This window comes from Streptomyces sp. NPDC006925, assembly GCF_042869575.1.
Taxonomy (GTDB): Bacteria; Actinomycetota; Actinomycetes; order Streptomycetales; family Streptomycetaceae; genus Streptomyces.
On sequence record NZ_JBIAGB010000005.1, the window covers coordinates 226285 to 282854 of the forward strand.

Consider the following 56570-nt stretch of genomic DNA (forward strand, 5'->3'; position numbering starts at 1 on the left):
GCGTGGATCGCCGGATCGGCGAGTCGCCGCTCCAGGTCGGCGTGCTCGCCGACGAGTTCCTCGACCGCCTCGAACATCGTGGCCATCCCTTGCTGATGAGTGGGGGCGCACCGCCGCGCAGCGGGCAGCGGGCGGGCGCCTGGGGCGCTGAGCACCAAAAGAGCGCCGGGCCGCGCTGCCCGGCAGGGGCAGCCGCGGACCGGCGCTGGGGTGTCGCTACTTCTTGGCGCTGCCGGCGCTCTTGCCGAAGCGGGCCTCGAAGCGGGCCACGCGGCCACCGGTGTCGAGGATCTTCTGCTTGCCGGTGTAGAAGGGGTGGCAGGCCGAGCAGATGTCCGCGCGGATCACGCCTTCCGGCATGGTCGTCCGCGTGGTGAACGAGTTGCCGCAGGTGCAGCTCACCTGGGTCTCGCGGTACTCGGGGTGGATGTCGCGCTTCAAGGTCACTCCTAGGTTCGGGAGGGCACCGGGTCGGGAGACGGGTTGTTTCCCGTGAACCGGGGCCGACGGTCCAGTTTGCCACTGGTGGCCGCACCCCCCAAAACCGGGGGGACGGGCCCGGTATTCCCGGCACCGCCCCCACTGCCCGGCCGGGAGACTCCGGCGCGGCCCGGCGGTCCCCGGCGCCTCGCCCGGCCGGACCGCTCGCCCGGCCGGACCGCCCCTCCGGGGGACGCCGCGGCGCGGGTCAGCCGTCGGACTGCCGTCCGGTGCCGGCCTGCGGGGTCGCGGAGGCACTGGCGCGGCCGTCGTCCACCACGCCGCCGATGTCGGTCCTGTCGCCCGCCGAGCCCTTGGTGGCGGACTTCGGCACCGGCTCGTCGTGCCGGAGCGCCGACCAGACCTTCTCGGTCTTGGAGCGGATCTGCACCACCCGGTTCGGGTCCTCGGGGTCGTAGGCGACCGGCAGCGTCGTCATCCGGATGTCGTCGGACTTGATGCCCTTGAGCGTCTTGGCCATGCCGGTCAGCTTGCCGACCGAGTCCAGCTCCGAGTCGGTGGTGACCGCGGAGGTCGCGGTGTCCGCCAGGTCGTAGAGCTTCTTGGGGCTGCTGAACAGGCCGACGCTGTTGACCTGGTCGATCAGTGCCTTGAGGAACGCCTGCTGGAGCTGGATGCGGCCCAGGTCGCTGCCGTCGCCCACCCCGTGCCGGGTGCGGACCAGGCCGAGGGACTGCTCGCCGTCGAGGCGGTGGGTGCCCGCCTTGAGCTTCAGGTGGCTGTCCTTGTCGTCGATCGCCTTGTGGGTGGTCATCTCGACGCCGCCGAGGGTGTCGATGAGCTTCTGGAAGCCGGCGAAGTCGACCTCGAGGTAGTGGTCCATCCGGACGCCGGAGAGGGATTCGACGGTCTTGACGGCGCAGGCGGGGCCGCCGACCTTGTACGCGGAGTTGAACATGGCCCGCTGGGCGGGGACGGTCCTGCCCTTCTCGGACCCGTCGCCCTTGCAGCTCGGGCGCTGCACCACGGTGTCCCGGGGTATGGAGACGACGCTGGCCTTGTCGTGCTTCTCGTTGATGTGCAGCACCATCGCCGTGTCCGAGCGGGCGCCGCCCTCGTTCTTGCCGTACTTCGCGTTGGCTCCGGCGCGGCTGTCCGAGCCGAGCACCAGTATGTCCATGGAGCCGTCCGGGGTGTCCTCCGGCCGGTCCGCGCCCAGGGCCGCGTTGATGTCGACGCCGGATATGTTGCCGTCGAGCTTGAAGTAGACGAAGCCCAGGCTTCCCCCGCCGAGCACGAGCGCGCCCGCCACGGTCCAGGCCGCGACCCGCACGGCACGCCGGCTTCCGCTGAGCGGCCTGCGGCGACGGCCGGTGGCACGTATGCCCCCGGAGCGGCGCGCTGCCGCCGTGTCGCCCTCGTAGCTGTCGCCCGCCATGGTCACTTCCCTCAGTCCTGCCTCGTGCCGCCGTGTGTCCTGCGTGGACGCCGTGCGGTCGTTCCGGTCAAGGCGTCGTCCCCGCGGGGGACGCGCTGTCTCGCCGGAAGGGTTGCACAACGCGTCGCCACGCTCGGCAGGAGCGCGGGTCGGCACTGCGGCGTACGGACCGGGCCGCAACGCGGCACTGCTCCCGTTTTACCTGCGACGACGCGCTCGCGCCTGCCGAGCGGCGGGCGGGCACCGGCGGGAGGCGCTGTGGGGAAGCTCTCAGCGGCCCGGACGCACGGCGAGGGCCGCCCCACCGTGCGTGGTGGGGCGGCCCTCGCGCTCACCCGTCCGGGCGACGGAGCGGCTCGCGGACCGGGGTCCGGGCCGCTCCGGGCGCCGTCGGCTGCCGGGCGACGTCAGTCCTGGCCGCCGGGGGTCGGGGTGTTCTTCTGGATCTGGAGCAGGAACTCCGCGTTGGACTTCGTCTGCTTCATCTTGTCCAGCAGCAGCTCGATGGCCTGCTGCTGGTCCAGGGCGTGCAGCACGCGCCGCAGCTTCCAGACGATCTGGAGCTCCTCGTTCGCCATGAGGATCTCCTCCTTGCGGGTGCTGGACGCGTCCACGTCCACCGCGGGGAAGATCCGCTTCTCGGCGAGCTTGCGGTCGAGCTTGAGCTCCATGTTGCCGGTGCCCTTGAACTCCTCGAAGATGACCTCCTCCATCCGGGAGCCGGTCTCCACCAGCGCCGCGGCGAGGATCGTCAGGGAGCCGCCGTCCTCGATGTTGCGCGCCGCGCCGAAGAACTTCTTCGGCGGGTACAGCGCCGTGGAGTCCACACCACCGGAGAGGATGCGCCCCGAGGCGGGCGCGGCGAGGTTGTAGGCGCGGGCGAGCCGGGTGATGTTGTCCAGCAGGATCACCACGTCGTGCCCCAGCTCCACCAGCCGCTTGGCCCGCTCGATGGCGAGCTCGGCGATGGTGGTGTGGTCCTCGGCCGGGCGGTCGAAGGTCGAGGAGATGACCTCGCCCTTGACCGACCGCTGCATGTCGGTGACCTCTTCCGGACGCTCGTCGACCAGGACGACCATCAGATGGCACTCGGGGTTGTTCCGGGTGATCGAGTTGGCGATCGACTGCAGCACCATCGTCTTGCCCGCCTTGGGCGGGGCCACGATCAGACCGCGCTGGCCCTTGCCGACCGGCGAGACCAGGTCGATGATCCGGGGAGTGAGCTGGTTGGGCTCCGTCTCCAGCCGCAGCCGCTCCTGCGGGTAGAGCGGGGTGAGCTTGTTGAACTCGGAGCGGCCCTTGCCGTCGTCGGGCGTCATGCCGTTGACCGAGTCCAGCCGGACCAGCGCGTTGAACTTCTCGCGCCGCTCGCCCTCCCGCGGCTGGCGCACCGCGCCGGTGACGTGGTCGCCCTTGCGCAGGCCGTTCTTGCGGACCTGGGCCAGCGAGACGTACACGTCGTTCGGCCCCGGCAGGTAGCCCGAGGTGCGCACGAACGCGTAGTTGTCGAGGATGTCGAGGATGCCCGCGACGGGGATCAGGACGTCGTCCTCGGCGATCTGCGGCTCGAAGTCCTCGCGGCCGCCGCGGCGGCCCCTGCGGTCCCGGTAGCGGCCGCGCCGACCGCGGCGGCCGCCGCCGTCGTCGTCGAAGCCGTCGTCGCGGCGGCCGCCGCCACCGCCGCCCTGGTTCTGCTGGCCGCCGCCGCCACCGCCGTCGTTCTTGTTGCGGTTGCGGTCGCGGTCGCGGTCGCGCTGGCGCTCGCGCTTGGAGGGGCGGTCCTGCTGCTGCTTGCCCTCACCGGAGGAGCCGCCCTTGCCGTCCTTCTCGGAGCGCTCGGCCCGGCCGTCCCGGTTGTCCTTGCCGTCCTGCTTGCCCTCGGCGCCGGACCGGCCGTCCGGACGGCCCTCGGCGCCCTCGGCCTCGCCCTTGGCGCGGCGGCCGCGGCCGCCCTCCTGGGCCGCCTTGGCGTCGCCCTCGGTCTGGCCGGGGATGTCGATCTGGCCCTGCCCGTCCTGCTGCGCGGCCTCGGCCTCGCCGGTGCGGGCCCGGGAGGTGGCGCGGCGCCTGGGCTTGGCCTCCTCGGCGCCCTCGCCACCGGACGCGGTGTCCGCGGTGTCGGCGCTCTTGGCGGGCTTGGCCTGCTTGCTCTCGGCGGTCTTGCCGCCCTTGTCCGAGGCCGCGGGCGCGGAGTCCGAACTTCCGCCTGCCTGGCGCTCCTTGATGACCTCGATCAGTTGGCTCTTGCGCATCCGCGCGGTGCCCTTGATACCGAGGCCGGAGGCGACCTGCTGGAGCTCGGCCAGAACCATGCCCTCCAGCCCCGTGCCGGAGCGCCGTCGCCTGGGTGCGGCACCGGAGGCAGGCGTGGCGGATGCGTCCGTGGCGGGCGCCGCGGCACCGTCGGCGGCGGTATCGGCGTTCACGCCCATCAGATCGGTGGTGTCGCTCACGAAGGGTCCTTCCCTGGAGCGGACGTCGGCCAGTCTGGCTCGGCGACCGGTTGTGCTGTCCGGCTGCGGTCCGGTCTGTGCGGACCTGGCCGGGGCGGTGGTCCCGCCTGGATGTACGGCGGGCAGATCAGTACGTGGGTTCGGCGTGAAGCCTCGACATGGATGTCCTTCACGTCGGCTCCGGAGCGTGTTCGCCGCTGCCCGGCAACGGCCCGAGCAGTGTGGGAGGCTCCTGGAAGAAGAGGTGGTCCCTACTGGAGCTACCAGGGGAACACGCAAGCACCGCACTCTTCGGACCATCACACTTACCTGTGCGAAGCCCACGAGACTGCACGTGCAGACTTGAGGTTAACACTACCGGATCCAACAAACATTCCCCCTCTCGAAGATCCGCAACCCGCTGTCACCGGGACCCGCTGTCCGTACCTCCCGGCGCGCTCCCGGCCTCGTCAGCACCGCTCCGGGCGCCCGCGGAGAGCGGCAGGACGCTTGCTCCGTCCAGGTCGAGAGCCAGCCGGTTCGCCGTCCAGCCCTCACCCGCCAGCCGGGACACCTTGTCGGCCTCGCCCTCGTCCGAGGCCAGCGCCAGCACCGTCGGGCCCGCTCCCGAGATCACGGCGGGGACGCCCTCGCTGCGCAGCCGGCCGACCAGATCCGCGCTCTCCGTCATCGCCGGAGCCCGGTACTCCTGGTGCAGCCGGTCCTCGGTTGCGGCCAGCAGCAGCTCCGGGCGGCGCGTCATGGCCTCCACCAGCAGCGCCGCGCGGCCCGCGTTGAACGCCGCGTCGACGTGCGGCACGGTGCGCGGCAGCAGCCCTCGGGCGGTCTGCGTGAGCAGGGGCTGCGCGGGGACGAAGACCACCGGGACGAGGGAGGCGGCGGGCGCCATCCGCAGCGCGCGGGCCGCGCCGCCGTCCGTCCAGGCCAGGGTGAAGCCGCCGAGCAGGCAGGCGGCGACGTTGTCGGGATGGCCCTCGATCTCGGTGGCCAGCTCCAGCAGCGCGGTGTCGTCCAGCCGGGCCTCGCCGCCGGTGGTCACGGCGCGGGCCGCCATCACCCCGGCGCAGATGGCGGCGGAGGAGGAGCCCAGGCCGCGGCCGTGCGGGATGCGGTTGGCGCACACCACCTCCAGGCCGCGCGGCTGCCCGCCCAGCAGGTCGAAGGCGGTGCGCAGGGAGCGGACGAGCAGGTGTTCCTCGTCCCGGGGCAGGGCCTCGGCGCCCTCGCCCGCGATGTCGATGTGCAGACCGGAGTCGGCGACGCGGACCACCACGTCGTCATAGATCCCCAGGGCGAGACCGAGTGCGTCGAAGCCGGGGCCGAGATTGGCGCTGGTGGCGGGGACACGCACTCGGACGGCGGCGGCGCGGAACGCGGGACCGGCCATCTCTCGATGACTCTCCTTGGTTTGGGTGTGCGGAGCATCCCCTCGACCGCGGCTGGGCCGGACCGGTCACGGCTCCGGGCACACCCGTGGCGGGGACGTACGGGAGTCGGGGTGAAACTCAGCCTATCGAAGGTGGGTTCACTGGCGACATAGGGCGCACGGGAGGCGCACGATGCGTGTCGTAAGCCTCCCCGTGCTTCCGCGCGGTACGCGTCCGTACCGCGCGCCGAACCTTCCCGCCCCGGAGGGGGGCCGGCCCGGGTGGGCCGGTCGGGGTGGGCGGTTCGGTCGAGACCCGCACCAGGGGTCTGCCCCGGCGACCACCCCGGGGAAACCCGCTGAGCGGATCCGGTCCGGAACTCCGGTCCGGAAGTCCGGCGCGGCGGACCGCCGGCGCGGCGGACCGCACCGGCGACGCCACCGGGTCAGACCAGGCCGAGGCGCTCGGCGGCGGCGTCCGCGTCGACGGGGACCACGATCGGCTGCGGCGCGCCCGCCACGGCCCAGTCCGGGTCCTTGAGCCCGTTGCCGGTGACGGTGCAGACGATCCGCTGCCCGGGATCGACCCGGCCCTGCTCGGCGGCCTGCAGCAGACCCGCCACCGAGGCGGCCGAGGCGGGCTCCACGAAGACACCTTCCTGCGCGGCCAACAGCCGGTAGGCACGCAGGATCTGACGGTCGGTCACCGCGTCGATGAATCCGCCCGACTCGTCGCGCGCCTGCTCGGCCAGGGTCCAGGACGCCGGGTTGCCGATCCGGATGGCGGTGGCGATGGTGCTCGGCTCCTTGACGGCCTCGCCCCGCACGATCGGCGCCGCACCCGACGCCTGGTAGCCCCACATCCGCGGGGTGCGGGCGGCCGGACCGTCCTGGTGGTACTCGCGGTAGCCCTTCCAGTAGGCCGTGATGTTGCCCGCGTTGCCCACCGGGAGGACGTGGATGTCGGGCGCGTCGCCGAGCATGTCCACGATCTCGAAGGCCGCGGTCTTCTGCCCCTCGATCCGCACCGGATTGACGGAATTGACCAGCGCCACCGGATATTTGTCCGACAGTCCGCGGGCCAGCTCCAGGCAGTCGTCGAAGTTGCCGTCGACCTGCAGGATCTTCGCGCCGTGCACCAGCGCCTGGCCCATCTTGCCCAGCGCGATCTTGCCCTGCGGCACCAGCACGGCGCAGACCATCCCGGCCCGCACGGCGTAGGCCGCCGCCGAAGCGGAGGTGTTCCCGGTGGAGGCGCAGATGACGGCCTGGGCCCCCTCCTCCTTGGCACGGGTGATGGCCATCGTCATCCCGCGGTCCTTGAAGGAACCGGTGGGATTGGCGCCCTCGACCTTGAGGTGGACGTCGCAGCCGGTCAGCTCGGAGAGCTTCTGGGCCGGCACCAGCGGCGTGCCGCCCTCACGGAGGGTGACGGGCGCGGTCCCGGGTGCCACCGGCAGCCGGTCCCTGTACTCCTCGATGATGCCGCGCCACTGCGGGCGCCCCGCACCGGGCCCGGCGGCGGGCGCGGCTGAAGCGCCGGCGTCGCCGGCCTCCCGCATCTGTGACATCGCAGGCTCCATGACGGTCACTGTTCCTCGGCTCCCTTACTGACCATTGTCCGACGCTGCCCACCGCGCCGGGCTGCTCGCGCCGCGTGCCGCAGGCCGCGGCCGCGCCCTCGCGCCTTCTCCGGTCCGCCGCCCCGCGCGTTCCCGCGGACGGCGCCCGGCACGCTCACTCCCCCTCGACCCGCATGATGCTGGCCACCCCGCGCACCGTGTCGAGTCCGCGGAGCGCCTCGACCGTCGCGCCGAGCGCCGCGTCCTGGGCACGGTGGGTGACCACGACGAGCCAGGCACCGTCGTGCGGACCCTCCTTGCCCTTCTGCCGCACGGTGTCGATGGAGACCCCGTGCTCGGCGAAGACCATCGCCACCTGCGCCAGCACACCCGGCTTGTCGGCGACGTCCAGGCTGATGTGGTAGCGGGTGACGACCTCGCCCATGGGCGAGACGGGCAACTGCGCGTAGGCCGACTCGCCGGGGCCACGGCCGCCGCTGAGCTTGTTGCGGCAGGCGGCCACCAGGTCGCCGAGCACGGCGGAGGCGGTGGGCGAGCCCCCCGCCCCCGGGCCGTAGAACATCAGCTGCCCCGCCGCCTCGGACTCGACGAAGACGGCGTTGTACGCCTCCCGCACCGAGGCCAGCGGATGGCTGAGCGGCAGCATCGCGGGGTGCACCCGTGCGGTCACCGAGCGGCCGTCCGCGGCCCGCTCGCAGATGGCCAGGAGCTTGACGGTGCAGCCCATGCGTTTCGCCGAGGCGATGTCGGCCGCCGTGACCTCGGCCAGGCCCTCGCGGTGCACGTCGTCCAGCCGCACCCGGGTGTGGAAGGCGATTCCGGCCAGGATGGCGGCCTTGGCGGCCGCGTCGAAGCCCTCCACATCGGCGGTGGGGTCGGCCTCCGCGTAGCCCAGCGCGGTGGCCTCGTCCAGCGCCTCGCTGTAGCCGGCGCCGGTGGACTCCATCCGGTCGAGGATGAAGTTGGTGGTGCCGTTGACGATGCCCAGCACACGGTTGACCTTGTCGCCCGCCAGGGACTCGCGCAGCGGGCGCACCAACGGGATGGCGGCGGCCACGGCCGCCTCGTAGAAGAGGTCGACGCCGTACTTGTCGGCGGACTCGTGGAGAGTGGAGCCGTCCTCGGCCAGCAGCGCCTTGTTCGCGGTCACGACGCTGGCACCGTGCTCGAAGGCCGAGGTGATCAGGGTCCGGGCGGGCTCCAGGCCGCCGATGACCTCGACCGCCACGTCGATGTCCGGGCGCGCGGCCAGCGCCGCCGCGTCGGTGGTCACCAGCGCCGGGTCGATGCCCGCACGGACCCGGTCGGGACGGCGTACGGCGACCCCGGCCAGTTCGACCGGGGCGCCGATACGCTGCGCGAGGTCCTCCGCGTGCGTCGTCATGATGCGTGCCACCTCTGAGCCGACGACCCCACAGCCCAGCAGCGCCACCTTCAGCGGACGCGTACGCATCATCTGACCTCTTCTTCTCGACTTCGTCTCGTGCAGACCGCCTTCCGGCCTGCCGCACCCGGCGTTTCGTCCCGTCAAGTCTCACTTACCGATACGGAGATTCCACACCTGTTCCAGTATGTGGGACGTATATCTCGCTAACCGACATCGAGCCGCAGGAGATCCTCCTCCGTCTCGCGGCGCACGATCGTCCGCGCCTGCCCGTCCCGCACCGCGACGACCGGCGGCCGCAACGCGTGGTTGTAGTTGCTCGCCATCGAACGGCAGTACGCGCCGGTCGCGGGCACGGCCAGCAGATCACCCGGCGCCAGGTCGGCGGGCAGGAAAGCGTCCCGTACGACGATGTCACCGCTCTCGCAGTGCTTGCCGACCACCCGGCTGAGCATCGGCTCCGCCGCCGAGGCCCGGGAGACCAGCGCCACGCTGTACTCGGCGTCGTAGAGCGCCGTACGGATGTTGTCCGACATCCCGCCGTCCACGCTCACGTACGTCCGCAGCCCCTCCAGCTCCTTGAGCGTGCCGACCTCGTACAGCGTGAACGCCGTCGGCCCGGCGATGGCACGCCCCGGCTCCACCGACAGCCGCGGCACCGCCAGCCCCGCCGCCTCGCACTCCCGGGTGACGATGTCCCCCAGCGCCTTGGCGATCTCGTGCGGCTCGCGCGGATCGTCCTCGGGCGTGTAGGCGATCCCCAGTCCGCCGCCCAGATCGATCTCCGGCAGCTCGACCCCGTGCTCGTCCCGGACCCGGGTCAGCAGCCCCACCACGCGGCGGGCCGAGACCTCGAAACCGGCCATGTCGAAGATCTGCGAGCCGATGTGCGAGTGGATCCCGGTCAGCTCCAGGCTGTCCAGCATCAGAACCCGGCGCACCGCCTCGGCCGCCGGCCCCTCCCCGGCCCCGGACGAGCCGCCCCCGGCGAGCGCCAGCCCGAACTTCTGGTCCTCGTGCGCGGTCGCGATGAACTCGTGCGTGTGCGCCTCGACACCGACCGTGACCCGGATCTGCACCGGCTGCCGCCGCCCCAGCCGCGCGGCGGTGTGCGCGACCCGGGCGATCTCCTGGAACGAGTCCAGCACGATCCGCCCCACACCCGCCTCGACGGCCCGCTGGATCTCCTCGTCGGACTTGTTGTTGCCGTGCAGCGCGATGCGCTCGGCCGGCATCCCCGCGTCCAGCGCGGTCGCCAGCTCGCCGCCCGAGCACACGTCGAGGTTCAGCCCCTCCTCGTACAGCCAGCGCACGACGGCCCGGGAGAGGAACGCCTTCCCCGCGTAGTAGACGTCGGCCTCGGGCCCGAAGGCGTCCCGCCAGGCGCGGCAGCGAGCCCGGAAGTCGCTCTCGTCCATCACATACGCCGGGGTGCCGAACTCCTCGGCCAGGCGGCGCACGTCCAGACCGCCGACCGCGACGGCCCCCTCCGGGGTGCGCTCCACGGTCTGCGCCCACACGCGGGGGTCGAGCGAATTGAGATCGGCCGGAGGCGCCGTGTAGTGGCCCTCGGGAAGAACGTCGGCGTGCCGGGGCCCTGCCGGGTGTGCGGAACGGCTCATGATCGTGTCCCTGTGTCCCTGGATTGCGAAATGTCTACAGATGCGCGGGTGCGCTGACGCCGAGCTGGGACAGGCCGCCTGCCAGCACCGCTCCGGTGGCCTCGGCGAGAGCCAGCCGGCCGCGGTGCGCGGCCCCGGGTTTCTCCCCACCGCGGGGCAGTGGCGGACACACGTCGTGGAAGGCGGCGAACGCCTGGGCGACGGCGTCCAGATGCCGCGCCAGCGGCCCGGCCGCCGTGATCCGCGCCCGGTCCGCGAGCAGCGCCAGCAACCGGGCACCCGCGGCATCGAGCGGCACCGCGCTCTCGGCCTCCGGACGCAGCCCGAGCCGCCGCCCGTTGCGCAGCAGCGAGCAGACCCGGGCGTGCGCGTACTGCACCCGGAAGAGCGAACTCGCGCGCTCGGTACGCACGGCGAGCACCGCCGGATCCTCACCGATGGCCGCGGCCCAGCGCGGAATGTCACGGGCGGGGACGTCGGTCGGTGCGGTGGGGGGCGCCTCGTCGTCGGCGGGTGCGGTGGGCGGTGTCCCGGAGCCAGGCGGTGTCCCGGAGCCAGGCGGTGTCCCGGAGCCAGGCGGTGTCCCGGAGCCAGGCGGTGTCCGCCGGCCCGCGGTCGCGGTCGGCGCCGCGGTCCCGGCGGTCGAGTCTGCGTTCCCGGTCGGGGCGGTCCCGGCCAGGACTGCGGGCTCGGTCGGCCCACTCCCCGTCAACGCACGCAGCAGCGCGACCCGGGCGTCGTTCGTCAGAGTGACGTTCACGAACCCGCCCCCGACGACCTCGGCACCGCCGACCGCGTCCACATCCCCCTCAAGGCGGGCGCACAGCAGTTGCGCGACCTCTCGCGCGGGACGGCCGCAGGCTGCCGCGACCTGGAAGGCGACCCCGGTCGCATAGTCACCGGCACCCCGCCGGGGCGGGGACTCCACCACGACACGTACGCCACCGAAGAGAGCCGCGTCACCCTCAGCACCCTCCCCCACGAAGCGGGCGACGACCTCACCATCGGGACCGTCGGGCAGCACATGAGGAAGTGCCTGCCGGATGGTGCGGGAGAGCTGGGCGGGGGTCACAGAGCAAGCGTATGGGAGGTGGGGTGGGTCCGCGCGAACCGGTTTCGGCAGCTGGGACGTCTCCGCGGCCCCCACCGACACCGCGCTCACGCACTGCGCCGACCCGGCGACGCACGGCATCAGGACGAGGGCAACGCGGAGTGCGGGATACGAGGGCGCGCTGCCTCGGCGCGGGCCCGCCGGACGCCCTCGGGTCCGCACCGAACTCCGGCACCCCCCGCCGGAGCCCGGCCCCGGCGCGGACACCGGCTTCACCCCGGGAAGCACGTCCGGCACCGAAAGGGGTACACCGATTCGGCACGGACAGGTGGCAGCCGCGAACCGAGCCCGGCAGCCACCCGGCCCCGCCACCCTTCAGGCCCTCAGGGCTCAACTCTCAGGGCACAGGGCTCAGGGTTCGACAGTCTCGGAAACTCCGGAGACCTCGTCGGCGCCGCCGAAGGCGTCGGAAGCTCCACCGGACACTCTCCCCGCGGAACCGCCGCTCTCCGCCCCGCCCGCTCCCGGTCTCCCGAACGTCAGTCGGTGCACCATCTGCACGAGATCCGCGGGCTCGAAGGGCTTCCCGAGGAACGCATCCACGCCTCTCTCACCGCCGACCACACCCCCGCCCTCCAACTCGGTGCACGCGCTCACGAGCGCGAGCGGCAGGTGCCTCGTACGCGGATCGGCCCGCAGCCGCTCCGCAGTACGGACCCCGTCCAGACGCGGCATCACCGCATCGAGCGTCACGACATCAGGCCGCACGCGATGCACCACGTCCAGGCACTCGGCACCGTCGACTGCGGTCACCACCTCGAAACCCTCCAGCTCGAGGTTGACCCTGATCAACTGCCGGATGACGCTGCTGTCGTCCACAACAAGCACCCGGCCGGACATACCTGGCACACCCAGAAGCGTAGGCGCGCCCCTCCACCCGCGTCCGGGATTTGCCCATTTCCACCCCTGCTCCCACCCACCCGCATAACGCGTTCCGTCCCACCCGCAGTGACCTGGTAGTGTTCTACCTGTCGCCGCCCAGACGGCCACGCCCCCGTAGCTCAGGGGATAGAGCAACGGCCTCCGGAGCCGTGTGCGCAGGTTCGAATCCTGCCGGGGGTACTTTGAACGAAGTACTGAAACGCCCTGTGACCAGGTTTGATGCTGGTTGCGGGGCGTTTGTCGTTGTGCAGCCGGATGCGGCTGCGAGCCGCTGTTTGTCGGTGGTCGCGGCGTATCCGCGGGATGGATTCGGCCCCGTTTCCGCAGGTCAGGGCCGACGCGTGAGAAGGCCCCCGGGATGACTCCCAGGGGCCTGACTGTAGCCGTTCAGCTCTCAGTTCTCAGCTCTCAGTCGGTCTCGCTCGCGTCTTCGGTGTCGGAACCGTCGTCCCAGAGCGCTTCGATCCGTTGGTTGGCTACGTGCTGCCGACCGTCGAGGCACTTCGCGTAGCGGGTCAGCAGCACGTCCACGCTGTTGCCCGCGCGCTCCGCGACCTCGGCCGGATCGACTCCGGCGTTCAGCCAGGAGGAAAGCGCCGCGTGCCGCAGGTCGTACGGCGTACCGGCGAGCGGTGAAGCGACCTGTTCCGGGGTGAGGGCCAGGGCGCGCGCTTCCTCCCAGGTACGGGAGTACGAGGACGAGCCGATGACGCCGCCCCGCTCGTTGAAGAACAGCCGGCCGTCTTCGGCCGTGCCGAACTCCGCCAGGTGCTGGCGGACGATCCGCACGAGTTGCGGCGGCACCGGCACGGGCCGGACTTCGTCCTCCGAACGGTTCTTGAGCCCACGGTGATCATGGACCTTGCCAGTCCCGGTCCACCGCTTCCCCACTGTGGGACGCGTCTTGTGCAGGATGAACCGCCCCCATCCCCTCTCCGGCAGTTCGCAGTCCTGGAGACGGAGGCCGACCGCTTCCGCCGGCCGCAGCCCGCCGTAGTACATGCAGGCGAAGAGCGCGACCATCCGACGCCCCCGCGCCCGCTTGTAGAGGCCGACGTACGACAGCGCGGTCAGCAGCTCACGAGCCTGTACGGGATTGATCACGACCCGGCGGTCCACCTCTTTGGCGAGCTTCGGTGGCTTCCACTGCACGGACGCCACGGGGTTCTCGTTCAGCTCTCCGACCTCGACCGCGTACCGGAGGACGTTGGACAGCACCGCACGCTTACGCCGTACCGTCTCCGGGGCGGCCGGAGTCCCGTCCAGCTTCAGCGTGAGAGCGTTGAGAACGCTGCGCATTACAGCCGGATTCTTCAGGTCGGCAAGCGGCAGCGATGCCTTGGCCACCCAGGCGAGCGCGTTGCTCACCTTGGCCGGTGGTTCTTCCTTACCCTCGTTCGACGCGTGCACGAACGCCCAGCCCCGCAGCGCCTTGCGCAGCACCGCGTCCTCAGGCCGACCAGGCTTCTTGCCCACGAGGACCGTACTCACCAGCGTCAGCGTCTCGTTCATGCTGTCGCGCGAGTTGGGGGCCGCGTGCGGCCACTTCATCGCAAGGTACTTCAGTGCGAACTCGTACCAGGTGAGGGAAGGAGCCGCTTCGACCAACGAGTCCGGCAGGCCGGTCTCCGTGTCGAACCCTTCTCCTGCCCGAGACGCCTTGACGAGGCCGGCCCGGAAGCTGTCGGCCAGCGCCTTGGTGCGGAACGTCTTCGAGAACGGTTTCCCGGCCACCTTCCACCGCACCTCGTAGGAGGGCCGCTTGCTCGACTTGTTCCGCCGGATCTCCCAGACCCGCACGTCTTGCGACTTCATACGACCTCCTCCTCACGACGCCGGAGCCATGCAGTGAATTCACTGCGCCAGACGCGGATCTCACCGTTCGGCAGCTTGAGCGACGCAGGGCCGCGCCCCACCTCGCGCCAGCGGTAGAAGGTGCGCCGGGAGACACCGCCCAGTTCTGCGAGAACCTGCCGAACGGTCATCAGCTCATCAGCCGCCATGTCCGTCACCGCCTTCCCGGACCGAGGCCGCGAGCAGGGCCGCCTCCGGGCTGTAGCCGCGCCCCGCGTACCGCCACTGGCCGACGAGGACCGTGTCCCGGTCGTCCAGGGCGAGTGCGGACCGCTGTTCGCGCGCACGGTGCTCCGCGCGGGCCGAGCGCAGCGCGCCGAGGGTGGTGGAGTAGTGGCGAGACTTGGTCGAGAAGTGGCCCCGATAGCCGAGCATGTGTGCCCAGCGCCGCAACCTCAGCTCTTCGAAGGAGGGCAGCGCGCCGAGCCACCAGCACGTGCCGATCATGCGGAGCACGTGATCCCGCACGGGCAGCGTGGCCAGGTCCTTGCCGTGCCGGATACGCCCGTCGACGGCCCCGGCCGACTCGGCACCCTTGGTGGCGTACTTGGCGATGTAGCCCGCGACTGCCGACGAGGACAGCCCGTCCGCCGAGTCGGCAGCCGGAACCGCACGGATGTCCAACTGCCGACCGAACCGCAGCACGCGTGAGCCGACCACGTCAGCGCCGTACGCGACCACCCGCACCCGGCCGACCGCTTCCCGTACGGCGTCCGCCAGGAGACCCGACGTTGCCCAGTGAGGAGGCGTCTCCCCCGGCCCGTCAGGACCGTCGAGACGGACAACGGCATGGAAGTGCACGAGGCCCCGCCGCTGGTACTCCGCCACCTTCGCGTACGAGAGCCGCACCGCATCCGCCAGCGTCGAACGGGACAGCCCCGCACGCCGAGCCAGCACACGCCGCAGCTCCAGCGTGAAGCGATGCCACAGCTCACCGGCCTGCGCCTGCCAGAGCACGGCGCCGGCATAGTCGTAGCAGCGCGGACACAGCGGCTCACCGAGTCGCGGATCGTCCGCCGCATGCCGGATATGGCACCCGTCCGAGGCACCGTGCGGACAGCGCTCCCCCGCCTTCCGCGGACGGCATGCCAGCACCCGGCCGCCCCGCTCACGCCGCGAGTGGACGGGACCGAAGCTCGGAGCGGTGAGGGTGGCGAACACCCGAGGGTGCCCGCTCACCGATTCCGCGACCGCCTTACCGCCGACCAGCCCGGCCCGGATGAGCTGATACGTGTCCGCCCGGTAGAGCTGAGCGCAGGTCGGACAGACCGTCGCCCGGCGGTTGCCGCACGCGACCAGGAGCCGACCGCCGAGCGCTTCCGAGGTGTACGAGTGGAGCGCCGCCCCCGTGGCAGCGTCCACGTACGCGGCGGAGCCGACGAGATGAACAGGGTTGGTGCAGCCGCCAAGGCGGAGAATGCTCCGCCGCCAGCCGTCGAAGTCCGACCTCCCAGCGCGCTCGACGAGCGCCGCGACTGCCTCACTGGCCTTCGTCATCGGCCACCCCCGAACGCCTGCCGCATCACTGCGGCGATGGCTTCCGGCGGAGTCTTCGCGGAGAAGCGCAGACTCGGGTCCGTCAGCCAGAGCGAGGCTGCGTGCGCCGGGCAGACGCGCCGCTCAGCGCCCTCGCGGTCGGCCAGGACCACCTGTTCGGAACCTTGGCACTTCAGGTGAGCGTCGTCCTTCAGGTCGCACCAGGGGCGGCGCGACGGTTTGCGCGATCGATGCGCAGTGGACAAAGTGAGACTGCTCCTTTCACTGCTGACGTAGCGGATGGAGTGGGTTCCTGACGGGGTCGGGTTTGGCGACTTCGCGCCCCGTCGGGAGCCGTTTTTCATGGAGATCATTTGGGCGACTCCTCCCTTCAGCTCAGTTCGCTGAGGAGTCCGCCGAGGCCGTCCAGGACCCCCTGAACGACAGGTCCGGCGCCGGTCTCGGCCAGGAGAAAGCCGAAGGTCGAACAGATCAGCACTTCGGCCCACCGGAAGTACCGGATGCGCAGCAGGAACCAGATCAGAAGGCCGAGCAGCACCACCGCGGATACGGAAACGATCACGGGAATCCACCCCCTCTCTCACTCGTTCTCTTCGCCGTCGAGTCGTTCGAGCCGCACGCTCGGGGCGTCGTCCGCCGAGGTTGCGCCGCCCCCTGCTGTGACCAGCTCCGGCACGGAGGGCGTGAGGTGCGCATACTCAGCAGCCACGCGCTCTGCCTCCGCTTCCGAGACCAGGTGGGACCGGGCACGGTCCCAGCCGTCCGCCGAGGCAAGCACCGCCGTACCGGCCTGTTCGGGCGTGATCGATTGCGCCGCGTGCAGCGCATCGGGGTTGAGGTCACCGAGCGCCATTTCCGCCGTACCGGGGTCGGCCACCCGGTGGCAGACGCGGCCGGCGAGCTGGGCACGGAGAGCCGTAACGCCCGGTCCGAGGTCCGAGCCGACCCGTTGCCCGGCGACGACAAGGAACACGCCAAGCGCCGCACCGAGTTGAGCCAGCCGGATGAGGGCCGTACTCGCCGCTTGTGCTTCTTCCTTCTCGTTGCGGCTGGCGACCAGGAACAGCTCCGCCAGCTCGTCCACGATCACGACGATCGGAACGGGCCGTTCGTCCTCCGGCAGCCCCCAGACGTTCCGGACCCGCGCAGCGCGGCAGACCGTCATCCGGTGCAAGGTCAGGTCGACCAGCGCGCCGAGGAGCTTGACCGCCTGCGCCCGGTTGGTCGCCAGCGCAGACAGCCGCGGGCCGTAGAGCGAGAGTTCCATCCCGCCTTTGCAGTCGATGCCGACCAGCGCGGCCGGTTGCCGAGCGAGGCCCGCGACGAGGGCATTGATCAGCGTCGACTTGCCCGAACGGGTGGCACCCACGATGAGCCAGTGCGGTACTTGCCGCAGGTCGACGACCCACTGAGCACCGGTCTCCAGCACCCCGACGGCAACCCGCAGCAGTCGCCCCGCGCCCCGCTGCTTCGGCATCTGTGGCGCCTTGAGCGGATCACTGGCCGAGGCCACCACCCGAACGAGACCGGGCTTCCAGGTCGTCACGCGGACCGCGTGCACTTCCCAGTCGTGCGCCATGGCAGGGGCCGCCTTGACGAAGTCCTCCGGCACCTGCCCCGGCAGCAGCCGGACGAGGAACCAGAAGCCGCCCCGAGTCGGCCGTATGAATCCCCGGTGAGGCACCCGAGGTTGTGGCGGAGCGGAGCCATTGCCGACGAGCCCGGAGACGACCATCAGCGCCGCCTTACGGCTCACCGCCAGCCCGCAGCCGGCCATCAACGGCCGCCAGGTACGCGCGACCCGGACGCACGCGACCGGAAACCCGAGGCACACCCACCAGGCCACCGGGTAGCGCCGGCGCAGGGCCGGGCCTGCCAGAAGCAGACCCGACACCAGCACTGCGACCACCACGAGAACCCAGCTCGACGAGGCGGACCCCGCCGACTCCGCAGAGGCTACGACGATCACTGTCCGGCCCCCTTCCCGGACGCCGTCGCCGCCGAGCCGGACGCGGACGAGGCTGCCGGAGCCGTCAGGGGCTTGATCTCGGTCGCCCGGAACGAGACCCCGTGCCGCCCCTCGTTCTCCCACGGCGTGGCCACCAGGTCCCGCACCTGAACGGGCACCCCGTTCTGCACGCCCGACGGCTCCCCCGGCACGTTCACCGTGACGACATCGGCCGACCTCCCGGACATGAGGCACAGGCCCACCTGGTACACGGTCTGGCCGGTGTCCCGGTCGACGCGAAGCTGTCCGGTCTCCCGGTTGGCGATACGCGGCGTAGGGGCTACGGCGCAGATGATCCCCGTGAACTTCGCCGTATCGATCGGTAGAGCTACCACTGTCTGAACTCCCTGTCTGTCGCACCCGGAGGCCCTTCCTCCGTGTTGCTTGACAACCCGTAGTACGGGTTGCGGAGAGTCCAGAGTGACCACCCGTAGTACGGGTTGTCAACCGTGTTGGAATGAGAGACGCTGTACGCGCTGACGACGAGCCCGAGAACCGGAGACCCGATGCCGAAGCAGAAGCCGCACGAGCAGCAGAAACAGCCCAAGTACCGCCAGATCGCGGACTACTTGCGTGCCGGCATCATGGACGGCACCTACCCATCGGGCCAGCCGCTGCCATCAGAGGAAACCCTGGCGAAGCAGTTCAGCGTCACGCGCCCGACGGTGCGCCAGGGCATCGCAGAGCTACGAGCCTCCGGCCTGGTCGAAGTCATGGCCGGCCGCGGCGGCTTCGTCCGCTCCCCCCACAGCCGCCCCAGCCTCACCCGCCCGCGCGGCGTACGCCGCGAGCCGGACGGCCGCTACGTCGAGGCCGACGGCATCCGCTGGACCAACGCGGAAGAACCCACCGCCACCCGCACGGACGCCCCGGTCGCGCTCGCGGACCTACTCCGCGTGCCACCGGGCGAGCCGCTGTTCACGTACGACGTGCTCCAGACGGCCGAGGGCAGCCCCCTCCGCCAGCTCCACCGCACGTACGTGCCGTTCTCCGTGCTGGTCGGCACCAAGTTCGAGGAAGAGCCCCCGCCTCCCGCGCCAGAACTCTACGAAGCTCTGTCGGCCCTAGGCCACGAACTCCACTTCACCGAGCACGTCCGCACCCGCATGCCCCTGCCAGACCAAGCGGAAGCTCTGCGCCTACCGGATGGCGTCCCGCTCCTCCAGCTCCTCCGCGTCACGCGGAACTCTGACGGCCGATCACTCGCCCTGGAGGAGCTACACCTGCCAGGCAACGACTTGGAGCTGACGTACCCCCTCTGAACGTGTGTGGCTCAGACTTTCTCCACGTCTTCAAGGCGCCGCGCAAAGCGCGGCGCGCGCGGCCCGGCGGCGCGGGCCGCCGCTCATGTCTCCGCCCCGCTCCGGCCCGGCCGCCAGGCCGCGCGCCAGCAGCAAGCACCTTGACTGAGGAGAAGAGCACCGCCCTGGCTGGGGGTCGGCTCCGCGGCTTTAGGCACCTCCCCGGTCCGGGTCCCGCGTCGGGCAAGGCCAGGGGGCCACTCGTGCTGATTCCGGGCAGGTTCAAAGCCTGCCCGAGTTGCCAACGAGCGTACGGCCCCCTGACCATGCCCGACCCCAGACCGGGCAGGCCACCGCCCAAACCCGCTCCGCCGACTCGTTTTTCTCAGGCAGTCAGATCGACCGCGACCCACTGTTTCCAAGAATTCGCGTCGCACCCTCTCTAGAAACGAAGCCCACAGCCTCCTCTTCTTCTCTGTTTAAGAGGGTGACATCAAGCTGCAATTCGAAGCTCTCCCAAACCCTCCGATAGGCGGTCACGCGAAACCTCCGGGCCATCTCTTCGTCGCCAGGCTTGTAAACGAGAATTATGTCAACATCGGAGCCCGCGCCAAGCTCCCTATGCGAAGATCCAAACAAATAGACATCCCAAGGCGAGTTCAGGGACTCGCTAATCGCGGTCCTGCGGAGCAATGTAATGAAGGAGGTCATCTCCGTCATAGTTCAACGCCCCAAACCACTCGTAAAACCTGAAAAGCCCAATGTTAATTGACTTCGCATACTCCTTGGCTTGCCTCGTATAGCTGTTCCAAGCGCTGACAGTGAGAATGCAGGTTACAGCAGGGTGCTCCTCGATAATTTCTTGCACGTCAGCGACACCCACAGTGTAGACGTTGGTGACGTACAGTGTGACTGTGGACCTCTCAGTGCGAAGTATTTCATAGAGCTGCGGAGCAATCTCGTTATAGCGGGAAACGGCAGCGTGTCTGTGCAATGCCCTCCTCACGGCCTCAATTGACTCAGGCCGTGGAACCTTTGCGTAGTAGCCACCATCCGGAATGTCGCGGCCCCCCTTAGTTGAACATCTGATTCATTTCTTCCGGAAATTTTGGAACCGATGATGAAGTGGCGCCGAATACATGCTTCCGTTCGAACTCTTCAACGTGGACCCGGAATTTTTCCAGTGTCGCCATCTCGGTGGAATGCAAGAGGTGCCCATTAGAGTCTAGAAGTCTTAGAATCATTCGATTGTTAGGGATGATCACCTCGCGAACTCTTACCCTCCAAATTTCGACAGCATCCGATAGAGGGTTCCATGAAGATTCTGATTGGGGGCCGAAGGCGTCGAATGTGGTCCGATTCGAGCGAAGGTAGGGTTCAAGCGCAGACCGGGCTTCTTCGCGCTGATCAAAAGAACGCGCACCGAAAGCGTTGGAGACCCGGGCCTCGTGCGAGCTTTTCCACTGTCGAAGCAATTCGACAGGATATGCTGCTTCTTCTGAGTCCACAACCTTGTGACAGATCAGGCAAAGAAGTATCAGATTTTGTTCGAGCGCCAATGCGCTGGGGCTGATCTCAGGATTGGCCCGGGGACCCTTGGGGGAAGCGGCAATAATGTGTGCCAGCTCGCCAACGTTGACCCGGGCTCTATTCGCGGCCCTGACTAATACTGGGTTCAGACAGCTCGGGTTTTGGCAACGCCCCGCTGAATCTGCATACAGGTTTCTCGTGTCGTTAGAACTTATTGCTCTTGCCGCATTCTTACATCGCACCATTTCCCCCCGGGGCCGTTCATGTTGTGCCCATGATCCCCAGTCCTCAATTTCCCCATTGCCGGGGTTCAGAGACCGCCGATCATGTCGAACTTACCTTCGATTCTCTGGAGTCCCAGCATCAGATAGCTTAGCGTCATGGCTGCGATCACTCGCGAAAATGTGGCGACACCAGCCCTGAGGTGAAGCAGCGTCCCTTGGCTGGCAATGTCGGATCAGCTGCTCCCGCTACACATCACTGCGACTGAACCGACTGTGGCCTGTGGGACAGCGCTTCGTGCTCGGGCCTGCCGCAGCAGTCCGCACCAGCCGTACAAGCCCCGCCCCCTCCAACCACGCCGTTCGTAGTACGGGACAAAGAGGTCGGCAACGGCGCAGAGCCGCACCACCAGCGCACCAGATGCGCACCAGAACGGGCGGTGTACCGCGGTCAATGCCGGTCATCGTGTACGCAACAGCAACAGTCGGCGGACGCCGTTCACCCAGGTCAGCCAGCCAACGGGGTGCAGCCGCCCGTGATTCCCAAGCTCATAGCTCAGCCAACGCATAGGTGGCTCGTCGTTCGGCTCGGGCTGCGGCGCTGGGGCGCCGGTCCCGGCCGACGACGAGCCACCTGTACTGCTTGGCAGGCTTGTTCGCCGGGCGGTGCTATGCCGCTGAACTGTCAGCGGCGCCTCCGAGCCCAGGGCGGCCGTCTTCCGGCCAAGCCATCTCCGCCGTGAGCCCAGTCGTCAGCAGGTCCGCCAGGAGCCTCGCAGCGTCCGGACGTACCGTGCCGAGGGTGACGACGCCGTCCCCGAAGACGTTCACGTCGGCCTTGAGCCCCGGCAGGTCCACTTCCAGGCCGACCGCGCGTAGCACCTCCGCGAGGCCGTCAGCGGCGCGCTTGCCATCGGCCCATCCGCGTACATAGGCCACACCCGGGGTAAAGCAATCCGCAGGTCGCGCGCATACGCCCTTGGGGTCCGTCACGTCGTCCACCTCATCCGCTCTACTCAGTCGTTCCGCTGCTGACGGCCGTTCGTGCCCGTGCCCGGCACGTCGTACGTGGTCTCCAGCGCGCGCCGCAGCAGCTCCGCCAGCCGTTCGGCCGTCTCCGGCGAGATGCGGCCGAGTTCGATCAGCCCGTGCCCGAAGGCGTTCAGGTCGGCACGCAGGTAGGGGAAGTCGCGTTCCATCCCCGCAGCGATCAGTACGTCCCGGAGCCCGGCGACCGCGTCCCGCGCCGCGTACCACTCCTCGCTGTCGAGCGGGGACCAGCTCGCGCTGTCGCTGCTGTGTTCGTGGTCAGCCGGCATGGGTGGCTTCCCCTTCCGCGGAGGCGGCCGTCTGCTCACGGCCGTATCGGTCCGCCCGAGCCACGACAGACGACGCGGCGACGAACATCGCGGCCAGCGCCGCAATACGCGAAGGGGACGCCTCCGGTCGACGCATCGGAGCCCGCAGCCAGACGTAGCGATCCCCCGTCAGCGGCATCGGCCCGGGAACGACCACTACCGAGCCCTCACCCAGATAGCGGTACTCAGGTGCTTCGTCCGTCGACTCCTGCTGGACCATGCGGCGGAACGGCTCGCGCGCCCAGGTGGGGACGAAGAAGCCGACCTGGCCGGAGGCGCGGTCCGCCATCACGGGCCCGAGCGGCATACCGTGGCGCTGGAGTTGGTCGAACGTCTCCAGCCCGACCCGCTGTCCGACCACCACGACGTCGAAGAAGCGTCCAGCCGGAAACGCGTAGGGGCGTCGAGGGTCAACCAGCCAGGCTTCCCGGCACTCGTCCGGGTCATCGGCTGCGCAGGAGATCCACTGAACTCCCCTTCTTGTCATCATCTGCACGTCGAATCACCTCAGTTGGTCCAAGCCCCAGCCGTTTGGCCGCGTAGGAACCACCTTCGGCCGCACCGCCCTGAGCTGGGCAGATGACGAGAGGTGACGGGGGATGACGTGCCCTCCAGCCCCGCGTCACCCTGGATCATCTGCCGAAGGAGGCAAGAGGTCCGCATTACGAGCAGACAGCGCGGCATCACATTCCGTAGATTCGGAGAGGCCAGCAGGGCATCGCATCTGGTCGGAAGCGCGGGGAGGCGATCAGAACGGAAGCGAACCGGTCCTTTGGGGAACTGCTCCGCGCGGCTCGCAAGGCCCGCGGCTGGGGACAGCTCCGGCTCGTCAGCGAGCTGCGACGGTGCGCGAAGCGCCACGGGAAGGCACTCCCGTCCGACGACAGCGTGAAGCGCCGCATCGCAACCTGGGAGAACGGGCACAGCACGCCCGACGAGTTCTACGGGGCACTCATCTGCGAGGCGCTCGACATCGCTCCGGCCGAGTTGGGGCTGAGTGCCGCCGCCGGCCAGGACTCCCGCTTGCTGGAGACGCGGTATCCCCCGACCCCGGAGGAGGCGTTTCAGACCGTCAGCCAGTTGTGGCGCGCTGACTTGCACGGCTACGAGCCGCTGTTGCTCTCCGAGGCGTCACAGCACGCGTGGAGCGAAGCGTCTCTTCGGTGGTTGGTCGCGCCAGACCCCTCGTTCCCGTCGACCGCCCGCACGGATGGCGCACGGGTGGGACTTGCCGACGTAGCGATGATCAAGACGACCAGTGACATGTTCGCCGAGATGGACGACCGGTTCGGCGGCGAGCATGCGCGACAGTCCGTCGTCCAGTACCTCAGCCAGGATGTGGCGCCCCTACTCACGGGCCAGTACACGGAAGCTGTCGGCCGGGCGCTGTTCTCCACAGTCGCGGAGTCCACTCTGCTGGCCGGTTGGATGTCGTACGACGCGTGTCACCACGGCCTTGCTCAGCGGTACTTCCTCCAGGCGCTCCGTCTCGCCCAGGACGGCGACGACCGCCGGTTGGCGGGGAGCATACTGTCCGCGATGAGCCACCAGGCCACGTTCCTGGGCAACTACACCGAGGCCGCGACACTCGCCCGAGCCGCACGCATGGGCATCTCTGGCGTGGCGACGCCGACCCTGATGGCGCAGTTCCACGCGATGGAGGCCCGTGCCCTTGCCCGTACGGGTGACATCCGCGCGTGCGAACAAGCTCTCAGCGAGGCCACCAAGGCGCTGGAGAGCCGCAACAGCAGCGACGAGCCGGAATGGATCACCTACTTCGACGAGGCCGAGCTGGCAGCCGAGGCCGCCCACTGCTTCCGCGACGTGAACAGCGCCCGCCGAGCCGTGGCCCACGCTGAGAACGCCATGAGCGGCAGCCATGTGAGAAGCGACTTCTTCGCCACCATGGTCCTTGCCGACGCCCACCTTCGGGCCGGAGATCCCGAAGAGGCATGCCGCGTAGCCCTCGACGCTCTTGATCTTGGAGAACAGCTCAAGTCAGCGCGCTGTGTCAGCTACCTCAAGGAGTTCCGGGACGGCCTGTCGGCAGTGGGAGAGACAGCCGCTGTTCGTTCCTTCCGCGAGCAGGCGAATGGGCACCGGCTGTGGACCGCTACGGAGGGACAGCACGACGGAAGTCGCTGATCAGTACGGCTGCCAATCCTTCCGGCTGCCTCCGGTCCGGATGCTGTCGACCCGACGGGGGAACTCTTCCGCAGCCCTGCTGTTCGTCGTCACCTGGTGCCCGAGCCACAGCGTCATCATCAGCTCACGCACGTCAGCCAGCACCGGGTAGCCCGGCCAGTTCATCAGGTCGAACCCGTAGTGATGCACGAAGGACTCGTACTCGGTCCGCGTGTGCCAGCCGAAGCGCTCGTAGTAGAGCGAGGTGAGGACCAGGTCCCACTCACGAGGAGCCAGCGCGAAGCCGTCGAGGTCGATGAGGACAGCGCGGCCGGCCCGGTCGCGGAGGCAGTTCCCGACGTTGGCGTCTCCGTGGATCATGCCGAACGGGAGAACGAAGTCCAAGCGGTCATACGCCTTGTTCAGCTCTCCGGCCCGCTCCTCCAGGAACGCCCGGTCCGCCTCCGAAGCGCCATCCAGTGTGCGCAGCGAGTCCCACACCTTGCCGAACGGGTCGTAGTGCGGCAGTCCGAGCGACTTCGGCTCTTCCAGCCAGTGCAGCCGCTTCAGCAGGTCGGCCAGCTCGTCCAGGCGGGCGTACTCGACTTCGTCCTGAAGGTTCACCCAGTACGTGACGACCCGGCCACCGATGACGGCCGGCTGCTCCACGTCGCCCAGGACCCGGGTGGCGGGGAAATCCTCCGTCTCCAGCCAGCGAGCGACCCCGACCGCCCGCGACATCTCGTCCAAGGCATCGGTGTCCCGCGCGATCCGGACGATCACAGGCGCGGTCGACAGCCGATACACCGCGTTGGAGCCCAGGCGCAGCAGCTCCGCGCCCGTAGGGTCGAGCCCCGCCGAGCGGCACGCCTCCCCCAGCACCGCGCCCGCCGACTCAGCAGTGAACTCCGCCGTCATGCTCGCGCCTCCCCGCCGCATAGATCATGTCGACGGTATCGCTTCGCAGTCGCCGCTTACAGAGCGCCCACGGCGTATGCGCGGCGTGACGCACCCCCAGCCCGAGCCGATCAGTGCGCCGACCTGCGCAGACGCGGAGAAGCACGTCGGCCTCCGGAGCCGTGTGCGCAGGTTCGAATCCTGCCGGGGGTACTTTGAACGAAGTACTGAAACGCCCTGTGACTCATGTTGATGACGGTCACAGGGCGTTTGTCGTCTACGCGGTTCGTTACCACCTGAAGTCGTCGGCAGCAGCCCGTTGACGGTGATCGCGCTGCGACGACGTCATGGTCATGTTCGGCGTGGGGACGCGTCCGCGGGCCTGCGTCCTCCCCGTGACACAAAACAGTCCCCGGAGTCCGCATCGTTGCCATCAACCTCGGTCGTCGCCGAGGCTCCGGCAGCGAGGGGCTTCGGGGGCCTCGCCAGAGCCTGCGGGAATCTCTTGCCGATAGACGTCTCTACCGACGGTGCGATTCTCCGGTTTTCTGGTCTATGTCCCAGTTTCCACGCCATGTGACCCGTGTCAAGGGACGGTGGCGGCGGTGGGCGGCAGGGCAGAGCAGACCCGGTTCGAGGGCTGCACAGCTCTCGGCCGTCCCGGCGTCCGACCAGGCTCTTCAACGTCACCTCGGTCAACGCCCCGCCTTGCTTCGGCCCGCACGGACTCCGACAGTCGATCCCTCTTCTGTGCAGAACCGCACCCACCGAGCGGACCGTGAGCAGAGACGAAGCCCAGGTCGATCGCGGAGGTCGCCTCCCGGAGGCGCCGACGCGGAAGCCGTCACGGAGAGGAGGCGTTGAGGCGGGCTGCCTGGCGGGTCAGATGGTCGCGTTCGGCGAGGTTGGGTGCCTTGCGGGCCGCTTCGGCGTACAGGCGCGCTGCTGTCGCCCGGTCGTCGGCGCGCTCGTGGAGGTGGGCGGCCACCGCGGTGTGGCGGGGCAGGGAGTCGTCCAGAGCGGCGAGGGCGGCCAGTCCGGCGCGCGGGCCGTCGGCCTCGCCGACGGCGACGGCGCGGTTGAGCCGGACGATCGGGCTGTCGGTGAGGCGCGTGAGTTCGTCGTACCACTCGAGGATCTGGATCCAGTCGGTCTCCTCGGCGGTGGGTGCGTCGGCGTGGAGCGCCGCGATGGCGGCCTGCGCCTGGTACTCGCCCAGACGGTCGCGGGCGAGGGCTGCCTGCAGGATGGCGATGCCCTCGGCGATCGCCCCGGTGTCCCATTGCCCGCGATCCTGCTCTGCGAGCGGCACCAGGCTGCCGTCGGGCGCGGCCCTGGCGGGGCGTCGGGCATGGTGGAGCAGCATGAGGGCGAGCAGCCCCGCAACCTCCGGGTGGTCGACGGCGGCCGCGAGCTGCCGGGTGAGCCGGATGGCCTCGGCGACGAGGTCGATGTCACCGCTGTAGCCCTCGTTGAAGACGAGGTAGAGGACGCGCAGCACGGTGGCGAGGTCGCCGGGCTGGTCGAACCGTACTCCGGAGACGGTGCGCTTGGCCCGGCTGATGCGTTGGGCCATGGTCGCTTCGGGTACCAGGTACGCCTGGGCGACCTGGCGGGTGGTCAGCCCGCCGACGGCGCGCAGGGTGAGCGCGACCGCGGACGACGGTGTCAGCGACGGGTGGGCGCACAGGAAGTAGAGCTGGAGTGTGTCGTCCACGGAGCCGGCGGGGCCGGGGGCCGGTTGCTCCTCTACGAGGTCTTCGCGTCTGCGGCGTGCGCTGTCCGCCCGGGTGGCGTCGAGGAACTTGCGCCAGGCCACGGTGACCAGCCAGGCCTGCGGGTCCCGCACGGGGGATCCGCCGTCGGGAGCGTCCTGCGCGGAGGTGGCGGGCCAGACGCGGAGCGCCTCGATGAGCGCTTCCTGCACGGCATCCTCGGCCGCCGCGAAGTCGGCTCCGCGGCGGACGAGGATGCTGAGCACGCTCGGCGCGAGGCGCCGGAGCAGGAGTTCGTCCATCTGTCGGGTCACTCCGTGACGGTGGGCGGCTCGGTCAGGAAGGGGCGCAACTCGAGCCATTCGTGGATCGGCTTCCCGTCGGCGCCCGGTGCGGCCGACAGTTCCCCGGCCAGTTCGACGGCACGCTCGTAGCTGTCGACGTCGATGGCCATCCATCCGGCGATGAGGTCCTTGGTCTCGGCGAACGGACCGTCGGTGACCGGCGGGCGGCCCTCGCCGTCGTAGCGGACGAATGTCCCCTCGGGAGCGAGTGCCTGGGCGTCGACGAACTCGCCGGTCTGCTCCAGTCGCGCCGCGAAGTCCTGCATGTACTTCACGTGTGCCGAGATCTCCTCCGGCGTCCACTGGTCCATGGGGACGTCGTTCACACAGTCCGGGGCGCCGCGGTAGTGCTTGAGCAGCAGGTACTTGGCCATCGTGGTCCTCCTCGGTGCGGGCGCGGCCCCTGTCGCCGCGTTCACAGTCTGCGGGGCTCTTCCTGAGTGTTCACAGCTTGTTCCGCATTCACAGTCTGTGCGGTGTTCACAGTCTGTTCCGCGTGTGCAGGCTGTTCCGGATTGTTTTCGTATTCACCCCGGGGACGGAGCCGGCCCCGGGTTCTCGACATCCCTCGCCGAGATTTCTTCGGCTCTTGTGGACGAGCCCGGGCGGACCGGCTCCGGCCGCGCCCGGGGGCCGGCCGGTGGTGTCGGGTCGGTGGTGCGCGTTGCGCCGCACGAACCCGAGCGTGAGGCGCCGTACGACGTACGGAGGGGCGCCGCGCCGTGCCGCGGGCGAGCCGCGTCCGGGGCGGGTCGGGCGACTTACGATGCCCGGTGCCGGTCGTGGCGGGAGGAGCCGAGGGTGAGTGCGGAGTTCGCAGTGGTGCGCAGTGAGCGGCCCGTGGGTGAGGACGCGCGCGCCTCGATCCTGGCGGCGCCGGGGTTCGGACGGTACTTCACGGATCACATGGCCTCGGCGACCTGGAGCGCGGAGGCCGGCTGGACGGGGCACAGGGTCAGTCCGCTGGAGCCGTTCCGGCTGCATCCGAGTGCGGCCGTGCTGCACTACGCGCAGGAGATCTTCGAGGGGCTGAAGGCGTACCGGCACGGCGACGGCAGTGTGTGGCTGTTCCGGCCGGAGGCGAACGCGCGGCGGTTCGCACGGTCCGCGCGGCGGCTGGCGCTGCCGGTGCTGCCCGAGGAGGATTTCGTCGCCGGTGTCACCGCGCTGGTGCGCACGGACGAGCCGTGGGTTCCGGCGCCCGCGGGCGAGGAGAGCCTGTATGTGCGGCCTTTCATGTTCGCCTCGGAGGCGTTCTTGGGGGTGCGGCCCGCGGCCCGGGCCGAGTACGCGGTGATCGCGTCACCCGCGGGGCCCTACTTCGCGTCGGGGGTCACCGGGGTCACCCTGTGGGTGAGCACGACGTACAGCCGCGCGGCGGAAGGCGGTACGGGTGCCGCCAAGTGCGGCGGAAACTACGCCGGGAGTCTGGTGGCGCAGCAGGAGGCCGCTGAGCACGGCTGCGACCAGGTGCTGTATCTCGACAGTGCCGGAAGGGGGAACCTGGAGGAGTCGGGCACGATGAACCTCTTCCTGGTCACCTCGGACGGCCGTCTCGTCACTCCGGAGCTGGGCACCATCCTGGAGGGCGTCACCCGGGACAGTCTGATGGCGCTGGCGGACCAGCACGGGCTGACTGTGGTGGAGCGCTCCGTCGGGGTCGGCGAACTGCGCGCGGGGATCTCCGACGGCACGTTCGTCGAGGCGTTCGCGGCGGGCACTGCCGCCGTGGTCACTCCGATCACCGGGTTCAAGGGCGAGGACTCCGAGGGTGGCGGCTACGCGCTCACCGTGGGCGGGGGAACGCCGGGCAGGAAGACGCTCCAGTTGCGGGAGCATGTTCTGGACATCCAGTACGGCCGCGCCGGTGACGCGCACGGCTGGCTGCACCGCGTGTGCTGAGCTGCGTCACCTCGCTCGGCCCGCCCCGGGCGGGTTCACCGGGCGGTCTCGCGTCCTGGGCGTGCGGGGTGCCCCGGGCGCTTCCGGGGAGCGGCTGAGCTCGGCAGTGCCCCGCGCCTCGACGAGGCCCTGCCGTGATCGGCCGGGTGGTCGATTTGAGGGGACCGGTGGTTCGCGGGGAGGCGTCCGACCGCGTTCACGGAGCCTGGTCCAGGTCCACGATGCTCTCCGGTGGCCGGCTTCACCGCGAGTCCACCAGCGCGTACTTCGCGGAGAGCACCGCGGGACGTCCGTGCTGCGGCAGGTGGGCGAGCGCCTGACCGTGGAAGGTGCTGACCACGGAGTCGCGCGGTGTCGCGTCGTAGACGGCTTCCTCGTCGGAGGGGGTGATCTGGTATCCGGGTTCGGTGACGCGCAGCCGCTGTTCGTGCGCGAGGGGCACGACCGCCAGCACTCCCCCTCCGGCGGTACGCAGTGCGTAGCTCTCGCTGTGGCTGGGCCGTGTCGGTACGAAGCGTCTTCGGGCGCGCTCCGGGCCCAGTTCGTCGTCGCGGTGGCGGTAGGTGCGGCGTGCTTCCTCGGTCACGGCGTTGGGTGCCAGTGCCGCCGCCTCGCCGGTGCCGCCGGTGCGCCACAGGTCCTCGTACGTCTCGGGGACATCGTGCGGGCGCAGGGCGCCGCTCCTGGTGGTGATTCCCGCCTCGGCCGCGAGGCCGGAGCGGGTCGTGGAGATCCGGGGCAGCTGCCCGGCCTGGAGGGGCAGCGCGGCGTGCAGCCGCCAGGCGGCCACAGGGGCGCTGTCGTGTCCTCCGGTGGTTTGCGGCCGCTCGTCCTTCCCGTTCCGGGCGAAGACCAGCACGGTGTTCTGCGGTTCGGGGGAGGTGCGGGTGGCCGTCACCATGAACCACCGGGCTCCCGCGGGAATGTGGAACTCGGGCCTGCGGAAGCTGGTCGGGCGGGCGAACGCGGCGCGTTCGGCGCGCGGCAGCGCGTCGTACTGCTCGTAGTCCGCCGTCGCACGCTCCAGCGCGTTTCCGGCAGCGACGTGGGCCAGCAGGGCGGCGTCGCGGTTGCGGTCGGCGCGGGTCGCGATGCGCTCGTAGCGGTCGAGGATCCGGCGGGCCTGTACGGCGGTCACGGGGGCGCGCGGATGCGACGGTCCACCCGTTCGGCCGGCACCGCCGCGGGCGCTGCGGTCGCCGGATCCGGAGCCGTCCGCTCCGGGGAGGTGTCCTCCGGCGCAGCTCGCGGTGGTTCCGGCGACGAGGACCGCGGCCAGGACGGTGGTGACGGCGATTCGGAGGCGGTGGGACAGCCGCCGCGTGGGCGGACGAGAGCAGGCACACATGGCGGAGCTCCTGGTGCAGGTCCGAGGGGCGGTCACGGTCCGGGGGACCGGGAGGGGACGGATGCCGAAGGGCCCGGACCTCCCGGTCCACGTTCCGGCAGGATGCCTCAACGGTCAGGGCGACTCGGCGGATCGGGCGGAATTCGACCTTGGACGGCTGACCCGGCACGGCCATCGTGGCCGGTATCGTTCGACGGGCTCCACACTTCGGGGCACTGCTGCGCCTTCGAGTACATGACAGGCGACCGGTCGCGCACGGCCTGCGACCGCAGCGCGCAGGTGAGTGGAGAGTGAACACGCCCCCCCGAGGCAGACATGTCGACCCCGACGTGTCAGGCGCCGCCCCTGGTGCAACGAGGCCGCGGCATGCCACTGCCCGACTCCGGGCCGTTCACTGCCCGGTCCACCCCGACCCCCTGTGGTGACGGTGGCTCGTCCCGTGCCGGTGCTCGCGATCCCCTCTGACGACCGCCACCGGGCAGTACGCGTGGTGGAGCACCGCCTGGCTGACCGACCCGAGCAGCAGTCCCGTGAAGCCGCCGAGGCCGCGGGCCCCCACGACCAGCAGTTGCGCCTCCTCGCTGGCTGCGATCAGCGCCTGCCGGGTGTACTCCTGGACGAGCCGCGGCGTCACCCGGACATCGGGGTACCGCTCGCGCCGGGCGCTGATCGCGGTCGTCAGCACGCGCTCCTCCTCGGCGCGGTAGAGGTCCACGTCGTAGTAGGTGGGCACCTGGATGCTCGGCCCTGCCGCGACGGGTCCGGTCCAGGCGTTCCAGTTGTGCAGCGCCACGAGTTCGGCACCGCGCAGGGACGCCTCCTCGAAGGCCCAGCCGACGGCCGCGTCGCCCACATCGGAGCCGTCCACTCCGAGCACCACCGGTCCGGCGGGGTGCTTCCTGCCGCGGGTGACCAGCACAGGGCACTCTGCGTGCGCGGTGAGGTAGACGGCGACGGAGCCGACCAGCAGTCCGGTGAAGCCGCCGAGTCCACGGTCCCCGACGACGACGAGTTCGGCGTCGCGCGACTCGGTCGCGAGCACGGAGAGCGGCTCCCCCGCGATGACCGCGTGGCTGACCTCGACGGTCGGCTGGGAGCTCTTCGCACGCGCGGCGGCCTCCTCCGCGGTGCGGTGGGCGAGATTGCGCAGCCCGCCCTCGGGCGGACCCACGGCGGACGGGCCGAGCGGGACCTTCATCGTCGGCCAGACGAACGCGTGCACCACGTGCAGCGAGCCGCCGCGGAGCTTCGCCTCGCGGGCGGCGACATCGACGGCTTCCAGACTCGACGGGGAACCGTCGACACCGACCACAACGGTCCCGCTCACGGCGGCGCTCCCTTCCGGGGCCCCACCCGCCACCGCGCTGCGGAGCCGTGGTCGGGTGCGTCCCTCCTGCGTCACTCCAGGCATACCGCCCGCGGGCCGGGACGGCAGCGGCAGATGGCCCGAACGGGCGGACCGGGGGCCGGGGGCCGGGAGGGAATGCATGCGCGGTCCCGCACATGGCGGGGCCGGGAGGAGGTCGGGCGGGGAGGCGAACGGAGGTCGGACCGGGACCTGGCGGGAGGCCGGACCGATCGGTTCCCCCCGCAGTCCCCGGCCGGTGTCAGTGATCGTCCGGGCCGGGGACCGGTGGCGGGCCCCACCGCGGAACGGCAGGCCGCTGATCGGCGGCATGGGGCGGCATGGGGCGGCATTCGGCTGCGGGGAGGGGCCGTCGAGGATCAGCGGCTGACGCCGAGGTTCCCGAAAGCGGGGTTCAGTACGCCGACGACGTCGATGGTGTTGCCGACGACCTGCACCGGGACGGAGACGGGCACCTGAATGACGTTGCCCGAGACCACACCGGGCGAACCGGTCGCAGCACCGGTGGCACCCGCGTCCGCGAAAGCGGAGCCGGAGGCGGCACCCACTGCCATCCCGGCACAGGTGAGGACCAGGGCGGCCTTCTTCGGGGTCTTCATGTGCGTTCCTCCACAGGGTTGTTCACGGCCCCGGCTCGGCGCCGCGGACTGGTGAACGCGGCGGTACCGGCGGAGGCACGGCCGGGGGTCTCCCGTCCACCGATCGGCCGACGGCGCGGTCGCACCGCCCCCGCTCCGGGCCGGGCGAACCGGGAGGGGGCGGCGAGCCGGGGGCAAATCAGTCGAAAAAGCCAGACGAACAGGTCGGGCTGATGAAACGAGTATCAGATCTGCGCAGGTCAGAGAGTCGTCGTCCGGGTGAACCTGCGCAACCAACCCCGAGCGGCCGAGTTGTCCAGTGCGCTCCGCGTCTGAGCTCCACATCAGGATTGGACTATCAATGATCAAGAACGCGTTGGCCACGGCCGCCGCCGCCACCGCCGTCGTCGGTGTCGCCGCCCCGCAGGCCATGGCCGTCGGCAACGACCACGGCACCACGACGGTGAACGGCAACGGCGCGTCCCAGATGTACGGCAACTCGGCCACCTACGGGAACTGGAGCCCCCAGTTCGCACTCATCCAGGGGTCGCTGAACAAGCCCTGCATCGGCCTGCCGCTGAAGGGCAACGTCGGCTCGCTCGTGGGCCTGCTGAACGTCGCCGTCCAGGACCTCAACGTCCTGTCGAACCCGCAGAACCAGCAGTGCGTCGAGAACTCCACCCAGGCCAAGGGTGACGAGCCGCTCTCGCACGTCCTGAACGACATTCCCCTCCTCTCCGGAAACGGTGCCGGCAACCGCTGAGGCGGTTCCCACCGCGACCGGAGCGGAACGCGGGCATCGGGCCCGGGGCGCAGCGCGCCCCGGGCCTTGCGCTGTTCCCAGGTCTTTTTCCAGTCTTTCCAGCCCTGTCCAACCTTTCGTCGAGCAGGCGAACCACCGAGCCCGCCGAAAGCACAGGCCGCCCCCAGCGGTCCGGGACACGCGCCGGGGGGCGGCGACCGGTACGCGGGCCTCCGCGGACGACGTGCGGGAATCAACAGCCCGGCCTGCGGCCGGAATCGGCGTCCCGACAACGGGTGGCGCCCGGAAACACGTCCGACCGGGCCGGTCGCACAATTAGGCCGTCCGAGGGATAAGAGTCGGAATTCTGCATAACTCGTGTCGTACGGAACGCGGCATCGTTACGAATGGCAGCAGCGGAGTTGCGGGCGATGAGCCAGCACTCGTGGACATACGAAATCCGTGGTCCAACGAAACCCGCTTAAGAAAGGACTCCCACGTGAAGTACACGAAGGTCGCGACCGTCGCCGCCGGCACGCTGATGGCCCTGGGCACCGCCGCCGCTCCGGCCCTCGCCGACTCCGGCGCCCAGGGCGGGGCCGCGAACTCGCCCGGCGTCATCTCGGGCAACGTCATCCAGGTTCCGGTCCACGTTCCGGTCCAGGTCTGCGGCAACACCATCGACGTCATCGGGCTGCTCAACCCGGCGTTCGGCAACACCTGCGTCGCCGACTGACACTCCCCGCCCTCGTGAGCGGGAACCAGTTCGGACCGGCTCCGGCGCGCGGGGTGTGAGCCCGCGCACCGGAGCCGTCCGGTCTCCTGAGACGCGGACGGAGACTGCGGGGCTTCCGCACCGTCCGCGCCTTCCGCACCAGAATGAGAGCAGGAAGAGACCATGCGAAAGGTCTTGAGCAAGAGCCTCCTGACCGCTGCCGCGACGACGGGGGTGCTGGCCGCAGCCGCCGGGTACGCACAGGCCGACGCGGGAGCCGGCGGTGGCGCCGCCGACTCCCCCGGGGTGCTGTCCGGGAACGCGGTGCAGGCCCCGGTGCACATTCCGGCCAGCGTCTGCGGCAACACCGTGGACATCGTCGGCGTGCTGAACCCCTCGTTCGGCAACAGCTGCGCCAACGGACACCACGAGACGGTGACCCCGCATCACCCGCCGCGGCCGGAGCCGCCGCGCCAGATCGAGGAGGAACCGCCGGAGCGCCCCGAGGGACGCACCCCGGACAAGCCCGCGGAGCCCGAGGAGAAGCCGGCCGAGGAGCCCGTCGAGGAGCGTGCTCCCGAGCAGCCGGAGATGCCCGCGGCCCCCGTGGAGGAAGCCGCTGCCGAGACCCCGGTGACGCCGCAGAGCGACGAGGCGCCCGAGGAGCTGGCGGAGACCGGCTCGGAGAGCGCCTGGACCGTCGGGGCCCTCGGTGCCGCCGCGCTGCTGGGCGGCACGGTGCTCTACCGCCGTTCGACCAGCCGCCGCGTCTGAGCGGACCGTGTCCGCACGCGTCCGGCACCTCGGCAACGGCGGGGCGAAGGCGACGCGAAGGAATCGCGGAACAGTCCACTGGGCTGTTCCGCGATTCTGTCTGCGGCTTTCCGCGGGCCGGTGCGCACCGCTCGCAGGCACAGGGTTTCTCCCCGGCGGTCCCGTTGTCGGAGCTCCGCCGGAAAGCCGAAAACGTACCGGGAGAAGAACGCCCCATGAAGTACATCAAGACCGCCACCGCCGTCGCGGGTTCGGTGCTGGCGCTGGGAGCCGCGACGCCCGCCTCGGCCGACGCGCCCCCGGTGGGACCGAATTTCAGCCTCAACGGCGCTCTCGACAAGGCTCTCGCGAGCGGTGAGCTTCTCACCTATCCCCCGGTCGGCGTCAAAGGCCCGCAGGCGGACGCCCTCGTGAATACCGTCGAGGAGACGACGAAGAACGGGGAGCTGACCAGCGACCAGAATCTGCTCGGCGGTCTGCCGCTACTCGGGTGACCGGCACCGCCTGGCGAACGGATTTCCTCGTCACGGAGGATTCCGGGGATTCACCATTCAGGTGAAAAAGAACAACTCATGAAGCGGAAGACAGTTGAACCCGACGTCCCAGACTTCCGCACTCTTCGAAGAGGAACGGTAATACCCATGATGAAGAAGGCTCTGTCCACCGCTACGGTGGCCGTTTCGCTCGTCGGCGTCTCCGCGCTGGCCGCCCCGCAGGCGCTGGCCGTCGGCAACGACACCGGCACCACCTCGGTGAACGGGAACGGCGCCGACCAGAGCTTCGGCAACGCCGCCACCTACGGCAACGGCAGCCCGCAGTTCCAGGCCGTCCAGGGCACCCTGAACAAGCTCTGCGTCGGCGTGCCGGCGAAGGTCAACGTCGGTTCGTTGGTGGGCCTGATCAACGTGGCTGTCCAGGACATCAACGTCCTGCACAACCCGCAGAACCAGCAGTGCTCGGACAACTCGACCCAGGCCAAGGGCGACGACTCGCTGTCGCACATCCTGGACGACATCCCGGTCCTGTCCGGGAACGGCGAAGGCAACCGCTGAGCCACCGGGCCATCGGCCCGGCCGCGGTCCGCGTCCTGCGGATCCGCACGGAGAAGTTCCGTACATGAAGAAGCCACCGGCATCCAGCCGGTGGCTTCTTCATCGTGGTGCCGCTGCGCGGCACCACGGCGTCGCGCTCAGCGCGGCAGCGCGTCGATCACGCCGTTGGCGACAGGGCCGACGAGCGGGAGTTCGCCCAGCGAGGCACCGCGGGCGAGGGGGCCGGTGAGCGCGGCGGTGCTCACCGCGCGGAAGTCGGCGACCTGGGTGCCCACGGCATTGTCCAGGGGGTCCGTGCCCGTGTTGGCCAGCGGGTCGAGTTGGAGGCCGGTGACCGTCTCCAGGGTCCTGGCGAGGGCGATCCCGGTGCCGCGCACCGTTTCCCTGGCCGGCGCCGCGAGACCCTCGGCAGCGGATCGGGCGGCGACGGCGCCGCCCTTGCCCGCCGCGTCGAGGTCCTCGGCGACGCCGCTCTTCTCGGCCGCGCCGCCGTGTTCCGCCGCCATCGCCGCCTGGCCGCCCGAACCGAGCGCGGCGGCCCCGAGGACCGTCGCGAGGAGTCCGGCCCGCAGGAGGACGCGCTGGGAGGGTGCCCTGTGACGGGCAGGTCGGGAGTTCAGCATGTGTCACCACCGAGTACGAGTCGTACGGAAGACGGGACACAACGTGTCACCGTGCGACTCCACACAGTAGTCGACCGTCTCCGTCGGGCTCCAACCCGGCCGAGGCACGGCCGGAGTACCGGCGTCAGTGCACTGATGACGCACAGACGAGCGAACCTGACCCCCGGTGGCGTACTCACGGGCCGGAGGGTGGTCATTGCGGGTGATTCGGGTGTCGTGGGGGTCCTCCGTCGCCACTAGGGTGCCGATCCATGACCTCCCCCCATGCCGCCCCGGGCGGCATCCAGCAGCAGCAGTTCGGCACCCTGACCGTGATCGGCTGGGCGGGCGAGTACGAGGACGGGCGGGACATGGCCTTCCTGCTCGCCTACTCGCTCGGCGACGGCGCGGACGGCCCGGAGGCGGCCTCCCACGCGATGCGGAAGCTCGCCCGGGAGGTCGGGCTGCCGGCGGGTGAGGTGGTGAACGCCGCCGAGAACCGGAACTTCCCGGTGACCCTGCTCGTCGAGGGCGGGCAGGCCGTTCTGCGGATGCCGAAGCTGACGGCGCAGTACGTGGCGCCGCCCCAGTGGCTCGCGGCGGCGCAGGAGCGCGGACTCGTCTACTTCATGCTCGCGAGCACCCCTTGGCCGCAGGCGCGGCCGGGCCTCGAGATCGGCGAGCAGGCTCTGCGGGAGTTCGTCAGCGAGGAGATGATGTCCACCGCCGCCCACTGCATGCTGCCCGTACGGGGACTGGCGGGCTGAATCCGGGCCGCCCGGTCGTGCGCGGGGCCGGGCGGCGGACGGCGGACGACCGGCCGACTGAAGGCGGACGACCGGTCGGCTGACGGGCGGAGCACCAGTCAGGCACACGCTTCCAGCTCGGCATCCACAGGGGCGCCGGTCAGCCTGTTGGCCAGGGTGGAGAGGGTGTACGCGCCGATCCCCAGCACGACTTCCAGCGCCTGCTCCGGCGTGTGGCCGTGTGCGGCGAAGGCCTCGAGCGCCTCCTCTCCGACATCCCCCGCCCGGTCCAGCACCCGCAGGGTGAACACCCGCACGGCCTCGAGCCGTTCGTCGGGGAGCGGGCGGGCTTCGCGCAGGGCTGCGATCAGTGTCTCGTCCGCGCGCAGGGCGCGCAGCTTACGGGTGTGCATGGCGACGCATACATGACACCTGTTGCGGGTCGCGACGGTGAAGACGACCGTCTCGCGCGCCTGCGGGTCCAGGCTGGTGGCCTCGAAGGCGGCGCTTATCCGTATGAACGCCTCAAGGGTGTGCGGCGAGGCGGCAAGGCGTGCCACCGCCGCGGGCAGGAAGCCGAGGCGCTGCCGGGTGGATTCCATGGCACGGCGTGAACCGGCGGGAGCTGACTGCGGGGTGAGATCCGTGAAGGCGGCTTCGGGCACGTCGGTCCCCTCTCCTAGAATGGTCAACGTGGTTGTCGAAAAAAAAGTAAACCAGGTTGTCGAATTTGTCGAGTGCGGACCTCGTCATGGCTGACCGGGAACGGTTGGGCTTCGAGCTGCCGTTGCTGCTGTTCGCCGGGTTCCGATCGCTGATCGACCAGTTGCACGCCGAACTGGCCGACCACGGGCACCCCGAACTGCGCCCTGTGCACGGCTTCGCGATGCAGGCCGTGGGGAGGGACGGGGTGACGGCGAGCGAACTGGGGCGACGGCTCGGCGTCTCCAAGCAGGCGGCGGGCAAGACGGTGGACCGGCTGGCGGCACTGGGCTATGCGGAACGGGTCTCCGACCCCGCGGACGCACGGCGCAAGCTGGTACGACTCACACCGCGCGGCCAGGACGCACTGGTGCTCTCCGGCGCGGTCTTCGAGGAACTGCGCGGCCGATGGGCGGACCGGCTGGGGCAGGAGCGCCTGGCGGAGCTGGAGGACGCACTGGAGACGGTGGTGGGGCCTGCCGCGTTCGGCCTGGACGCGGCGGGATGGTTCGGGGACTGACCAGCGGATCCGGTCCCTGCCCAGTCCCCGGCGGGAGGGGCACCCGCCCGCGCGCTACGGCCAGGCGCGGCCAGCGCCCAGCGGCCCCTGCCGGCGCCCTGTGGCAGGCCCCTGGCACGCTCCGGCCGGGAGACCCGGTCAGGTTCCTCCGGGGCCGCTCCCGCCGCCCTCCCGGCCGCTCCCCGCTCCGGCGGAGCCGCCGGGCTCCTCGTCATCGACGATCTCCGCGTCCACCACGTCCTCGTCCCCGGGTGCGCCTCCCTGACGCGGTTCTCCACCCGACGTCTGCTGCCCCTCACCGCCGGACGGTCCGCTCCGTGCCTGCGCGTACATCGCCGTGCCGATCTGCTGTGCCGCGGCGGCGGTACGGTCGACGGCCTCGCGCAGCGTCGCGGTGCGCTCGGTGGCGCGGGCCGGGTCCTCGGGCGTCTCGGCCAGCCTCGCCCGGAGGTCGGCGAGGGCCGCCTCTGCCTCGGAGCGGGTCTCGGACGGCACGGTGCCCGGTCCGGTGTCGGCGAGCAGCCGTTCCGTCTGATGCACGAGTTGCTCGGCCTGGTTGCGCGTCTCGGCGGCCTCGCGGCGCCGCGCGTCCTCCTCGGCGTACTGCTCCGCCTCGTGCACCATCCGCTCGATGTCGTCACGTGGCAGCGCAGAGCCGCCGGTGACCTGCATCTTCTGCTCCTTGCCGGTACCGGTGTCCCGGGCGGAGACGTGCATGATCCCGTTCGCGTCGATGTCGAAGGTGACCTCGATCTGCGGGACGTTGCGCGGCGCCGGAGGCAGGCCGGTCAGCTCGAACACTCCCAGCCTCTTGTTGTAGGCGGCGATCTCCCGCTCCCCCTGGAAGACCTGGATCTGCACCGAGGACTGGTTGTCCTCCGCGGTGGTGAAGGTCTCCGAGCGCTTGGTCGGGATGGTGGTGTTCCGCTCGATCAGCTTGGTCATGATGCCGCCCTTGGTCTCGATACCGAGGGACAGCGGGGTGACGTCCAGCAGCAGAACGTCCTTGACCTCGCCCTTGAGCACACCGGCCTGGAGCCCGGCGCCGATCGCCACCACCTCGTCCGGGTTCACCCCCTTGTGCGGATCCCGGCCCGTGAGGTTCTTGACCAGGTCCGTCACCGCGGGCATCCGGGTGGAGCCGCCGACCAGGATCACGTGGTGGATGTCGGACAGGTCGACTCCGGCGTCCTCCACGGCCTGGTGGAAGGGGACCCTGCAGCGCTCCAGCAGATCCTCTGTCAACTGCTGGAAGCGGGTCCGCGTCAACTGCTCCTCCAGGTGCAGCGGCCCCTCGGAGGTCGCGGTGATGTAGGGCAGACTGATCGTGGTCTCGGTGGCCGAGGACAGCTCGATCTTCGCCCGCTCCGCGGCCTCCCGGAGGCGCTGCACGGCCATCCTGTCCTGGGACAGGTCGACTCCGTGCGCGTTCCTGAAGCGTTCGATCAGGTGATCGACCACGCGCTGGTCCCAGTCGTCACCGCCCAGGTGCGTGTCCCCCGCGGTGGCCTTGACCTCCAGGACGCCTTCGCCGATCTCCAACAGGGACACGTCGAACGTCCCGCCGCCCAGGTCGAAGACGAGGACTGTCTGCTCCTCCTCCTTGTCGAGACCGTAGGCGAGGGCCGCGGCGGTCGGTTCGTTGACGATGCGCAGCACCTCCAGTCCGGCGATCTCACCGGCCTCCTTGGTGGCCTGCCGCTGCGCGTCGTTGAAATACGCGGGGACGGTGATGACGGCGTCGGTGACGTCCTGGCCGAGGTAGCTCTCCGCGTCCCGCTTGAGCTTCTGCAGAACCCGGGCGGAGATCTCCTGAGCCGTGAACGACGTCCCGTCGATGCTCCCGGACTCCGGGAAGCGCCAGGCGGCCTCCCCCATGTGGCGCTTCACGGAGCGCACCGTGCGGTCCACATTGGTGACCGCCTGCCGCTTGGCCACCTCCCCGACGAGCACCTCGCCGCCCTTGCCGAACGCGACCACGGACGGCGTCGTCCTGGCGCCCTCGGCATTGGCGACGACCACGGGTTCACCGCCCTCCAGGACGCTGACCACCGAGTTCGTGGTGCCGAGGTCGATTCCGACAGCGCGTGCCATGGCCGTCCTCCTCAGGAGCCTCAGGAGCGCCGGCCTCCGCGAGCCGTGGAGTGCCGGATGGGCTACACCTGAGTCTTGCCTTCCTCGATGGCTTCGGCCACCTCAGCCGTCCGTTCGGCTTCCTCTGCGGCGAAGCGCTCGGCGTCCAGCTTCTCGGCGATCTCCTCGTCCTGGGCCATCAGCAGGTCGAGGTTCTGGTCGCCCATCTCGAAGACGCCCATGTCGACGTAGGCGCGCTGCAGGCGTTCGCCCCACAGGCCGATGTCGCGTACACAGGGCACGATGCGGCTGAAGAGCAGCTTGCGGAAGAGCTGCAGGTACTCCGACTGCTCGCTGAAGGTCTCCGCCTCGGCCCGCGGGATGCCGAAGTTCTCCAGCACCTCGACGCCCTTGAGCCGGTCGCGCATCAGATAGCAGCCCTCGATGACGAACTCCTCGCGCTCCCGCAGCTCCGCGTCGGAGAGCTGCTTGTAGTAGTCGCGCAGCGCCATCCGCCCGAAGGCGACGTGGCGGGCCTCGTCCTGCATGACGTAGGCGAGGATCTGTTTGGGCAGCGGCTTGTCCGTGGTGTCCCGGATCATGCCGAAGGCGGCCAGTGCCAGTCCCTCGATCAGCACCTGCATGCCCAGGTACGGCATGTCCCAGCGGGAGTCGCGGAGGGTGTCGCCCAGGAGCGACTGGAGGTTGTCGTTGATCGGGTAGAGCATGCCGACCTTCTCGTGGAGAAAGCGGCCGTAGATCTCCGCGTGCCGGGCCTCGTCCATCGTCTGCGTCGCGGAGTAGAACTTCGCGTCCATGTCGGGCACCGACTCCACGATCCGCGCGGCGCACACCATGGCGCCCTGCTCGCCGTGCAGGAACTGGCTGAACTGCCAGGAGGCGTAGTGCCGGCGCAGCTCGCCGCGCTCGGCCTCGTTCATCTTGTCCCAGTAGGCCGTGCCATGCAGCGTCATGGCCTCGTCAGGGGTGCCCAGCGGGTCGTAGGGGTCGACCTCCAGGTCCCAGTCGATGCGGCGCTGCCCGTCCCACTGCTTGTCCTTGCCCTTCTGGTACAGCGCGAGCAGACGGTCGCGGCCGTCGTCGTACTCCCAGGAGAAGCGGGCGCTGCCGGAGGAGGGAACCTGCCAGAGGGGGGCATCGGTTGCGTGCACATAGAGATCGTGAGTGGACACGGACATCTCCTTCAGTCACGGACTGCCCGGTGAGGGTGAATAGTTGGCAGGCTCACACGTGGGTTACTGCACGGTCAACAAGTTGCGCGCAAGGGATTGACGTCCTTACTGACACGCAGTCTCATAAGAGGGAACAGTAGATGTGACCGCCGGTAACACCCACGGGAGCACCGGCGCCGCCCGACGAAGAGGTGCCTCAGCATGACGACAGCGCCTGACATCGCCGAGAAGGAACACAAGGTGCTCAAGGACGCCCTCGGCCTGCTCAAGGACCGCGAACAGGTCGCCGAGCGCCTCCTGGAGTCCTCCCGCAAGCACTCCTTCGACCCGGACACCGAGCTGGACTGGGACGCCCCCTTCGAAGACGGCAAGTGGTTCTGGCCGCCGGAGCTGGTGTCGCTCTACGACACCCCGCTGTGGCGGCGGATGTCCGAGGAACAGCGGATGGACCTGGCCCGGCACGAGGCGGCGTCACTCGCGTCGCTGGGCATCTGGTTCGAGGTGATCCTCATGCAGCTGCTGGTGCGGCACATTTACGACAAGCCGCTGACCAGCAATCACGTCCGCTACGCGCTGACCGAGATCGCGGACGAGTGCCGGCACTCGATGATGTTCGCGCGCATGATCAAGCAGGGTGGCGCACCCGCGTACCCCGTCTCCAGGCTGCACCACAACATGGCCCGGCTGCTCAAGACGATCTCCACGACGCCGGGCTCGTTCACCGCGACGCTGCTGGGCGAGGAGATCCTGGACTGGATGCAGCGGCTGACCTTCCCCGACGAGCGCATCCAGCCGTTGATTCGCGGCGTGACCCGGATCCACGTCATCGAGGAGGCCCGGCACGTGCGCTACGCGCGCGAGGAGCTGCGCCGCCAGATGGTCAGCTGCCCCCGCTGGGAGGCGGAACTGACACGGGTCAGTTCCGGCGAGGCCGCCCGCGTCTTCTCCCTCTCCTTCGTCAATCCGCAGGTCTACGAGAACGTCGGCCTGGACAGGAGGGAGGCGGTCGCCCAGGTGAAGGCAAGCGGGCACCGCCGCGAGGTCATGCAGAACGGCGCCAGGCGGCTGACCGACTTCCTGGACGAGATCGGCGTACTGCGCGGCGTGGGCAGGAAACTGTGGGTCAGCTCGGGGCTGCTGGCCAAGTGAGCGCCCTCGGCCCTCACCGTCGATGACCGCCGCCGGTGAGGGCCGCGTGAAGCCCCGGTGAGGAGCTCCGGTGCACGCGGAGGGCACCGGGGGCCGCCGGGCGGTTACGCTGCCATGCATGAGCAGCAGCGGCACCGCCCCGGCGTATCGCAGGCTGAGTGTGCAGGAGCGGCGCAGCCAACTGCTCGGACACGCACTGGGCCTGTTCGCGCACCGGCCCCCCGAGGACGTGTCGCTGGACGACGTCGCGGCCTCTGCCGGGGTGTCGCGGCCCCTCGTCTACCGGTACTTCCCCGGAGGCAAGCAGCAGCTCTACGAAGCGGCCCTGCGCAGCGCCGCCGACCAGCTCGAACAGTGTTTCGCCGAGCCGCCGACCGGACCCCTGACCATCCGCCTGTCCCGCGCCCTGGACCGTTACCTGGGCTTCGTCGACCAGCATGACGCGGGCTTCATGGCACTGCTGCAGGGGGGCAGCGTGGTGGAGACCTCCCGGACGGACGCCATGGTCGACGAGGTCCGCAGGGACGCGGCCGACCAGATCCTCGCCCATCTGGCGGCGGACGGGGACGACGGGGGCCACGGATCGCCGCGGCTGCGGATGGCGGTGCGCACATGGATCTCCGCGGTGGAGGCGGCCTCGCTGATCTGGCTGGACGAGGGCAAGCAGCCGCCGCTGCCGGAGCTGCGCGACTGGCTGGTGGACCACTTCGTCGCGGTGCTCACCGCCACGGCGGCCGGAGACGCCCGGACGGCAGCCGCGACCCGGCGGGCGCTCGCCCTGGAGGAGCCCGACGGCGCCGTCGCCGACCTGGTCGGCAGAGTGCTGCCGGTGGTCGCGGAGTCCGGGCATCTGCTCCCCGGCCCCATGGGACCGTCCGAGACTTAAATAATGCTTGAAGTCTGAGCTAGGCTGCGGCCATGCCGACTCAGCTCTCATGGAAGGCCCCGGAAGCCACCGTCGGAGAACTGGCCGAACGCGCGGGCGTGGCCACCTCGACGCTGCGCTTCTACGAGCGCGAAGGGCTCATCCACAGCCGCCGCACCTCGGGCAATCAGCGGCGCTACAGCCGCGACACCCTGCGCCGCGTCGCCTTCATCAGAGCCTCGCAGCGGCTCGGCCTCCCTCTCTCCGCCATTCGCGGGGCGCTGGCCGTGCTGCCGGAGGGCCGGACGCCGACGCGCGAGGACTGGGCGGCCGTCTCGGAGTGCTGGCGGGAGGACCTCAACCAGCGGATCGCCCTCATGGAGCAGCTCCGCGACCACCTCACCGACTGCATCGGCTGCGGCTGCCTGTCGCTGACCTCGTGTGCGCTGGCCAACCCGCAGGACCGGCTCGGCGATCAGGGCCCCGGTGCCCGCCGGCTCAGCCAGCCGTGCGGCCCGGATCCCGCTCACGGTGACGCGTCCGGCTGCCGCGGCGGTGGAGCCACCGGCCGGGCGGGCGCCGCGGGGATCGCGCACGCGGGTGCCGCCGAGGCGGCACCCGACGCGGCGCCCGGCACCCGCCGGGCGCGCGCCGCCACCGCCCGCGCAGCCGAGGGGAGCTGAAGGGGTGCGCAGCGAGGAGACGATTTTCCGCGGCGGACCGCTCGACGGACGGACGCTGCCGGTGCCGCTGGGTCCGACCGGCAGGCCGCCGCGCAGCTACGAGGTACCGGTACCGGATCCGGAGGGCGGCCCGACGGTCGTCCATGTCTATCGGCTCGAGCCTGCCGCGCTGAACAAACTGGGGCTGCCGCGGGGCTGGGCGTACGTCCACGAACCCGAAGGGGGAGCGGCGAAGGGTCCGCTGCAGCGGTTGCCGTGGCGCAGGCGGCGCGACCGCTGAGAAGGGTCGCTGCGAGCACGGAGACCGGGCGGCACGGGTGCCGGCACCGGTGAGCCTGAGCTGCACGGATGTAGTGGCTGCGGCGGTACGGGCGGCTGCGTAGGCGGGGGCGCTACCGCCGATGGGTGCGGCGGTGGTGCCGGTGGCGCCGGGAAGGGGGCCCGGGAGCGGTCCCGCTCGAGGCCCGACGCCCTCCGGAAGGCTCCCTGGTCGCGGCGGCTCCGGCCGCGGGCGCGCGATCAGCCTGGACAGGGCGGCGGAGAGGGGGTTTTCTGCTGGCGTGATCGAAGGCATCGCGCGGTTGCGCGAGACGGATCCCCGGCAGCTCGGCCCCTTCCGGCTCTTCGGGGTCCTCGGACACGGCGACGCGGGCAGTGTCTACCTGGGCAAGGGCACCCCGGGACGGGGCGGGCGCAAGCGGGCGGCGGCGGTCCGCGCCGTACGGCCCGAACTGCTGCGCGATCGGCAGCTGCGGGCGCGGCTGCGCCGGCAGACGGCCCGGGTCGCGGAAGCGGTGGACAGCCCCTTCGTGGCCGACGCGTTCGGCTGCGAACTCGACAGTGAGCACCCATGGATCGCGGAGGAGTTCGTGCCGGGCGTGCCGCTGTCCGCGCTGGTCGCCGCCTACGGACCGCTGCCGGAGATGTCGGTCCGCGCGCTGGGCGGCGGCCTCGCCCGGGCCTTGGCCGCGCTGAACGCGGCAGGAACCGCCCACGGGCATCTGCGGGGCTCGGATGTGCTGCTCACGGCCGCCGGGCCGCGCCTCGTGGACCACGGCCTCGCGTTGGACGGCTCCGGCTCGGGGGTATCGGCAGGCGGGGCCGAGGACGTCTTCGCGCTGGGCACCGTACTGGCGCTGGCGGCGAGCGCACGGCACCCGTTCGCCGGAAACCCGCTTCACACGGCCCGCGAGGACCCCGACCTGACCGGGGTGCCCGACTCTCTGTGCGTGCCGCTGCTGGCATGCCTGCACAAGGCCCCCGAGTCCCGCCCGCACCCGGAGTCCCTGGCCCGCACCCTGGACCTCTCGGGAACCGCGACACGTCCGGCGCGGGAGTGGCTTCCGAACCCGTATCTCCATGAGATCGGCCGACTCGCGGACACGGCACGGGAGCTGATCGGACGCCGGGGCTGGAGCCGCTGAGCGGCTGCCCTCGGTCTCCGGCCGGCAGCGCCTCTGTCGTCGAAGGCGGCTCGCCCCCGGCAGGGGGCAGGTGGCGGGGCGAGGGCGAGATCCCCACACGTTCGGGTGATGTGGAGCTGGTCGCCGTCGCTGGACACGGCGCGGGGGTGGGGGTATGGGCAGGGCGCTTTCGACACCCCGAGGACCACAGCCCTCCCGGAGCACCACTCCGACCAGCCATGAAGCGCCTCCGCCCGATGACGACCGGGCCGGGCCACACTGCCGCCTGACGGGAGGACCGGCCGCGGCCGGGGCGGGGTGCGGGCGCGGCAGCCTCCCGATCGGGTGAGAGCCGTGCGTCCAGCCGCGCAGCTCGCCCTGAGGCGGGGTGGGCTGCCGTGCCACGATCGCGGCAGAGCGGTCGAGGACGGGGAGACGCCGCTCGGGAACGAGGTGCGCGGTGTTGAGGGTGTTGCGGGAGGCCGGGGCGCGACGGGCGCGCGGAGAAGAGCCGGGCGCGGTTGCCCGGTCGAGGGCCGGTGCGATGTCGGTGGGGCTCGTGCTGGCGGCCGCGGCTGTGCTGGTGCCCGGCGCGGTGGTGGACGCCGGTGCGGTACCGGCGGCGGGAGCGAGAGCGCCCGGTGCTCCGCAGCCGGGTCCGGAACCGGGTCCGCCGAGCGCGCGGCACGGGTCTCTCGGGGAACTGCTGGGCGAACTGAGTGTGCTGTACCAGCGCACGGAGGAGGCTTCGGAGGCGTACAACGGCACGGCGGAGAAGCTGAAGGCACAGCGCGTGGCGGCCCGGCGGGCGCAGGCCGAACTGGGTCGCTCCCGTTCGGTGCTGGCGCGGGAGCGGCGACGCGCCGGTGAGCTGGCCCGGCAGCAGTACCGGAACGGGGGTACGGGAATCCCTCCGGCAGTGCGGATGCTGCTCACGCGGGAGCCCCACCGGCTGCTCGATCGGGGGCACCTGCTCCAGCGGGCGGCGGACGACCAGGCGGACACGCTGCGCCGGCTCGCCCAGGGGCAGCGCCGGCACACGGCCGCGGCCCGCAAGGCGCGCGCGGCGGTGGCTCGGCAGGAGCGGCTGGCGGACCGCAAGAAGCATCAGCGCAACGAGGTGCGCAAACGGCTGCGGAAGGTCGAGGGACTGCTCTCGTCGCTGACCGGGGAGCAGCTCGCCCGCCTCGGCGCCCTCGAGGGCGAGCGTACGGACGCCGCGCAGCAGAAATTGGTGGCCGGGGGCGCGCTGGATCCCAGCGGCGCGAGCCGACCCGCTTCCGCTCAGGGGCGGAAGGCACTCGACTGGGCGTTGGAGCAGATCGGCAAACCGTATGTGTGGGGCGCCGAGGGGCCGGGGGCGTTCGACTGCTCCGGGCTCACCCGGCAGGCGTGGCGCCACGCGGGCCGGGAGATCCCGCGTACCAGTCAGGAGCAGTGGCGCCGGCTGCCGAAGGTCGGGCTGGACGAGCTGCGCCCGGGCGATCTGGTGATCTATTTCGAACGTGCGACGCATGTGGCCATGTATGCGGGAGGGGGCCGTGTGGTGCAGGCTCCACGCCCCGGAAGCGAGGTCCGCCTGACCGAACTCGCCGTGGACCCGCCCATCGGCGCGGTACGACCGGACGGACGGCGCGCGTGAGGCGGGCGGCCTTGGCGCGGCCGCGCCCCGCGGAGGGTGCCTCGGCCCCGGGCTCGCCCACGGGGGCGGCGACGGCCCCGGGCTCAGTCCAGCTCGGCGAGCAGCACCGTGGCGTCGTCGTGCTGTTTGCCGCGCCGGGGTGCCGACTCCGACTCGGCGGTCCGCACGCGCTGGACGAGGGCGCGCGCGCCTTCCTTGCGCACGAGGGCGAGGAGTCCGGCCCAGTCTCCGAGGTGGAAGGTCTCCGTCCAGCGGGCTGCGCCGTCGGTGACGGCGAGCAGGGCGTGGACGTCGCCCCTGTGGTGACTGCCCGTCACCGCGTACGCGGTGACACCCGGATCGACGGCGGCCGTGTAGAAGCCCCTGCCGTCCGGCGCGTTGCGCAGCGCCTCCACGGCGTCCACGTAGGCCGTCCGATCGGCTGCCTCACCGGTCAGACGGGCCCGGTCGCGCAGGTCGCGGACCGTGGCGGGCAGTTCGGCCAGCCGTCGGTCCAGGAGCGGGTGCACCGTGCCGTCGGCGGTCTCCAGGAGGAGTGCGGAATCGGACAGCACCAGATGTTCGACCCGCTCCTCGTCCCAGCGGGCAGCGACGACGGTTGCCTGAGGGGTACGGGGGTGAAAAAGATCACATGTGTCGCGATGAGCGTCCGCGGTCCGGACGACGGCGACACCGAGGCATTCGGCCAGCGGCATGTCCCGGCGTGTCCCCGCCAGTTCGAGCAGCGCGCCCCCCAGCCGCGCCACGAACCACGGCACCCCGTGACGGCAGCCGTCCTGCTCCGGTGGGGTGACACCGTCCAGCACCACGAGCGCTCCGCCGCCGTCGGCAGCGGGAACAGCGGCCGACATGTAGTCCTCGTTGAGGCGTCGGGGACTGCCGGGCTCGGTGACCATGTCGATGCGCATGGTCCGCAGTCTGCCCGACGGCGGATCGCCGAAGAGCCGGTGACCGCCGTGCCGCTCACCGCACACCCTGCCGTCCACCGGGCCGGAAGGGCACCGGGAGCCCTCCGTTCGGAGCCGCTTCCGGGTACGCACGTGGGCGGGCAGGCCGGAAAGCGCTCGGACACCGAACGGAACCGAGTCCTCCGCACAGTGCGGCAGGCATCCTGCCAGGACCGCGCGCGGATTTCCAACCAGTGCCCGAGGGACGGACATCGCCCGGCTCGGGCCGAGTTGTTCCGCCGCCGAGGAGTGATGTTCACTCCTTCGGGTGGCCCAGCAGGGGATTCTCACCCGCCTCAGGAGCGCACTGCCAAGGTCGGTCGTCGAGTGTGGGGACACCCCTGCCGAGCACCGCGCGTCCAGGGGCCCGGAGAGGTAGCTGGGGACGGAAGGACGCGGAAGGGTGCCGGCGCGGGGGCGGGGCCACCCTCTCGCCACACACGTTGGACTGTGCCGCCCGGGCTCCGGGAGAGGCGGGACGAGATTGCGAGTGCGGGTGCGGAAGAAGCAACGTCTCAAAGCGGACGTTTCCCGGGCAACGGCGACCGGCACCGGCGCCACCGGGGACGCGGAAACCACGAGGAACGCGGAACCCCCCGCTGCGGCGGACACGGAGAACCTCACCCCCGTGCGACGTCGGCGCGCGCGGGCGCGCAACCGGCTGCTGGTGTCCGTCGCGGTGGGAGCCGTGGCGGTGGTGGCGGCCGGTGCACCCACCCTCGTCGCCGGTTCCCGGGACGCCGCCGACGCCCAGGACCTCGTCGACCTGGCGCGGCTCGACCAGCAGGCCATCGCCCTGTCCCACTCCCTCGCAGACGAGCGCGACGCAATGGTCGAACGCCACGCCGCGGGCGGCGGGGGAGACAAGAGCGGCACGGGCGTCAGCGAAGCCCAGCGCAACCGGGTGGACCGGCTGGCCCGCGAGCTGCGTACGGCAGCGGCGGCGGCGCCGTCGGGCCCCGCGGGATCGTCCGCCTCCCCGTCCTCGATCGTCGAGGCGCTCGAGAAACTGCCCGGAGTCCGGCAGCGTGCTCTGGCGGGCAAGGGTGATCCGCTGGACTCCCATGACGCCTACTCCGAGATCATCCAGCCCCTCCGCCACCTCACCCGCGGCATCGCCGACGGTCTGCCCGCGCGGGCGGCCGACCGGACAGCGGCGGCACTCCCCGACCTGGCCCGCGCCGTCGACCAGGCGTCGGCCACCCGCGGACTGCTGGAAGGGGCCCTCGCAGGGCAGGGCTCCCAGCGCGCTCTGGTGACGGCGGCGGGGCAGGCCCGGGTCCGGGAACAGGCGGCCCTGGCGGACTTCGAGGAGACGGCCGACACCGCGGCACGCGACCGCTACCGCACGACCGTGAACGGTACGGACGTGAACGTCGCCGAGCGCTACCTGAAGTCCGTCACCGCGCAGAACCGGCTCACTCCCGGTGTGCGCGCGCTGGACCAGGAGCGGTTCGACAGTTCCGTCTCGGCCCGCCTCGCCCATATGCGCGGGGTGCAGTCGTCGTTCGCGGCGGCGGAGACCAAGCGCCTGGAGAAGCTGCGGGACGACGATGTGACGGCACTGCAGTTGCGTGCCGGGCTGGTGGGTGGCTGCCTGCTGCTCGCCGTCGCCGTCAGTGTCGCGGTCGCCCGCTCGCTCACTCGCCCGCTCTCCGTGCTCAAGCGCGGTTCTCAGCGGCTCGGCAAGGACCCGGTGGGCGAGGAGCCGATCACCTTCCGCGGCCGCAACGACGAGTTCGCGGACGTGGTGCGAGCGCTCAACACGCTGCGGGCAACCGCGACCGACCTGCGGCGCCGGTCGGCGTGCGCGGAGAAGGAACAGGACCAGCTCGCTGTCGAGAAGGCGCAACTGACCGAGCGCCACCAGCTGCTGGGAGAAGAGTGCGACGCCCTGCGGGAAGAGCTCCGAGCGGCGCATGAGCAGTCGCCCATCGCGGCCCCGCACAGCACGGCCGCGGCGCCGACGCATGCGACGGGTGCGACGGACACGATTGCGGACGGTGTCGGCGAGAGCGCGCACGAGGCCGCCGGTGACGGCGCGGGGGCGGACCGCAGCGCGTTCGCCGATCTGGGCAGCCGCACCCTCTCGCTGGTCGAACACCAGCTCGGCATCATCGAGGGGCTGGAGGAGAGGGAGGCCGACCCCGACCGGCTCGACACCCTCTTCAAACTGGACCACCTGGCCACGCGCATGCGGCGGCACAGCGAGAATCTGCTGCTGCTGGCGGGTGCGGACCGCACCGAAGGTCACGACTCGTCCGCGGCCGTGGCCCCGGCACCGCTGCTGGACGTGCTGCGCGCGGCTGTCAGCGAGATAGCGGAGTACGAGCGAGTGGAGCTGGGGACACCGGCGCCGGAGGTACCGGTCACCGGGTCCGCCGCCGACGACCTCAGCCACTTGGTCGCCGAACTCCTCGACAACGCGGCGGGCTTCTCCCCTGCCGGATCCGGAGTGCGTCTGGGCGCCCGGCTGCTGGAGAGCGGAGCCGCCCTGGTGTCCGTGGAGGACGAGGGCCAGGGCGTGCCCGAGCCGCAGCTCGCCGAGCTCAACACCCGGCTGGCCGAACCGCAGGCCGCGACCGAGGTCGAGGCGCTGCGGGCGAACAGTGGCTGGGGTCTGGGGATGTACGTGGTCGCCCGGTTGTCGGCCCGGCACGGAATCCGGGTGGAGCTGCGCGGCCGGGAGGCGGGCGGCACCGTGGCCGAGGTGACGGTGCCCCGGACCCTGCTGCCCGGCAGCGGCGACGGGGCGGAGCAGCCGCCCGGAGCGGAGGACCACGAACGGCCCGCGGACCGGCACCCTCAGGCCGAGGAACAGGTGCACGCGCGGTCGGAGGAGCCGGAGGCGCGGGAGGAGCCGGACGCCGCCGCAGTCGAGGCAGCCGCCTGGACGGGGGCAGCCGCGCCGGGCACCTCGGGGACGGGCGCATCAGGGCTGGGTGCCGCCGGGCCGGAGGCGCGGCACCCCGAGCCCCGGGGCCCCCTTACCCATCCGGGCCTGCCGCAGCGGGTGCGGAGGGAGACGCCGCGCGAGTCGGCCGTCCCGCATCCGCGCAGCGGCGCCACCGCGGAGGAGCTGCGCCGCAGGCTCGACGGGTTCCAGCAGGGGGCCCGTGAGGGACTCCGGGACGCGGGAGCGCAGGCCGCACCCACGGCCGCCAGGGTCCCCTCTCCCGCCGGTTCGCCCGAGGCCGAACGGATCCGGCACGAGGAGCACGCCGAACACGACGAGCACGACGAGCACGACGAGCACGACGAGGCCGCCGAACACGACGGGCTGGACACGCCGCACGACGAGCAGAACCGGCCCGCCGCGCTCCGGGAACAGGAGCAACACGCCGCGCACGACGAGCAGGACGCGCAGGGTCGGCACGCCGGGCAGGATGTGCGGCAGGCGTACGAGGGCCACGCCGGGCACGCCGGGCCGGAGCCGCACAGCGGACACGACGGGTCGGAGCCGCACGCCGGACACGCCGGACACGGGCAGCAGGACACTCCGCGGGACCGGGAGGGCCGGGGAAGCGATCAGGAGGCACGGGGCGCGCAGCCCGAGGACATCAGCAGTGCGGAAAAGCGAGCGGGGGCGCAGCTTGACGGTGGTACCGCCGAGGAGGCACGTAAGTGAACCCGCTCAACACGGGCACGTCCGGCAGCGCGGAGGCACGTAACCTTCGCTGGCTGCTCGGCAAACTGGTCGAAGAGGTGCCGGGGATCCGGTCCGTGGCGGTCGTCTCGTCCGACGGCCTGCTGCTGCTCGCGTCCGACCCCGCGCTCGGCGTCGAGCACGGGTCCTCCGCCTTGGGGACCGAGTACGGCCGCTCCGTCGTGGGCGCCGAGCAGGGACGGCGCCAGGAGCAGCACGCCGGGCTCCGGGAGCAGCAGCCCGCGTACGCGGGGCAGGGTGCGGGGACTCCGGCGGCGGCCCGCGAGCAGGCGGGCACCACGCGGGCGGGCATTCCGGTGCGGCGGCGGGGCGGACGCCCGGCCGCCGGTCCGCGCGGCACCAGCGGGGACCTGGCCGCTCTGGTGTCCGGGGTGGCCTCGCTGACGTTCGCCGCGGCCGAGCTGATGGAGGCCGGCATGGTGAAGCAGACCATCGTCTCCATGGACGAGGGTGCGCTGCTCGTGATGGCCATCGGGGACGGCTCGCTGCTGGGGGTGCATGCCGCGGCCGGCTGCGACATGGCAGCGGTCGGCTACCAGATGGGGTTGTTCGTCGGCCGGGCCGGGCATGTGCTGACGCCCGAGCTGCGCAGTGAGCTGCGGGGAGCGGTGGGCGCGGGCGCGGGCCGGTAGAGCTGCCGCGGGGCTCCCGGACGCCCGCGGCCACTCGTCCCTGCGGCCACTCGTCCCTGCGGCCACTCGTCCCTGCGGCCACTCGTCCCTGCGGCTACTCGTCCTGGTCGGCCAGCGAGTTGAGGCGGTGCAGGAGGCGGGCCAGCTCGGCGATCTCTTTGCGGTCCCAGGCGGCGAGCTTGCGGGCGTAGGACAGGCGGCGCGCGTCCCGTACCCGGGTGAACCGCTCCCGGCCCTCCGCCGTGAGGCGGACGAGCGAAGCTCGCCGGTCCGCGGGGTCGGTGCGCCGGTCGACCAGGCCGAGCTGCAGCAGCGCGTGCAGCTGGCGGCTTATCGTCGCCTTGCCGACACCGAAGTAGGCGGCAAGTTCGGTCGCCCGCTGCTCGCCCGTGTCCTCGAGGCGGACCAGCAGTCCGTACGCGGCGGGTTCCAGGTCGGGGTGGACCTGGCGGGCCATCTCGCCCGAGGAGGCGCGGGCGCGGCGCAGGAAGACGGCCAACTCCCGTTCGACGTCGAGGCATTCGGGGCCGAACGGCTCTGCCGGGTCCTCGTGGCCCGCGGGGTCTGTGGACTTCTTGTGCACGTCAGTGGTGCCTCCGGCGTTTTCCATGAAGAAACTTATCTCCAGCGCGCCCGATAGTCGCAGCTCCGCCAGTATTTCGCAGGAGTAGACCAACGGCAGCAGTCGGGGCGTCTTCCGCGTGGCCGGTCTACGCGCGTACCTTCGTCCTGACATGACCACACCAGTGGCGTGTTGTTGCTCCCGCGCGTCGCAGAGCAAAACCCCCCACATCGGTAAATACTACGTACGTACCAGACCCCCACCACCGAGGCTCCGGAGGCAGCGATGCCCAGCTTCAGATCCGGTACGGCCCGTCGCAGACGCGGAACCGCGGCTGTCATCGGGATGTTCGTCTCCCTTCTCGCACTCGTCCTGGCACTTCCGGGCGCGGCCTCGGCCGCTTCCGGCAACGGGGACAGCGGTACGAAGTCGGCCAAGGCCACGACACCTGGCAAGGCCTCGGAATCGGCCAAGAGCACCGAGGGCCTGCGCGGCAACCCCAAGGCGCCCGCCAAGCGCGGCGAAGCCTGGATGGGCGCGGGCGTGCGGATGCACGAAGCCGACTCCACCGACGGTACCCAGCCCGACAAGAACCGCGCCGGCCTGCTCGCATCGGTGCACGGCGTGGACGTCAGCAGCCACCAGGGGAACGTCGCCTGGTCGACGCTGTGGAACAGCGGGGTCCGCTTCGCCTACTCCAAGGCGACCGAGGGCACCAGCTACAAGAACCCCTACTTCGCCCAGCAGTACAACGGCTCCTACAACGTGGGCATGATCAGGGGCGCTTACCACTTCGCGCTGCCCAGCTCCTCCAGCGGCGCCACGCAGGCGAACTACTTCGCCGGCAACGGCGGCGGTTGGAGCAAGGACGGCAAGACCCTGCCGGGCGTGCTCGACATCGAGTACAACCCTTACGGCGCGACCTGCTACGGCCTGAGCAAGAGCGCGATGGTGAACTGGATCAAGGACTTCACCAGCACCTACAAGGCGCGGACCGGGCGCGACGCGGTCATCTACACCACCACGAGCTGGTGGACCCAGTGCACCGGCAACAGCAGCGCCTTCGGGAACTCCAACCCGCTCTGGATCGCCCGCTACGCCTCCGCACCGGGCACCCTCCCGGCCGGGTGGGGCTTCTACACCTTCTGGCAGTACACCTCCAGCGGCCCGACCGTGGGTGACCACGACTACTTCAACGGGTCGATGACACGTCTGAAGGTTCTGGCCAACGGAGGCTGAGCAGTTCCGTCACACCACGCATGCGAGTGGCCCCCGCCGTCCGGCGGGGGCCACTCTGCGCCGGTCACACCCGTCACGCCGCGACCGGCGCCTCCCTCGCAGGTGCCTGCGCGGGGGTCAGCGCCAGCTCCAGGACCTGGCGGACGTCGGAGACAGGGTGGACGTCGAGACCCTCCAGCACCTCCGCCGGAACGTCGTCCAGGTCGGGCTCGTTGCGCTTCGGAATGACCACCGTGGTCACTCCGGCCCGGTGCGCCGCCAGCAGCTTCTGCTTGACGCCGCCGATGGGCAGCACCCTGCCGGTCAGCGACACCTCACCGGTCATCGCCACTTCGGGCCGCACCTGGCGACCGCTCAGCAGCGAGGCCAGGGCCGTCGTCATGGTGACACCGGCGCTGGGGCCGTCCTTGGGCACGGCGCCCGCCGGTACGTGCAGGTGGATGCCGCGCTCCTTCAGATCGCCGACCGGCAGCTCCAGTTCCGCGCCGCGGGAGCGCAGGTAGGACAGGGCGATGTGCGCGGACTCCTTCATCACGTCGCCGAGCTGGCCGGTCAGGGTCAGCCCGGAGGCGCCCGTCTCGGGGTCGGCCAGCGACGCCTCGACGAAGAGCACATCGCCCCCGGCGCCGGTGACGGCCAGTCCGGTCGCCACGCCCGGCACCGCGGTGCGGCGCTCGGCCGGGTCCTGCGCGGCCTCGGGGGTGTGCCGGGGACGGCCGATCAGCTCGCGCAGCGCGTCCACCCCGACGCTGTAGGGCAGCTCGGCCTCGCCCAGTTGGTGCTTGGCCGCCACCTTGCGGAGCACCCGCTGGACGGACCGCTCCAGCGAGCGGACGCCTGCCTCCCGGGTGTACTCCGCGGCCAGCTTGCGCAGCGCGGGCTCCTCGATGACGACCTCGCCGCTCTCCAGCCCGGCCCGCTCCAGTTGCCGGGGCAGCAGGTGGTCGCGGGCGATGGTGACCTTCTCGTGCTCGGTGTACCCGTCGAGCTCGACGACCTCCATCCGGTCGAGCAGCGGCTGCGGCACGGCCTCCAGGACGTTGGCGGTGGCCAGGAAGACGACGTCGGACAGGTCGAGCTCGACCTCCAGGTAGTGGTCCCGGAAGGTGTGGTTCTGCGCGGGGTCCAGCACCTCCAGCAGCGCGGCCGCCGGGTCGCCCCGGAAGTCGGAGCCGACCTTGTCGACCTCGTCCAGCAGCACGACGGGGTTCATCGATCCGGCCTCCTTGACGGCCCGGACGATCCGGCCCGGCTGGGCTCCGACGTAGGTGCGCCGGTGGCCGCGGATCTCGGCCTCGTCCCGGACGCCGCCGAGCGCGACGCGGACGAACTTCCGGCCCATCGCACGGGCGACGCTCTCGCCGAGCGAGGTCTTCCCGACCCCGGGCGGACCGGTCAGCGCCAGCACCGCTCCGCCGCGTCGTCCGCCGACGACGCCGAGTCCGCGCTCGGCACGCCGCTTGCGGACGGCGAGGTACTCGGTGATGCGCTCCTTGACGTCCTGCAGCCCGGCGTGGTCCGCGTCCAGCACGCTCTGGGCGCTGGTGATGTCGTAGGCGTCCTCGGTGCGCTCATTCCAGGGCATCTCCAGGACGGTGTCGAGCCAGGTGCGGATCCAGCTGCCCTCGGGCGACTGGTCGCTGGAGCGCTCCAGCTTGTCGACCTCCTTGAGGGCGGCCTTCTCGACCTCCTCGGGCAGACCGGCGGCCTCGACGCGGGCGCGGTAGTCCTCGCTCTCGTCCTCCGGGTCGCCGTTGAGTTCGCTCAGCTCCTTGCGGACCGCGTCGAGCTGGCGGCGCAGCAGGAACTCGCGCTGCTGCTTGTCCACACCCTCCTGGACGTCCTTGGCGATGGACTCGGCCACGTCCTGCTCGGCCAGGTGCTCGCGCAGCGCGGCGGTGGCGAGCCGGAGCCGCTCCACCGGGTCGGTGGTCTCCAGAAGCCCCAGCTTCTGCTCCGTGGACAGGAACGGGGAGTAGCCCGCGTTGTCGGCGAGCTGGCCGACGTCGTCGATCTGCTGCACCCGGTCCACGACCTGCCAGGCGCCGCGCTTGCGCAGCCAGTCGGTGATGAGCGCCTTGTACTCCTTCATCTGCTCGGCGACCTGGCCGGGCTTGGAGCCTCCCCGGCCGGAGGCTGGGGAAGGGTCGGGCCCGGTCTCGGCGACGGGCGTGCCCTCGACCCACAGGGCGGCACCGGGGCCGGTCGTCCCGGTACCGACGCGGATCCGGCGCAGCCCGCGGATCAGCGCCCCGGGGTCGCCGTCCGCGAGCCGGCCGGTCTGCTCCACCCGGCCCTCGACACCGATCTCCGCATAGCTGCCCGCGACCCTCGGGACGAGCAGTACCCGCGGCTTCTCACCGTCGGGCGCGTCCGAGGCAGCTGACTTCGCGGCATCG

The 56570-nt window shown here is 70.9% G+C and carries 52 protein-coding genes, 1 tRNA gene and 1 pseudogene (2 of these 54 only partly in view); 20 read left to right on the forward strand and 34 right to left on the reverse strand.

All coding sequences use genetic code 11. The annotated features are described in order from the left end of the window. The 10 genes from prfA to ACFYNS_RS10225 form a co-directional block, all read right to left on the reverse strand. A protein-coding gene (gene prfA, locus ACFYNS_RS10180; RefSeq protein WP_360294295.1) for a peptide chain release factor 1 crosses the window boundary here: on the reverse strand, positions 1-77 show its 5' end (the start). Its footprint begins 994 nt before the window's first position; 77 of the gene's 1071 nt are visible here — the first part of the coding sequence; its start codon is at positions 75-77; the stop codon falls past the left edge of the window. 139 nt (positions 78-216) lie between these two features. Beyond that, positions 217-441, reverse strand: coding sequence for a 50S ribosomal protein L31 (gene rpmE / locus ACFYNS_RS10185; RefSeq protein WP_276477804.1), 225 nt, complete (start codon positions 439-441; stop codon positions 217-219). Positions 442-688: 247 nt separating this feature from the next. Beyond that, positions 689-1879 carry an LCP family protein gene (locus ACFYNS_RS10190; RefSeq protein WP_360294284.1) on the reverse strand — a complete coding sequence of 397 codons (1191 nt, stop codon included), beginning with the start codon at positions 1877-1879 and terminating at the stop codon, positions 689-691. Positions 1880-2286: 407 nt separating this feature from the next. Next, the gene (gene rho / locus ACFYNS_RS10195) at positions 2287-4332 is read right to left on the reverse strand and encodes a transcription termination factor Rho (protein WP_388601991.1); all 2046 of its coding nucleotides are present in this window, start codon (positions 4330-4332) and stop codon (positions 2287-2289) included. A gap of 403 nt (positions 4333-4735) precedes the next feature. Continuing rightward, the gene (thrB, locus tag ACFYNS_RS10200) at positions 4736-5719 is read right to left on the reverse strand and encodes a homoserine kinase (RefSeq protein ID WP_360294289.1); all 984 of its coding nucleotides are present in this window, start codon (positions 5717-5719) and stop codon (positions 4736-4738) included. A gap of 425 nt (positions 5720-6144) precedes the next feature. Next, positions 6145-7260, reverse strand: coding sequence for a threonine synthase (gene thrC / locus ACFYNS_RS10205; RefSeq protein WP_388602109.1), 1116 nt, complete (start codon positions 7258-7260; stop codon positions 6145-6147). Positions 7261-7435: 175 nt separating this feature from the next. Beyond that, positions 7436-8734 (reverse strand): homoserine dehydrogenase, encoded by a 1299-nt coding sequence (locus tag ACFYNS_RS10210; RefSeq protein ID WP_388602110.1) that lies wholly within the window; start codon positions 8732-8734, stop codon positions 7436-7438. A 137-nt stretch (positions 8735-8871) separates the two neighbouring features. Then, positions 8872-10287 carry a diaminopimelate decarboxylase gene (gene lysA, locus ACFYNS_RS10215; protein WP_360289488.1) on the reverse strand — a complete coding sequence of 472 codons (1416 nt, stop codon included), beginning with the start codon at positions 10285-10287 and terminating at the stop codon, positions 8872-8874. Between the two features lie 34 nt (positions 10288-10321). Beyond that, entirely contained in the window at positions 10322-11359 is a 1038-nt protein-coding gene (locus ACFYNS_RS10220; protein WP_388601993.1) for a DALR anticodon-binding domain-containing protein, read from the reverse strand. 390 nt (positions 11360-11749) lie between these two features. Continuing rightward, entirely contained in the window at positions 11750-12238 is a 489-nt protein-coding gene (locus ACFYNS_RS10225; RefSeq protein ID WP_360289584.1) for a response regulator, read from the reverse strand. A gap of 150 nt (positions 12239-12388) precedes the next feature. On the opposite strand from ACFYNS_RS10225, the gene ACFYNS_RS10230 reads away from it, so the two are divergent. Further along, positions 12389-12460: transfer RNA gene (locus ACFYNS_RS10230), tRNA-Arg, on the forward strand. A gap of 228 nt (positions 12461-12688) precedes the next feature. On the opposite strand, the gene ACFYNS_RS10235 is transcribed toward ACFYNS_RS10230, so the two are convergent. The 7 genes from ACFYNS_RS10235 to ACFYNS_RS10265 are packed head-to-tail and all read right to left on the reverse strand — an operon-like array spanning position 12689 to position 17974. Continuing rightward, on the reverse strand, positions 12689-14095 hold the full coding sequence (locus tag ACFYNS_RS10235) for a tyrosine-type recombinase/integrase (RefSeq protein WP_388601994.1): 1407 nt from the start codon (positions 14093-14095) through the stop codon (positions 12689-12691). After that, on the reverse strand, positions 14092-14283 hold the full coding sequence (locus ACFYNS_RS10240) for a helix-turn-helix transcriptional regulator (RefSeq protein ID WP_388601997.1): 192 nt from the start codon (positions 14281-14283) through the stop codon (positions 14092-14094). Before ACFYNS_RS10240 ends, ACFYNS_RS10235 begins: the two co-directional genes overlap by 4 nt. Further along, a complete protein-coding gene (locus ACFYNS_RS10245) occupies positions 14273-15631 on the reverse strand; it encodes a replication initiator (protein ID WP_388601999.1) in 1359 nt (452 codons plus the stop codon). The genes ACFYNS_RS10240 and ACFYNS_RS10245 overlap by 11 nt, the downstream gene beginning before the upstream one ends. Beyond that, entirely contained in the window at positions 15628-15984 is a 357-nt protein-coding gene (locus ACFYNS_RS10250; RefSeq protein ID WP_245979574.1) for a hypothetical protein, read from the reverse strand. Before ACFYNS_RS10250 ends, ACFYNS_RS10245 begins: the two co-directional genes overlap by 4 nt. A 17-nt stretch (positions 15985-16001) precedes the next feature. Next, positions 16002-16193 carry a hypothetical protein gene (locus ACFYNS_RS10255; RefSeq protein WP_388574467.1) on the reverse strand — a complete coding sequence of 64 codons (192 nt, stop codon included), beginning with the start codon at positions 16191-16193 and terminating at the stop codon, positions 16002-16004. An 18-nt stretch (positions 16194-16211) separates the two neighbouring features. Further along, on the reverse strand, positions 16212-17600 hold the full coding sequence (locus ACFYNS_RS10260) for an FtsK/SpoIIIE domain-containing protein (protein WP_388574464.1): 1389 nt from the start codon (positions 17598-17600) through the stop codon (positions 16212-16214). Continuing rightward, positions 17597-17974 (reverse strand): hypothetical protein, encoded by a 378-nt coding sequence (locus ACFYNS_RS10265; RefSeq protein WP_019354597.1) that lies wholly within the window; start codon positions 17972-17974, stop codon positions 17597-17599. The genes ACFYNS_RS10260 and ACFYNS_RS10265 overlap by 4 nt, the downstream gene beginning before the upstream one ends. A gap of 171 nt (positions 17975-18145) precedes the next feature. Here ACFYNS_RS10265 and ACFYNS_RS10270 point away from each other — a divergent pair, with 171 nt between their 5' ends. Next, the gene (locus ACFYNS_RS10270) at positions 18146-18901 is read left to right on the forward strand and encodes a GntR family transcriptional regulator (protein ID WP_388574461.1); all 756 of its coding nucleotides are present in this window, start codon (positions 18146-18148) and stop codon (positions 18899-18901) included. Positions 18902-19273: 372 nt separating this feature from the next. Here ACFYNS_RS10270 and ACFYNS_RS10275 read toward each other — a convergent pair whose 3' ends face one another. The 4 genes from ACFYNS_RS10275 to ACFYNS_RS10290 form a co-directional block, all read right to left on the reverse strand. Continuing rightward, positions 19274-19591: a nucleotidyltransferase domain-containing protein gene (locus ACFYNS_RS10275; protein ID WP_388602001.1), complete on the reverse strand. Its 318-nt coding sequence runs from the start codon at positions 19589-19591 to the stop codon at positions 19274-19276. Between the two features lie 1709 nt (positions 19592-21300). Continuing rightward, positions 21301-21633, reverse strand: a complete 333-nt coding sequence (locus tag ACFYNS_RS10280) for a hypothetical protein (RefSeq protein WP_388602003.1) — start codon at positions 21631-21633, stop codon at positions 21301-21303. A gap of 14 nt (positions 21634-21647) precedes the next feature. Next, positions 21648-21950 (reverse strand): hypothetical protein, encoded by a 303-nt coding sequence (locus ACFYNS_RS10285; protein ID WP_388602005.1) that lies wholly within the window; start codon positions 21948-21950, stop codon positions 21648-21650. Beyond that, positions 21940-22479, reverse strand: a complete 540-nt coding sequence (locus ACFYNS_RS10290) for a bifunctional DNA primase/polymerase (protein ID WP_388602114.1) — start codon at positions 22477-22479, stop codon at positions 21940-21942. The genes ACFYNS_RS10285 and ACFYNS_RS10290 overlap by 11 nt, the downstream gene beginning before the upstream one ends. Before the next feature lie 398 nt (positions 22480-22877). Here ACFYNS_RS10290 and ACFYNS_RS10295 point away from each other — a divergent pair, with 398 nt between their 5' ends. Further along, complete coding sequence (locus ACFYNS_RS10295) at positions 22878-24134, forward strand: hypothetical protein (RefSeq protein WP_388574431.1); 1257 nt, start codon at positions 22878-22880, stop codon at positions 24132-24134. Here ACFYNS_RS10295 and ACFYNS_RS10300 read toward each other — a convergent pair whose 3' ends face one another. The 3 genes from ACFYNS_RS10300 to ACFYNS_RS10310 all read right to left on the reverse strand — a co-directional run bounded on the left by ACFYNS_RS10300 (position 24135) and on the right by ACFYNS_RS10310 (position 27443). Then, positions 24135-25031, reverse strand: a complete 897-nt coding sequence (locus ACFYNS_RS10300) for a phosphotransferase (RefSeq protein WP_388602007.1) — start codon at positions 25029-25031, stop codon at positions 24135-24137. Between the two features lie 823 nt (positions 25032-25854). Then, the gene (locus ACFYNS_RS10305) at positions 25855-27027 is read right to left on the reverse strand and encodes an RNA polymerase sigma factor (protein WP_388602116.1); all 1173 of its coding nucleotides are present in this window, start codon (positions 27025-27027) and stop codon (positions 25855-25857) included. An 8-nt stretch (positions 27028-27035) separates the two neighbouring features. After that, positions 27036-27443, reverse strand: coding sequence for a YciI family protein (locus ACFYNS_RS10310; RefSeq protein ID WP_360289515.1), 408 nt, complete (start codon positions 27441-27443; stop codon positions 27036-27038). A gap of 427 nt (positions 27444-27870) precedes the next feature. On the opposite strand from ACFYNS_RS10310, the gene ACFYNS_RS10315 reads away from it, so the two are divergent. Further along, positions 27871-28971, forward strand: a complete 1101-nt coding sequence (locus tag ACFYNS_RS10315; RefSeq protein WP_388602011.1) for a branched-chain amino acid aminotransferase — start codon at positions 27871-27873, stop codon at positions 28969-28971. A gap of 241 nt (positions 28972-29212) precedes the next feature. Here ACFYNS_RS10315 and ACFYNS_RS10320 read toward each other — a convergent pair whose 3' ends face one another. From ACFYNS_RS10320 to ACFYNS_RS10330, 3 genes are all read right to left on the reverse strand, one after another. After that, positions 29213-30109: a hypothetical protein gene (locus ACFYNS_RS10320; RefSeq protein WP_360289519.1), complete on the reverse strand. Its 897-nt coding sequence runs from the start codon at positions 30107-30109 to the stop codon at positions 29213-29215. Between the two features lie 601 nt (positions 30110-30710). After that, positions 30711-31646, reverse strand: coding sequence for a universal stress protein (locus ACFYNS_RS10325; protein ID WP_360289521.1), 936 nt, complete (start codon positions 31644-31646; stop codon positions 30711-30713). A gap of 398 nt (positions 31647-32044) precedes the next feature. Continuing rightward, positions 32045-32284, reverse strand: a complete 240-nt coding sequence (locus ACFYNS_RS10330) for a chaplin (protein ID WP_069992823.1) — start codon at positions 32282-32284, stop codon at positions 32045-32047. Between the two features lie 340 nt (positions 32285-32624). Between ACFYNS_RS10330 and ACFYNS_RS10335 the strand changes: the two genes are divergently transcribed. The 5 genes from ACFYNS_RS10335 (at position 32625) to ACFYNS_RS10355 (ending at position 35546) form a co-directional block, all read left to right on the forward strand. After that, complete coding sequence (locus ACFYNS_RS10335; protein ID WP_360289525.1) at positions 32625-33026, forward strand: rodlin; 402 nt, start codon at positions 32625-32627, stop codon at positions 33024-33026. A gap of 478 nt (positions 33027-33504) precedes the next feature. Beyond that, positions 33505-33741: a chaplin gene (locus tag ACFYNS_RS10340; RefSeq protein ID WP_019354583.1), complete on the forward strand. Its 237-nt coding sequence runs from the start codon at positions 33505-33507 to the stop codon at positions 33739-33741. A 162-nt stretch (positions 33742-33903) separates the two neighbouring features. Continuing rightward, positions 33904-34494 (forward strand): chaplin, encoded by a 591-nt coding sequence (locus ACFYNS_RS10345; RefSeq protein WP_360289527.1) that lies wholly within the window; start codon positions 33904-33906, stop codon positions 34492-34494. 215 nt (positions 34495-34709) lie between these two features. Continuing rightward, positions 34710-34988: a hypothetical protein gene (locus tag ACFYNS_RS10350; protein ID WP_388602016.1), complete on the forward strand. Its 279-nt coding sequence runs from the start codon at positions 34710-34712 to the stop codon at positions 34986-34988. A 147-nt stretch (positions 34989-35135) separates the two neighbouring features. Further along, the gene (locus ACFYNS_RS10355; protein ID WP_075001974.1) at positions 35136-35546 is read left to right on the forward strand and encodes a rodlin; all 411 of its coding nucleotides are present in this window, start codon (positions 35136-35138) and stop codon (positions 35544-35546) included. Positions 35547-35683: 137 nt separating this feature from the next. Here ACFYNS_RS10355 and ACFYNS_RS10360 read toward each other — a convergent pair whose 3' ends face one another. Then, positions 35684-36169, reverse strand: coding sequence for a hypothetical protein (locus ACFYNS_RS10360; protein WP_360289531.1), 486 nt, complete (start codon positions 36167-36169; stop codon positions 35684-35686). Between the two features lie 251 nt (positions 36170-36420). Here ACFYNS_RS10360 and ACFYNS_RS10365 point away from each other — a divergent pair, with 251 nt between their 5' ends. Then, positions 36421-36915: a DUF5949 family protein gene (locus ACFYNS_RS10365; RefSeq protein WP_388602019.1), complete on the forward strand. Its 495-nt coding sequence runs from the start codon at positions 36421-36423 to the stop codon at positions 36913-36915. Positions 36916-37013: 98 nt separating this feature from the next. Here the strand turns inward: ACFYNS_RS10365 and ACFYNS_RS10370 are convergent, their stop codons facing one another. Then, positions 37014-37559 carry a carboxymuconolactone decarboxylase family protein gene (locus tag ACFYNS_RS10370; protein WP_388602021.1) on the reverse strand — a complete coding sequence of 182 codons (546 nt, stop codon included), beginning with the start codon at positions 37557-37559 and terminating at the stop codon, positions 37014-37016. A gap of 19 nt (positions 37560-37578) precedes the next feature. On the opposite strand from ACFYNS_RS10370, the pseudogene ACFYNS_RS10375 reads away from it, so the two are divergent. Then, positions 37579-38116, forward strand: a pseudogene (locus tag ACFYNS_RS10375) (MarR family winged helix-turn-helix transcriptional regulator). A 138-nt stretch (positions 38117-38254) separates the two neighbouring features. On the opposite strand, the gene dnaK reads toward ACFYNS_RS10375, so the two are convergent. Together dnaK and ACFYNS_RS10385 are read right to left on the reverse strand one after the other, a co-directional pair. Further along, positions 38255-40210 (reverse strand): molecular chaperone DnaK, encoded by a 1956-nt coding sequence (dnaK, locus tag ACFYNS_RS10380; protein WP_388602024.1) that lies wholly within the window; start codon positions 40208-40210, stop codon positions 38255-38257. A gap of 62 nt (positions 40211-40272) precedes the next feature. After that, entirely contained in the window at positions 40273-41382 is a 1110-nt protein-coding gene (locus ACFYNS_RS10385; RefSeq protein ID WP_388602026.1) for a ferritin-like domain-containing protein, read from the reverse strand. Positions 41383-41583: 201 nt separating this feature from the next. On the opposite strand from ACFYNS_RS10385, the gene ACFYNS_RS10390 reads away from it, so the two are divergent. The 6 genes from ACFYNS_RS10390 to ACFYNS_RS10415 all read left to right on the forward strand — a co-directional run bounded on the left by ACFYNS_RS10390 (position 41584) and on the right by ACFYNS_RS10415 (position 47124). Next, a complete protein-coding gene (locus ACFYNS_RS10390) occupies positions 41584-42531 on the forward strand; it encodes a diiron oxygenase (RefSeq protein ID WP_360289541.1) in 948 nt (315 codons plus the stop codon). Positions 42532-42649: 118 nt separating this feature from the next. Further along, the gene (locus ACFYNS_RS10395) at positions 42650-43417 is read left to right on the forward strand and encodes a TetR/AcrR family transcriptional regulator (protein ID WP_360289543.1); all 768 of its coding nucleotides are present in this window, start codon (positions 42650-42652) and stop codon (positions 43415-43417) included. Positions 43418-43449: 32 nt separating this feature from the next. Next, positions 43450-44079 (forward strand): redox-sensitive transcriptional activator SoxR, encoded by a 630-nt coding sequence (gene soxR, locus ACFYNS_RS10400; protein WP_388602028.1) that lies wholly within the window; start codon positions 43450-43452, stop codon positions 44077-44079. A 4-nt stretch (positions 44080-44083) separates the two neighbouring features. After that, positions 44084-44359, forward strand: a complete 276-nt coding sequence (locus tag ACFYNS_RS10405) for a hypothetical protein (RefSeq protein WP_360289545.1) — start codon at positions 44084-44086, stop codon at positions 44357-44359. 280 nt (positions 44360-44639) lie between these two features. Continuing rightward, positions 44640-45503, forward strand: a complete 864-nt coding sequence (locus tag ACFYNS_RS10410; RefSeq protein WP_360289547.1) for a protein kinase — start codon at positions 44640-44642, stop codon at positions 45501-45503. Between the two features lie 523 nt (positions 45504-46026). Then, positions 46027-47124, forward strand: a complete 1098-nt coding sequence (locus tag ACFYNS_RS10415) for a C40 family peptidase (protein ID WP_360289549.1) — start codon at positions 46027-46029, stop codon at positions 47122-47124. 83 nt (positions 47125-47207) lie between these two features. On the opposite strand, the gene ACFYNS_RS10420 is transcribed toward ACFYNS_RS10415, so the two are convergent. Beyond that, positions 47208-48032 carry a protein phosphatase 2C domain-containing protein gene (locus ACFYNS_RS10420; RefSeq protein WP_360289551.1) on the reverse strand — a complete coding sequence of 275 codons (825 nt, stop codon included), beginning with the start codon at positions 48030-48032 and terminating at the stop codon, positions 47208-47210. 667 nt (positions 48033-48699) lie between these two features. Between ACFYNS_RS10420 and ACFYNS_RS10425 the strand changes: the two genes are divergently transcribed. Both ACFYNS_RS10425 and ACFYNS_RS10430 read left to right on the forward strand, forming a co-directional pair. Then, a complete protein-coding gene (locus ACFYNS_RS10425; protein WP_388602031.1) occupies positions 48700-51699 on the forward strand; it encodes a nitrate- and nitrite sensing domain-containing protein in 3000 nt (999 codons plus the stop codon). After that, positions 51696-52370 carry a roadblock/LC7 domain-containing protein gene (locus tag ACFYNS_RS10430; protein ID WP_388602034.1) on the forward strand — a complete coding sequence of 225 codons (675 nt, stop codon included), beginning with the start codon at positions 51696-51698 and terminating at the stop codon, positions 52368-52370. The genes ACFYNS_RS10425 and ACFYNS_RS10430 overlap by 4 nt, the downstream gene beginning before the upstream one ends. A gap of 94 nt (positions 52371-52464) precedes the next feature. Here the strand turns inward: ACFYNS_RS10430 and ACFYNS_RS10435 are convergent, their stop codons facing one another. Continuing rightward, positions 52465-52980, reverse strand: coding sequence for a MarR family transcriptional regulator (locus ACFYNS_RS10435; RefSeq protein WP_360289555.1), 516 nt, complete (start codon positions 52978-52980; stop codon positions 52465-52467). Between the two features lie 237 nt (positions 52981-53217). Here ACFYNS_RS10435 and ACFYNS_RS10440 point away from each other — a divergent pair, with 237 nt between their 5' ends. After that, on the forward strand, positions 53218-54171 hold the full coding sequence (locus ACFYNS_RS10440) for a lysozyme (RefSeq protein ID WP_360289557.1): 954 nt from the start codon (positions 53218-53220) through the stop codon (positions 54169-54171). Positions 54172-54244: 73 nt separating this feature from the next. Here ACFYNS_RS10440 and lon read toward each other — a convergent pair whose 3' ends face one another. Continuing rightward, on the reverse strand, positions 54245-56570 hold the 3' portion of the coding sequence (gene lon, locus ACFYNS_RS10445; RefSeq protein ID WP_360289559.1) for an endopeptidase La. 131 nt of this gene lie beyond the right edge of the window; 2326 of the gene's 2457 nt are visible here — the last part of the coding sequence; its start codon lies beyond the right edge, outside the window — the gene reads right to left on this strand; the stop codon is at positions 54245-54247.

Bases quoted from the DNA above. Each gene is read 5' to 3' on its own strand.
- ACFYNS_RS10310 (WP_360289515.1), bottom strand. From the start codon at position 27,443: ATGGCCAAGTACCTGCTGCTCAAGCACTACCGCGGCGCCCCGGACTGT.
- ACFYNS_RS10275 (WP_388602001.1), bottom strand. From the start codon at position 19,591: ATGACCTCCTTCATTACATTGCTCCGCAGGACCGCGATTAGCGAGTCC.
- ACFYNS_RS10415 (WP_360289549.1), top strand. From the start codon at position 46,027: ATGTCGGTGGGGCTCGTGCTGGCGGCCGCGGCTGTGCTGGTGCCCGGC.
- ACFYNS_RS10210 (WP_388602110.1), bottom strand. From the start codon at position 8,734: ATGCGTACGCGTCCGCTGAAGGTGGCGCTGCTGGGCTGTGGGGTCGTC.
- soxR (WP_388602028.1), top strand. From the start codon at position 43,450: ATGCCGACTCAGCTCTCATGGAAGGCCCCGGAAGCCACCGTCGGAGAA.
- ACFYNS_RS10235 (WP_388601994.1), bottom strand. From the start codon at position 14,095: ATGAAGTCGCAAGACGTGCGGGTCTGGGAGATCCGGCGGAACAAGTCG.
- thrB (WP_360294289.1), bottom strand. From the start codon at position 5,719: ATGGCCGGTCCCGCGTTCCGCGCCGCCGCCGTCCGAGTGCGTGTCCCC.
- ACFYNS_RS10190 (WP_360294284.1), bottom strand. From the start codon at position 1,879: ATGGCGGGCGACAGCTACGAGGGCGACACGGCGGCAGCGCGCCGCTCC.
- ACFYNS_RS10240 (WP_388601997.1), bottom strand. From the start codon at position 14,283: ATGGCGGCTGATGAGCTGATGACCGTTCGGCAGGTTCTCGCAGAACTG.
- ACFYNS_RS10395 (WP_360289543.1), top strand. From the start codon at position 42,650: ATGAGCAGCAGCGGCACCGCCCCGGCGTATCGCAGGCTGAGTGTGCAG.
- ACFYNS_RS10345 (WP_360289527.1), top strand. From the start codon at position 33,904: ATGCGAAAGGTCTTGAGCAAGAGCCTCCTGACCGCTGCCGCGACGACG.
- ACFYNS_RS10225 (WP_360289584.1), bottom strand. From the start codon at position 12,238: ATGTCCGGCCGGGTGCTTGTTGTGGACGACAGCAGCGTCATCCGGCAG.
- ACFYNS_RS10420 (WP_360289551.1), bottom strand. From the start codon at position 48,032: ATGCGCATCGACATGGTCACCGAGCCCGGCAGTCCCCGACGCCTCAAC.
- dnaK (WP_388602024.1), bottom strand. From the start codon at position 40,210: ATGGCACGCGCTGTCGGAATCGACCTCGGCACCACGAACTCGGTGGTC.
- ACFYNS_RS10245 (WP_388601999.1), bottom strand. From the start codon at position 15,631: ATGACGAAGGCCAGTGAGGCAGTCGCGGCGCTCGTCGAGCGCGCTGGG.
- ACFYNS_RS10360 (WP_360289531.1), bottom strand. From the start codon at position 36,169: ATGCTGAACTCCCGACCTGCCCGTCACAGGGCACCCTCCCAGCGCGTC.
- lysA (WP_360289488.1), bottom strand. From the start codon at position 10,287: ATGAGCCGTTCCGCACACCCGGCAGGGCCCCGGCACGCCGACGTTCTT.
- ACFYNS_RS10330 (WP_069992823.1), bottom strand. From the start codon at position 32,284: ATGAAGACCCCGAAGAAGGCCGCCCTGGTCCTCACCTGTGCCGGGATG.
- ACFYNS_RS10355 (WP_075001974.1), top strand. From the start codon at position 35,136: ATGATGAAGAAGGCTCTGTCCACCGCTACGGTGGCCGTTTCGCTCGTC.
- ACFYNS_RS10350 (WP_388602016.1), top strand. From the start codon at position 34,710: ATGAAGTACATCAAGACCGCCACCGCCGTCGCGGGTTCGGTGCTGGCG.
- ACFYNS_RS10390 (WP_360289541.1), top strand. From the start codon at position 41,584: ATGACGACAGCGCCTGACATCGCCGAGAAGGAACACAAGGTGCTCAAG.
- ACFYNS_RS10440 (WP_360289557.1), top strand. From the start codon at position 53,218: ATGCCCAGCTTCAGATCCGGTACGGCCCGTCGCAGACGCGGAACCGCG.
- ACFYNS_RS10305 (WP_388602116.1), bottom strand. From the start codon at position 27,027: ATGGACGAACTCCTGCTCCGGCGCCTCGCGCCGAGCGTGCTCAGCATC.
- thrC (WP_388602109.1), bottom strand. From the start codon at position 7,260: ATGCGGGAGGCCGGCGACGCCGGCGCTTCAGCCGCGCCCGCCGCCGGG.
- ACFYNS_RS10335 (WP_360289525.1), top strand. From the start codon at position 32,625: ATGATCAAGAACGCGTTGGCCACGGCCGCCGCCGCCACCGCCGTCGTC.
- ACFYNS_RS10300 (WP_388602007.1), bottom strand. From the start codon at position 25,031: ATGACGGCGGAGTTCACTGCTGAGTCGGCGGGCGCGGTGCTGGGGGAG.
- ACFYNS_RS10435 (WP_360289555.1), bottom strand. From the start codon at position 52,980: ATGGAAAACGCCGGAGGCACCACTGACGTGCACAAGAAGTCCACAGAC.
- ACFYNS_RS10290 (WP_388602114.1), bottom strand. From the start codon at position 22,479: ATGATGACAAGAAGGGGAGTTCAGTGGATCTCCTGCGCAGCCGATGAC.
- ACFYNS_RS10365 (WP_388602019.1), top strand. From the start codon at position 36,421: ATGACCTCCCCCCATGCCGCCCCGGGCGGCATCCAGCAGCAGCAGTTC.
- ACFYNS_RS10270 (WP_388574461.1), top strand. From the start codon at position 18,146: ATGCCGAAGCAGAAGCCGCACGAGCAGCAGAAACAGCCCAAGTACCGC.
- ACFYNS_RS10285 (WP_388602005.1), bottom strand. From the start codon at position 21,950: ATGCCGGCTGACCACGAACACAGCAGCGACAGCGCGAGCTGGTCCCCG.
- ACFYNS_RS10250 (WP_245979574.1), bottom strand. From the start codon at position 15,984: ATGATCTCCATGAAAAACGGCTCCCGACGGGGCGCGAAGTCGCCAAAC.